Origin of the sequence: Pseudomonas sp. NY15356 (assembly GCF_048068175.1) — a bacterium.
GTDB lineage: Bacteria > Pseudomonadota > Gammaproteobacteria > Pseudomonadales > Pseudomonadaceae > Aquipseudomonas > Aquipseudomonas putida_K.
In genome coordinates this window covers 109,916-161,669 of record NZ_JBLUPW010000010.1, presented here as the reverse complement: position 1 = coordinate 161,669, position 51,754 = coordinate 109,916, and the positions used below count along the sequence as shown (strand labels likewise).

Sequence of the window (51,754 nt, the reverse complement as noted above, 5' to 3'; positions counted from 1 at the left end):
CCTGCCCGAGGCCAACCGCATGCTGCTCGACTACTGGGAAGCGCTGCGCATCCGCCTGTACAACCTGCGGCACAACCTGACGCTGGACGGCCAGCCCTTGAACCTGCCGCTGTATGCTGCGCCGGCCGACCCGAAGGCCCTGTGGGCCGACGCGGTGGCCGCCGAGGCGGGCGGGGCCAATGCCTTGCCGACCATCGACAACGTGCCGGCGTTGCGTTTCATTCCGCTGATGGAAGGGGCGCGGACCATGGCGTCCCAGCTCATCCAGTTCGGCAGCACGATGCAGAACATCCTGGAGCGGCAGGACGCAGAAGCACTGGCAGAATTGCTGAACACCCAAGGGGTGGAACTGGCGGCCAGCAGTGTCGAGGTACAAAAGCAGACCCTCAAGGAATTGGCAGCCGAGCGGGTGACGCTGGAAAACTCACTGGAAGGGGCCAGGTTGCGCCACGACCATTACCATGCCCTGTACGAAGAAAATATCAATGCGCAGGAAAACAACGCGTTGATCATATCCACAACGTCCCAATCGCTTCACGTTGCCTCGACGATATCGATGGGCGTGGCGGCGTTTATAGATGGATTCCCCAAGATATTCGGCATGTCAAACGGCAATGCCAGGCCATCTGAAGTGGTCAGGGCGGTCGGTTATGGATTTGCCGCGAAAGCACAGGCTCTTGACGTAGCATCATGGCGAATCGGTCAGGAGCAAGCCTATTGCCGACGCCGCCAGGAGTGGGAAATCCAGTACAAGGCGGCCGAACAGGAAATGAAAGTCATCCAGGCCCAGCTCGACGCCTTGGCCGTGCGCGAGACCTCGGCCAACATGCAGATTGCCCATATGCAAACCCAGTCGGCCCATGCCCAGGCACAGCTGGAGCTGCTGCGCGGCAAGTTCACCGGCAAGAAGATGTACAGCTGGCTGCGCTCGCGCCTGGCCACGATTTTCTACACCTATTACGACCTGACGGCATCGCGCTGCATGATGGCGCAGAAGGCCCTGCAATGGGAAATGGGTGACAACACCCGCTACCTGCGCACCGGCACCTGGAATGGGGCCTGGGCCGGGTTGCTGTGTGGCGAGGGGCTGATGCTCGCCCTGGGGCAGATGGAAAACGCCTGGGTGAAATGGCAGAAGCGAGAGCTGGAAGTGACCCGCACCGTCTCGCTGGCACAACTGTTCGAAGGACGGTTCACTTCAGGTAAGACGCAAGGGGATAACCCGAAAACGCTCAATGAAGCGCTCAAGCGCCTGATCGAAGATTCGGGGGTCAGCTTTGGCGTCGACAAGTTCCCGTTGAGCAAGCTGGAAATGGCAACTACGGGTGACTTGGCGGTTCACTTCGGCTTGAGTGAACTGGGCCTGGCAGGCGATTTCAACCGTAAGGTGCGCAGGGTGCGCAGCATTGCCGTCTCCCTGCCGGCATTGCTCGGCCCTTACCAGAATGTGCGTGCACGTCTGCGCACGGACGCCCAGGGGCTGCCGCATGGTTGCGAGGAGACCGTGATCTCCCATGGCATGCAGGACAAAGGGCTGTTCTCACCGGATGGCGGTGACTCCCATCCGCGTTGGGGCGCCCAGTGGCTGCCTTTCGAAGGGTTGCACATTGCAGAGGTTAACGCCGATGAAAAGCAACCCGGTGCCAAAACCGTGATGACCCTGAGCTTTGCCGATGCCAAAGGCGACCAGCAAGCGTTGCTGGAGAGCTTGAGCGACATCATCGTGCACGTGCAATTTACCGTGCGCTGACCAGGGCGGGGAGGGGCAACCCCTCCCTTGCTCGCCTGCAACCACGGCGCGTTCGTGGTGCCATGCCGCGCAGTCCGATGGGCTGCGCGACCTTTTCGTCCAGCTATCCCCCTCCTCGAAAGCCCGTGCGTTTCACCGGCGCTCCAGTACAATGAGCGGCTTTTTCCGGACTCATGTACAGCGCTGGCTGGGATTCGAATGCTGATCGGTAGCTACTCCTCTTCCCTTGTGTTGATTTCATTGTGCGTGGCCATCCTGGCGTCCTATACCGCCCTGGACCTGACTGGTCGCATCGCCACGGCCAAGGGCCGTTCGGCCTACCTGTGGATGGGAGGAGGCGCCTTCGCCTTGGGCGTGGGCATCTGGTCGATGCACTTCATTGGCATGCTCGCCTTCAGCCTGCCCATCGAGCTGGGGTACGACCTGACCTTGACGGCACTGTCGCTGCTGATCGCCGTGCTGTCCTCGGCCTTCGCCCTGTGGCTGGTGAGCCAGCCGAGCCTGCCCTGGCTGCATTTGGGGCTGGGGGCATCGATCATGGGCGGCGGGATCGCCAGTATGCACTACACCGGCATGGCGGCCCTGCGCATGCTGCCGGGCATCGACTATGACCCGACGTTGTTCGGCGTGTCCCTGGGCATCGCCGTCGGGGCTTCGGCGGCGGCATTGTGGATCGCCTTCCGCCTGCGCCAGCATACGCCCTATGTGCGTCATATCCGGGGTGCGGCGGCGGTGGTGATGGGCATCGCCATCGTGGGCATGCATTACACCGGCATGGCAGCAGCCAATTTCCCGGAAGGCAGTTTCTGTGGCGCGCTGGCCGGTGGCCTGCGTGGCGACGGCCTGGCCTACCTGGTGTTGATCACCACCTTGGCGGTGCTGGCGGTGGCGCTGCTCACTTCAGTGCTGGATGCGCGCCTGGAGGCGCGTACGTCGGCATTGGCGCATTCGCTGACCCTGGCCAACCAGGAGCTGACCCAGCTGGCCCTGCACGACACCCTGACCGGCCTGCCCAACCGCACCCTGTTGGCCGAGCGCATCGAGCAGGCGATCAGCAAGGTCGCGGAGCAGGGCGGCTGTTTCGCCCTGATGTTCATCGACCTGGATGGCTTCAAGCCGGTCAACGATGCCTTTGGCCACCATGTCGGCGACCAGCTGCTCAAGGCCGTGGCGGCGCGCCTGCGTGGTCATTTACACAGCCAGGACACCCTGGCGCGTATCGGTGGCGACGAGTTCGTCCTGCTGGTGGCGCTGGACGAACCGGCCGATGCCATGGACGTGGCGGTCAAGCAGGTCGACCTGGTGGCCCGGCCCTACCGTGTGGCCGAGCATGACCTGCAGCTGTCGGCGAGCGTGGGCATCGTCCTGTACCCCGGCAACGGGCAGGACCAGCACGAACTGCTGCGCAACGCCGATGCTGCCATGTACCACGCCAAGAGCGCCGGCAAGAACGGCTACAGTTTCTTCGACGTTTCCATGAATACCAATGCACGCCAGCAACTGCAGCTGTTGCAGGACCTGCGTGCGGCCCTGCAGCATGGCCAGTTCCGCCTGCACTACCAGCCCAAGTTCGACGCAGTTGCCCGCCAGCCGATCGGTGCCGAGGCGCTACTGCGCTGGGAGCACCCGCAACATGGCCTGCTGTTGCCGGACCGTTTCATCGGCCTTGCGGAAAAGACCGGGTTGATCATCCCGATCGGTGACTGGGTGCTCGACGAAGCCTGCCGGCAGATGCGCGTATGGCTTGACCAAGGGCGCAGCGACTGGCGCATTGCGGTGAACCTGTCGGCCATCCAGTTCTGTCACGCCGGGCTGGTCGACAGCGTGGCCCGTGCGCTGCAGGACAACAACCTGCCGGCCAATCGCCTGACCCTGGAAATCACCGAGACCACGGCCATGCGCGACGCCGATGCCAGCCTGGCGGTACTGCAAAAACTGTCCGGCATGGGGGTGGATCTGTCCATCGACGACTTCGGTACGGGCTATTCCAGCCTGATGTACCTCAAGCGCCTGCCGGCCAACGAGCTGAAGATCGATCGCGGGTTCGTCCGCGACCTGGAGCAGGACAGCGACGATGCGGCGATCGTCTCGGCCATCGTCGCCCTGGGCCAGGCCCTGGACCTGCGCATCGTCGCCGAAGGTGTGGAGACCAATCGCCAGCAGGAGTTCCTCACCCGGCTGGGTTGCGATTCGTTGCAGGGGTACCTGCTCGGCCAGCCCGTGCCGGCCGAGCAGTTCATGGCACGGCTAGATGCCATGGGCCAGCCTGACGACGAGGTTCGGGCTGGCTAGACCGCGTCCCGCAAGACATAGGAAGGTTCGAACGCTTCCATCTCGGCCTCGACGGCCTCGATGATACGTTCCACGTCCGCTGCGGGCATGATCGCGGCGCAGGGGATGCCGGCGATGGCCAGCAGGGTTTCGCCGGTCGCGCGGTCGAACAGCCGTGCCACCATGCTGCGGGGGGCATCCATACTGGCTTCGAAGCCCAATGGGTGAAAATGCCAGCGCATCACCTGGCAGGCGTTGGGGAACGTCATCTTGTTCATGCCAGCCTCCTTGTTCTGATCCTGAACCCGGTGATCGGCCGCTCACTCGGCCGGTGGGAATCTAACCATAGCACCTGTATCGCCAGTATCTCGCGCCGAACATGACAAAAATGCCATTGCTTGACGTACGTCACAGGCGAGCGGTGGCTGGCCGTGCGGCGCAAGCCGCCGGGGCAAACGTTTTTCCGGGGCAGGACCGGCCGGTCTGGAGGTTCCGGCCATTGATCGAGAAACGTTGCACTTTCAGACCAGCGGTCCATCTGGTAGGTCACCAACCGCATCAGGTACAGCTATCCGACGGGATGAGGATGGAGCGATCCTCGGTTCGAACAGTGGGCGGCTAATGGGGTACCATCACCAACCGTGCCACCGGCAGCCCTGAATGTCGAAGTGATGGCACGGCCTGGGTCTCAATGACCTGTCCATTTTTGTTGTCGCGCTGATTTATTAACCCAGTCGTAATGACTCGCTTCATGCCATACCCTGCTCGAAGCTCCCGCTACAGGATCCACGTTTTGTCCGACCACCTGCACAATCCTCTGCTGCAGTACCTGGCCCGTCTGGCCCCCTCCAGCCAGCTGACCATGCGCTATATCCTCCAGGACGCAGCCGACCGCCTGGGTTTCGTCGACTGCGATGTCACCGAGGTGCCGTGGCACCTGCTCGAGCCTGGCCATGTGGTCGCCCTGGTGGCGGCGCTGCGCGCCGATGGCTACGCGCCCAATACCTCGTCGTTGTATGTGAACGCGGTACGTGGCGTGATGAACGAAGCGTGGCGCCAGGGGCTGATAGACCATGAAAAGCTGATGCACATCCGCGAGGTCAAACCGGCCAGCGGCAGCCGCCTGCCACCGGGGCGTAACCTGCGGCGCAGCCTGATCCGCGAGCTGATGGACGTGTGTGCGGCCGACCCGCGCCCACAAGGCGTGCGCGATGCCGCGATCATCGCGTTGTTGTATGGCACGGGCATGCGCAAGTCCGAATCGGTGGACATCGACCTGGCCCAGGTGGACTTCCAGGCACGCAGCCTGCAGGTGGTGGGCAAGGGCAACCGGCAGCTGATCAAGTACGCACCGGCCTGGGCCTTCGAGAAGCTGCAGGCCTGGCTGGACCTGCGCCGCGCGCACCTGCCGGCGGGCGAGGCCGACGATGCGTTCCTGTTCAACCGTATCCGGCGCGGCAGCCACATTACCCGGGCGCGCATCACCAAGCATGCGATCTACTACATCGCGCGCCAGCGTGGGTCGCAGGTGGGGGTGAAGATCATGCCCCACGACTTCCGCCGGGCATTCATTACCCGGGTGATCGAGGAGCATGACCTGTCGATTGCCCAGAAGCTGGCGCACCACGCCAATATCCAGACCACCGCCAGCTATGACCGGCGTGACGACAACGAGCGGCGTCGGGCGGTGGACCGCTTCGACTATTGACCTGATCCGCTCCTACGAAGGGCTCGCGATCGGTCGCGCAGCGGCCGCAAACCGGGCGACCCCGGTCCTTCAGGGCCGGCGTGGGTTTCAATGAATACTTGAAGCCAGCTCGAAGATCGGCATGTACATGAGGATCACGATCAGGCCGATCAGCAGCCCGATGAAGGTCATCAGCAACGGCTCGAACAGGCGCACGAACCATTCCACCCAGCGGCCGATCTCCTGGTCATGGAAGTCGGCGCAGCGCTCGAGCATCTCGCCCAGGTTGCCTGAGCGCTCGCCCGCCCGCAGCAGGCGTAGCGACACCGGCGTCACCAGCTGCCCCGCCTCCAGCGCATCGGACAGCGGCAGGCCTTCGCCCACACGTCGGCAGGCCTGTTCCAGGCCTTGCGCAGCGGCGCTGCCGAGCAGGCCTCGGGCCATGCCCATGGCGGTGAGGATAGGGATGCCGCCCTGCAAGAGAATGCCCAGCGAGCGATAGAAGCGGGCAAGCTCATACATCACCAGGCGCTGGTGCAAGGCCGGCAGGCGCCGCAACTGGCGGCTGGCCCAGCGGCGCACGGCAGGATGGCGCCGCAGCAGCGCCAAGGCGCAAAGGCCACCCAGTGCCGCCGATGCCAGGGGCAATTGCTGCGCATGCAGGAACAGGCCGACCTGCATCAAGACCCGCGACAACCAAGGCAGCTCGTTGCCCATGCCCTCGAATACCAGGCTGAAGCGAGGCACCACGTAGCCGAGCAGGAACAGCACCACGCCGCCGCCCACCAGCAATAGCAGCAACGGATAGACCGAGGCACCGACCAGCTTCTGCCGAACCAGGTCCAGGCGTTGTCGGTAACCGATATAGCGTGCCAGCGCATCGCCCAGCGCGCCGGTGCGTTCGCTCGACTGCACCAATGCTACATACAGGGCGGGGAATATCTTCGCCTGCTGGCCGAGGGCCTGTGACAGCGAGTGGCCCTCGTAGAGCTGGCGTACCAAGGCTTCCAGCACCTGGCGCGCCGAAGGGGTGGGGGCCTTCTCGGCCAGGCTCTCCAGGGCTTCTATCAGTGGCAGGCCGGCACTGAGCAAGGTGCCCAGTTCCTGGCTGAACAACACCAGGTCGAAACGTGCCGTGCGGCGCCAAGGCAGCGAGTGCAAGCCGCCGCCCTGGCTGCGCAGGCTGACCACCCGTAGGCCTTGTGCCTCGGCGTGGCGCCGCGCCTGGCCGGCATCCTCGGCCTCGACCTGCAATTGGACGATGCCCTGCCGGCCCAGGGCCTTGAGGCTGTAGCGCATGGCGGCTCTCCTCATTGCCAGCTGGTGATTTCGGCATTTTCTCCGTCTCCGCCGGGCTGGCCGTCCTTGCCCATCGAGAGCAGGTCGTATTCGCCGCCGTTTTCACCGGGTTGGCGGTAGATATAGGGGCGCCCCCAGGGGTCCTGAGGCACGGCCTTCTGCAAGTAGGGGCCCGACCAGCGTTGTTCGCCGCTTGGTGCAGTTACCAATGCCTGCAGGCCCTGCTCGCTGCTGGGGTAGTGGCCGACCTCCAGGCGGTACAGGTCCAGTGCCTTGCCCAGGCCTTCGATCTGCGCTCGGGCGACCTTGGCCTCCGAGCGGCCGAGCTGGCTGAAGTACTTGGGTGCGACGATGCCGGCCAGAAGGCCGAGTACCACCAGGACCACCAACAGTTCGAGCAGGGTGAAGCCGCGTTGGGTGATGGATCTGCGCTGCATGGTGAAACCCTCCAGTGCGTTCGGGCAGGTTCGCCTTCGTCATGCAACAGCCGTGCACGTCTGGCTCGGGGCCTTGCGCCATGGGCCATGGCAAGCGGCACAGTGCTTGCGTTCCAGCTGGAAACCCTGGGTTTTCCGGGGCATTTCCCCCACATCGGGGGCCACGACGGGGAGGCAGCCGACATGCGTGGAATCATCCTGGGATTGGTCTGGTTGGCGGCAGGTGCCGCCCAGGCCGACATGTACATCGCCATCGATGCCAAGGGCGGCTATGTGCTGTCCAACGTGCATCGACCAGGGCGGCACTATGAAAGGGTCATCAGCGAGCCCCAGGCCCACGCCGGGCCTGTCGATGCGCAACTGATCACCGGGCGCCCCTACGCTGACCTGGTGGCCGCCGCCGCGCGTACCCATGGCGTGCCGCAAGCGCTGCTGCATGCGCTGATCAAGGCCGAATCCGGCTACAACCCCAAGGCACGCTCGCCCCAGGGCGCGGCTGGGCTCATGCAACTGATGCCCGGCACGGCGAAGGAAATGGGCGTCAAGGATGTGCTCGACCCGGCAGCCAACCTGCAAGGCGGTGCACGCTACCTCAAGCGCATGCTCACGTTGTTCGACAACGACATAACGCTGGCCGTGGCCGCCTACAATGCCGGCCCGGAAGCTGTGCTCAGTCGGGGGCGGGTGGTGCCGCCGTTCGCCGAGACGCAGAAGTACGTGCCCAATGTACTGCGTGACTACCGCCGCTTGCAGGGGCTGGCCGAAGATGCGCCGCTCTACAGCGGGTGGTGAAGCCGGAGCGTGTGGCGTTTTGCCAGGAACCTGTTCGGTGAGCAGCGGGCGAACCCCCAACTCTGGGCTATAACCTTCAGAAGGTGCCCCAGCCGTTGGAGTCCGTCATGGACCTCGCCCCACGTTCCGACACACTCGAAGTGCCCGCAGGTGGTGATGGCGGTACGGCCCATAAGCCGTTCGACCTGTTGCGCTGGTATGCCTGGGTCAGCCTGGCGATCATCGTCTCGGTGGCCGTGGGTCTGGGCCTGATTTCCAGCCGTTTCATCATCAACGAGAGCGTCGAACGCGATGCGCTGCTCTCTGCGCAGTTCATCCAAGCCATCGCCGACGCCGAAGTGCGCCACGTGTCCATCCCCAATGTGCGCACGATGGGCGACCTGCTCGATTCGCGCATGGACCTGGCCATGCCCGATGTCGACCCAGATGCACGGCGCCGCGCCCGTGGCGAGTTCCTTGACCATATCGCCCACTTGCCGGATGTACTGCTGGCCAATATCTACGCGCCCGACCGTACGGTGATCTGGTCGAGCAACCCGGCATTGATCGGCAAGATGATCGAGTCCGACGACGACCTTGAGCGTGCCTTCGAATACAAGATGCAGGTGTCGGCCAGCTACCACGATTTCGACGATGCGCGCAGCGAGCAGAAATTCGTGACCCCACCCAAGCAGCTGTTCATCGAGAACTATATTCCGCTGTTCGACGCCGATGGCCAGCGGGTCGCGGCCATGGTCGAGATCTACAAGGAGCCCCATGACCTGATCGTGCGCATCGAACACGGCCTGCTGTTGATCTGGCTGGCCATCGCCATCGGGGCGAGCCTGGTCTACCTGGGCCTTTACGGCATCATGCGGCGTGCCGCCCGAGTGATGGCGGTGCAGCAGAAGCGGCTGATCAGCAACGAGACCTTCGTGGCGCTGGGTGAGATGTCCTCGGCGGTCGCCCACAGCCTGCGCAACCCGCTGGCCAGCATCCGTTCAAGCGCCGAACTGGCCCAGGCGTTCGACGAAGGGCCGGCGCAGAAGAACATCAACGACATCATCAGCCAGGTCGATCGCATGTCCCAGTGGGTGCGCCAACTGCTGCAATCGCTGCGCCCGCTCAATGACGATGCGGTCCCCGTGGACCTGTCGCAAACGCTCCAGGACAGCTTGCAGGCCTTCGCCGTGCCGCTGGGGCGCAGTGGTGTGAGCTTGGATCTCAAGCCCTTGCCGCCGCACCAGGTGCTAGGGCATCCGGTGTTGCTGGGGCAGATCTTCAACAGCCTGATCGCCAATGCCCTGGAGTCGATGGAACAAGGCGGCCAGTTGCGAGTGGAGGTGGTGCGCCAGGACCGTCGCAGCTTGACCTTGCGGGTTTCGGACACCGGCAGAGGAATGAGCGAACAACAGCAGCGCATGGCCTTCCGGCCCTTCTTCACCACCAAGCAAGGTGGGCTTGGGGTTGGGCTGGTGTTGGTCAAACGGATCATGGAGCGCTTCGGTGGCTCGGTCCGACTGAGCAGCCGGGAGGGCGTGGGTACGAGCGTTTCCTTGAGCTTTCGGCTGATCAAGAGTTAAAGCAAATCAGCATATAGCTTTTATAACTATTTGTTTTTTAAATAATTTTTGTTTTTGGGTGAAGAGTACCCCAATTGTGGGTCCTTGATCTCGATTCGAGGTTATAAATGTTTCATAACTTGCTGTTTTATTTGGATATTCAATTTCAGAAATGGATTGGCCGGTTTCTTGCTGCGCCCTTTGACGACAGACGGCGGCAGCAGCGCAACAGGCAAAGTGCTATCACCTTGCTACGGGCGGTAGCACCGCCTTGCTTCCTTCGATGAAGACCTCAGAGCGGGAACCCCACCATGCAGACGCTGGATCATGATGTTCCCGACAAGACGTCGCCTGGCTCGAGCGGGTTGGCCGCGCCGCTGCGTGAATTCAACTTGCTACGCTGGTTTTCGGTGATCAGTCTGCTGGTGATCGCCGCCGTGGCCGGAGGGCTGGGTTACTTCTCCACCCGCTTCGTGGTGCGCGACAGCGTCGAGCGCGACGCGATGCTCACTGCCCAGTTCATCCAGGCCATGGCCCAGGCCGAGGTCCGTCATTCGCAATTGCCGCCCGGCACCACCATGGGCGAGTTGCTCGACCCGCGGCTGGACGAACAGCACTTGCAGATCGCGCCGGCACTGGTCAAGTCGACCCGGGTGGAATTCCTCGACCATGTCGAGCACCTACCTGACACGCTGCTGGCCAATGTCTATGCCCACGACCGCACGATCGTCTGGTCAACCAACCCGGAATTGCTAGGCAAGCGCATCGCCGAGGACGACGACCTGGACCACGCCTTCCATTCGCGCAAGCCAGTGTCGGCCAGCTACCACAAGGCCGACGAGGATCGCGAGGAGCAGAAGTTCCAACGTGAGCCGCAGTACCTGTTCATCGAGAACTACATCCCGCTGTTCGACAGCCAGGGCGAGCAGGTGTTGTCGATGGTCGAGATCTACAAAGAGCCCCAGGACCTGGTCCGGCGTATCCAGCGCGGCTACGTGCTGATCTGGGTGTCGACCTTGCTGGGCGGGGCGCTGGTCTATTTTGGTCTGTTCTGGATCGTGCGCCGCGCCGCCGGCATGCTCCGTCACCAGCAGGACCGCCTGGTGGCCAGCGAGACCTATGTCGCCCTTGGCGAGATGTCCTCGGCGGTGGCTCACAGCCTGCGCAACCCGCTGGCCAATATCCGCTCCAGTGCCGAACTGGCCCAGGAAATCGCCAGCGAGCCGGCACGCAAGAACATCGCCGACATCATCAGCCAGGTCGACCGCATGTCGCGCTGGGTGCGTGACCTGCTGGTGTCGTTGCGCCCGACCAGCGACGAGCCCGAGGCGGTGGACCTGGTAGCGGCGATCGAGGACACCCGGCTGGCGTTCCTGCAGCAGATCGAACGCAACGGCGTGCAGTTCAGCTTCGAAGGGCCTACCCAGCTTTGGGTGGCCAGCCAGCCGTTGCAGTTGACCCAGATCCTCAACAGCCTGTTCGCCAATGCCCTGGAGGCCATGCCCAAGGGCGGCCTGTTGTGCGCCGAGGTCAGCAACCTGGAGGGGCAGCAGGTGAAGCTGGTGCTCAGCGATACCGGCAAAGGCATGAGCCAGCAACAGGAGCGGATGGTCTTCAAGCCGTTCTTCACCACCAAGCAGGGCGGCCTCGGTGTTGGCCTGGCCCTGGTCAAGCGCATCATGGAACGCTTTGGCGGCTCGGTCAGCTTGAGCAGCCGCGAAGAGGAAGGAACCCGCGTCAGCCTTGTCTTCAATATCGCAGCGGGAGGGGACCATGGGGCCCAGCATTCTGGTGGTCGAGGATGACGAGATCCTCGCTGACAACATACGCACATACCTGGCCCTGAAGGGCTTCGAGGTCACGGTCTGCCATAGCGCCGAGCAGGCATTGGAGCAGATTCGGCAGGGCCTGCCCGACGCCGTGCTGACCGACAACTCATTGCCGGGCATGAGCGGCCACGATTTGCTGCGCAATCTGGTGGCCCAGGCGCCGGATCTGAAAGTGATCATGATGACCGGCTACGGCAACGTGGAAGATGCCGTGCTGGCGATGAAGGAGGGCGCCTTCCACTACCTGACCAAGCCGGTGGTGCTCGCTGAACTCAAGCTGATGCTGGACAAGGCGTTGGCCGCCGAGCGGATGGAGCGTACCTTGTCGTTCTACCAGGAGCGCGAGGCGCAGAAATCCGGGTTGCAGGCGTTGATCGGCGAGTCGCCGGTGATGCAGAGCCTCAAGCACACCTTGCGCCAGTTGCTCGATGCCGAACGGCGCATGGCCAGCGACGACCTGCCGCCGGTACTGGTCGAAGGCGAGACAGGCACTGGCAAGGAACTGGTGGCCCGTGCGCTGCATTTCGATGGCGCGCGCAGCAAGGGCCCGTTCATTGAGTTCAACTGCGCTTCGATCCCGGCCAACCTCCTGGAGGCCGAACTGTTCGGCCATGAAAAAGGCGCGTTCACCGACGCCAAGGAACGCCGGGTGGGCCTGGTCGAGGCGGCCGACGGTGGTACGTTGTTCCTCGATGAGATCGGCGAGATGGACCTGGTGCTTCAGGCCAAATTGCTCAAGCTTCTCGAAGACCGCAGCATTCGGCGCATTGGTGCGGTGAAGGAGCGCAAGGTCGACCTACGGGTGATCAGTGCCACCAACTGTAACCTCGAGCAGATGGTCCAGCAGGGCAAGTTCCGTCGCGACCTGTTCTTCCGCTTGCGCATCATTGCCCTGAAGGTGCCGCGGTTGTATGCCCGCGGGCAGGACATCCTGCTTCTGGCCCGGCACTTCCTGGCCCATCACGGCCGCCGCTATGGCAAGCCCAACCTGCGCTTCAGTGCCGAGGCCGAGGCCTTGATGCTCGCCTACAGTTGGCCGGGCAACGTGCGCGAGCTGCGCAACATGCTCGAGCAAACCGTGCTGCTGGCGCCCAGCGACGTGATCGCCGCCCATCAGCTGAACCTGTGCATGACGCTTGTCGATGAACCCATGGCCCAGCCGATGCCCACAGCATTCGAGCTGCCGCGTCAGGAGCCGGAGCCTGGCACCAGCCTGCCGGACATGGAGCGCGACCTGGTGTGCAAGACCCTGGATCGGACCGATTGGAACGTCACCAAGTCGGCGCGCCTGCTGGGGTTATCGCGGGACATGCTGCGTTATCGGATCGAGAAACTGGGGTTGACCCGGCCCGACAAGCGTCAGTGGTGAGGCTTGGCACGTGATATAGGCGCCGCAAAACCAGTAGTTTTGCGTTGTTCCGTGCGCACACCTCAGGGCTGGCCGCTATCGCCGCCGCGCGTCCCGCTGCCATCGCCATGCCCGCGCATCCCTTCCGATCCGCCACCATCCATCCCGGGCAGGTGGCGATTGTCGTTCTGTTCGGCGGGCGGGCTGTCCGGGTCATTGCCCTGGATCCGCGGGTCGGTGTCGCGCGGCATGGGTTTTTCGATCGGGTTGAGCGTGCTGTCGGCGCCGGGCTGGGGCGCGGGGCTGTGCGGGTCGTCCGGGTGGGTCGGCCCGGTACCCGCCGCCAGGGCCAGGGGAGAGGCCAGCAGGGCGGCGAGCAGGCAGGTACGGTGCAGCTTCATGGGGGGCTCCTTGTAAATGACCTGTACCGGGTTGGGCTACAGGCCTGCCGCAAGGTGCCACCACCACGATGAACGGTCAGACCACCGTCGAAAGCAGCATGATGAAGATGATGCCCACCACCGAAAGGATGGTTTCCATCATGCTCCAGGTCTTGAACGTTTCAGCCACGGTCATGTTGAAGTACTGCTTGACCAGCCAGAAACCCGCGTCGTTGACGTGGGACAGGATCAGCGACCCCGCACCGGTGGCGAGCACCAGCAGTTCGCGGTTCACCCCGGGAACCAGGTCCACCACCGGGGCGACGATGCCAGCGCCGGTGATGGTCGCCACGGTGGCCGAACCGGTGGCGATACGGATCACCGCCGCCACCAGCCACGCCAGGAGGATCGGTGAGATCTCGGCCTGTACCGCCATCTGCCCGATCACGTTACCGACACCGGTGTCCACCAGCATCTGCTTGAAGCCGCCGCCGGCACCGACGATCAGTACGATGGCGGCGGTGGGCGCCAGGCTCTGGTCGAGCATCTTCATGATCTGCTGGCGCGAGAAGCCGCGGGCAGAGCCGAAGGTGTAGAACGCCAGCAGCAGGGCGGCGAGCAGGGCGGTGATCGGGTGGCCGATCAGGTCCATCCACTGGCGCACGATGTGTTCGGCCGGCAGCACTACGTCAGCAAAGGTCTTGAGCAACATCAGCGCCACCGGCAGCAGCACGGTGAGCAGGGTGATGCCGAAGCTTGGCAGGTTCTGCTGGTTGGTTTCGCGGGCGATCTGGTCCATCAGCTCCTGGGACGGGTTGCCCGGGATGTAGCGGGAGATGAAATTACCGAACAGCGGGCCGGCGATCACGGCGGTCGGCAGCGCGACCAGCAGGCCGTAGAAGATGGTCTTGCCGATATCGGCATGGAAAATACCGATCGCCAACAGGGGGCCCGGGTGCGGCGGTACCAGGCCATGGACCACGGAAAGGCCGGCCAGCAGCGGGATGCCGATCTTCACCAGGGACACCCCGGAGCGGCGGGCGACGATGAACACCAGCGGGATGAGCAGCACGAAGCCGATTTCGAAGAACAGCGGGATGCCCACCAGGAAGGCGGCGAACATCATGGCCCAGTGCACCTTCTGCTTGCCGAAGGCGCGGATCAGGGTCTGGGCGATCTGGTCAGCGCCGCCGGAATCGGCCATCAACTTGCCGAGCATGGTGCCCAGCGCCAGCACGATGCCGACGAAGCCAAGCACGCCGCCAAAGCCGTCCTGGAACGACTTCATGACCTTGGCCACCGGCATGCCGGAGGTCAGGCCGAGAAAACCCGCGGCCAGGGTCAGGGCGACGAAGGGGTGGACCTTGAAATGGGTAATCAGCAGGATGAGCCCGACGATGGTCACCAGGGCGTCGAGCAGCAGGAAGGTATCAGTAGCCAGTCCGAACATGGTTGAAGTGCCTCGATCTTATCGTTGTTTTGGCGAAACGTTCGACACGCTCAGGTGTCGAGACAGCGCTGTCTTTGGTGAGCCGGACAAACCGCCGGCATCAGGCAGTTCGCGCCAGTCTCCGGTCACCGCAGGGCTTTAGCCAGGTATCTACGGCCTGGGCCAGGGTCTCGATCGGCTGGGTGGCGTCCAGCGTCAGGGTCAGCGGTTCGCCATGGGGCGGCTCGAGGGCGGCGAACTGGCTGTCGATCAGGCTGGCCGGCATGAAGTGGCCAGGGCGGGCGAGCACGCGTTTCTCGGCTTCGGCCGGGGTCAGCTCCAGGAATACGAAACCAAGACCCGGCACGGCCTGACGCAGGGTTTCGCGGTAGCGGCGCTTGAGCGCGGAGCAGGTGAGGATGGGGCGTTCACCGGCCTGGAGCGTGGCTTGCAGTTCCTGGCCCAGGCGCACCAGCCAACCGGCACGGTCATCGTCGTCCAGGGGAATGCCGGCGCTCATCTTGCGAATGTTCTCGGCAGGGTGAAAGGCATCGCCTTCGATCAGGCGACCGCCGCTGGTGCTGGCAATGGCCGAACCGATGCAGCTCTTGCCGCAGCCAGCCACACCCATCACCACTATTGCAGACAGGGGAGAGTTCATCAGTACCTCCTGCGGGGTAAGATAGCGCTGTCTCGCTGACGACGAAACGAGGATGCAAGCGCCACCCTCCCGGGTGTTATTGGTCTTGTCTTCACGCAGTATGGACGCTGGGCACATAGCCGCTAAAGTTTTACGTTGCCTGTGTCCTGAGACAGCGCTACCTTAGTGGCCGTTCCCCTTTCTGGCAAGTAGTAAAATTACAACTCCCATGTCCCGCACAGGCTCGCGTACTACCGGTCGCCCCACTCTGGCAGAAGTCGCCAGGCTCTCCGGCGTTTCTCCCATCACCGCCTCGCGCGCCTTGCGCGGCGTCAGTACCGTCGCCCCGGAGCTGGTCGAGAAAGTCATGGTCGCCGCTGCCAGCCTTGGCTATGTGGCCAACCCGGCTGCGCGGGCGCTGGCGTCGGCGCGCAGCCAATCGGTGGTGGTGCTGATTCCATCGCTGTCCAACCAGCTGTTCATCGATACCCTAGAAGCGATCCACGAGGTGATGCGCCCGCGCGGGCTGGAAGTGCTGATCGGCAACTATCACTACGACACTGCCGAAGAAGAAAACCTTATCCGCAATTACTTGGCCTACCAGCCCTGCGGCATGTTGCTCACCGGCTTCGAGCGCAGCGACGCCGCGCGGCAGATGCTGATGGCCAGCGGGGTGCCCTGCGTGCACATGATGGAGCTGGGCGGCGAGGCGGGCCAGCTGTCGGTGGGGTTCTCCCAGCAGCAGGCCGGGCGTGCAGCGGCACGCCACTTGATCGAGCGAGGCCGGCGGCGCCTGGCGTTCATCGCCGCCCAGCTCGACCCGCGGGTGATGCAGCGCGCCGAGGGCTTTCGCCAGGCCCTGGCCGAAGCCGGCCTGCACGCACCGGAGCTGGAGCTGCTGGCGCCGCAGCCTTCGTCCATCGCCCTTGGCAGCGAGCTGTTCAGCCGTTTGCTTGTGCAGTCGCCGGACGTGGATGGCATCTTCTTCTGTAACGACGACCTTGCCCAGGGCGCGGTGCTGCAGGCGTTGCGCCAAGGGATTCAGGTGCCGCACCAGGTGGCGATGGTTGGCTTCAACGACCTGCCGGCCTCGGCACACATGGTGCCGCGCCTGACCTCGATCCGCACGCCGAGGGCCGCTGTCGGCCGCGGTGCGGCCCAGGCGTTGCTGGCCCTGCTCGACGGCAAGCGGGTGGCGACCGAGCAGCAGGACCTGGGGTTCGAGCTGATGGTTCGCGAAAGCACCTGAGGTTCGGCTGGCTGAGGGGTCAAGCCGACGTATCGAGCCTGTCGAGACTTTCCTGCAACTCCCGCAGCAGGATTTCCAGGCTGGCTTCCAGGCGGTGCAACGCGGCCCCGCTTGGCTGGCCCTGGGCGATGGCGTGCTCGACCGCTTCGCAATCGCCTACCACGCCACGTACCTTGAGCATCTTGGCACCCCCTTTGATACGGTGGGCCAGGGCGCGGGTCGCTTCGTCTTCGGGCGTGTCGCCCAGGGCCCGCAGCGCGGCGAGGTCTTCGCTGGCGCTATGGGCAAGCTGGTCCAGCAGGCGACGAATGAGTGTCTCGTCATCCTGGGTCAGGTGACGCAGCTCATTGAGGTTGAAGCCAGTGGCCGGGACATCGACCGGGCTGGGTTCCTCAGGCGCTGGCGGTTCGGAGGTCGGCAACGGCTGCGGTCGCGCCTGGGGCAGGTGGGCCTTGAGTGCCTGCAGGCCGATGGGCTTGAACAGGCAATCGTCCATCCCGCTGGCCAGGCACCGGGCCTTTTCCTCGGCCTGGGCATTGGCCGTGATGCCAAACATCCGGCAAGGCGGTAAATTGCGCTCACGTTCCAGGGCGCGAATCCGCCGGGTCAGCTCATGGCCATCCATCACGGGCATGCTGCAGTCGGTCAACACCACATCGAAGCTGCTGGCTTCCCATAGCGCCAAGGCTGCCGCACCGTGTTCGGCCAGGGTGACCCGATGCCCCAGGGTCGCCAACTGCTTGTCCAGCAGCAGGAGGTTGGCCGGATAGTCGTCGACCACCAGGATATTCAATGGCCCGCTCGCCTCTGATGGGGGGGCTTCGGGGTGTTCGTGACAGGGCAGTGGCGTGGCAGGTGGCAGGGAAAGCTCCACTTCGATCCGGGTACCCATGCCTTCCACGCTTTGCAGGTGCAACTGGCCGCCCATGAGCTCGGCCAGGGTGCGGCTGATCACCAGCCCCAAACCTGCGCCCTGGCGGGCCTGGGTCCCGTTTACCTGGGCGAAGGTATTGAATAGCCTCGCCTGGTTCTCAGGGCTTATGCCGATACCCGTGTCCTGTACGGCCAATGCAACGCGAACTGGTGCCCCGGGCGCATCCGGAGCAAGCTTCAGGCTGACCTTCACGCTGCCGTGGTCGGTGAACTTGATGGCATTGCTGATCAGGTTGGAGAGAATCTGCTTAAGGCGCACCGGGTCGGCTTGCAGCCAGGCCGGAGCTTGGGGCAGTTCGGCGTCCAGAAGCAGGCCTTTGATGCGGGCATTGCCTTCGAACACACGCAAGGTCGAGCGGACCAGCTCGACCAGGTCCGTGGGCGCCGGTTGCAGGGTCAGGTGGCCGGACTCGATGCGCGAAATATCGAGGATGTCGCCGATCAGCTCAAGCAGGCCTACCGCCGAGCCGTGTGCGGTTTGTAGCGCCTGTGTGTCGCTGCGGCCGTGACGGCTGTCTTCCAGCGCGAGCTCGAGCAGGCCGATCACGGCATTCATGGGCGTGCGGATTTCGTGGCTCATGATCGCCAGGAAGGTGCTCTTGGCCTGGCTGGCCTGTTCGGCGTCGTCCTTGGCCTGGCGCAATTGCTCCAGCAAGCTCCGGCTCAGGGCCAGCTGGGCCTGCAGGGCGCGTTCGGCCTCGGTGCGCTGGTGAATGAGCTTGCGCAGGTAGGTGTTCCAGAACACCACGCCGGCCAGCAGCAGGACGGCCAGCGCGAGGACTTGCAAGACCAGGGTGCGGTAGTTGCGCCACGGGCTGTCGCTGACCACGGTGGTGGTGCGCCAGCGATTGACCACCTGATCCAGCTCCTCGGGCGGTATGCTCAACAGTGTCTTGTTCAGGATCGATTGCAACAGTGGCTGGTTGGGCGCCACCGCGAAGGCCGCCACCGCCGGTTCGTCACTCTGCAGGCCGGCGATGCGCAAGGTGTTCTTGAACACATGGGCGATGTAATAGCTGGCATTGATGTGCGAACTGAGGGCGACATCCGCCTCGCCATTGGCCACTGCTTCCATCAGCTCCAGGTGGGTGTCCACTTCGACCAGGCGTGCACGAGGGTATTTCTGCCGCAGCGTCTCTCGCTGTGGGGCGCCGCGCAGCAGTGCGACCCGTCGCCCGTCCAAGGCGGTGGGGGCGCCGGCCCAGTAAGCATCGCTGCGGGTGACCAGGACCCTTGGGCTCACCAGGTAAGGGCGGGTATAGCGCAGGCGTGCCGCCCGCTCGGGGCCATAGCCCAGGGCGCCGATCATCTCGGCTTTACCCTCGGCCACCTGGTCGACCATTTCCTGGATCGAGTCGCGTTCGACGATTTCGAAGCGCAGGCCGGTCAACAGGCGGATCTGCTTGAGCAGATCGATCGTGATACCGCTGGGGTGATGTGCAGCGTCATTGAAGGTCAGGGGGGCGAGCGAACTGTTTACCAGTACGCGGATTTTCGGGGTTTGCTTGATCCAGTCCTGCTCTTCGGCAGTCAGGGCCCCGGTGTGGTTCTTCAGTAGCAGGCTGGTGTTGCCGGTGCTCCAGCGGCGCAATATGTCCAGCCGTTCACTGTCACTGATCCTGGCGAGGGCGCTATCGACCAGTCGCTGTAGGCGAGGGTTGTCGCGAGCCAGGGCAAAGGCGAAGACATCCGTCGCCAGCGGGCTGAAATGGTCGATCTTCACCAGGCCCTGCAGACTCTTGCCAACCAGGTAGTCGGTGCTGATGGCATCGCCCAGGTAGGCATCCACCTCGCCCAGCGCCACGGCGGAGAGCCCTGCCAGGGTAGAGCGATACAGGCGTAGCTGCGCCTGGGGGTATTGCTTGCGGACCTCGGATTCCGGCAGGTAGTGATCGACCATCGCCAGGCGCAAGCCGGCCAGGTCCTTGGCGTGCCGGGCGAGCATCCGGTCTTGTCGGCTGACGATCACTGGCAGGTCATCGGCATAAGGTTGGCTGAGCACCAATTGGGCATCGGCGGCCTCGAACGCGTTCGAGCTGCCCAGCAGGTCGATGCTGCCTGCGTGGAGTGCCTCGATGGCTGCCTGGCGATCGGGGAAGCGTCGGACTTCGATCGCCACACCCAACTGTGCGGCGATCAGGCCGGCATAGTCGGCGCTGATCCCTTCGTAATCGGTGAGGCTGGTGTTGATCTCGAACGGTGGGTAGTCCGGCTTCGAACTCCCGAGCACCAGCGTCTTGCGCCGCTCCAGCCATTGCCGATCGACCGGGTCCATCGGCAAGGGCGGTGCGACGCTCAGGGACCGGGCCAGCAAGTGGCGTGCCTCGCTGTCCGTGCTTGCCGCTGGCGAGGTGGCTACCAGGCATAGGCCCAATAGAAGAACGCCCAGCGCACCTTTCATGCCGAGTGCGTTCAAGCGACCTGGTTGCGCTTGGCCAGGTCAACCATCTCGACCAGCGACTCGGTCTTGAGCTTGTCCATGATACGACCCCGGTAGGTGCTGATGGTCTTGGCGCTGAGGTTCATGCATTCGCCGATGAATTTGTTGTTCTCCCCTCGGCTGAGGCGACGCAGCACTTCCATTTCGCGATTTGAAAGGCTCCCTAGGCGTTCGCACTCGCTCTCCAGCGAACTGCTGTTGACCGACATCTGTGGAAAGGTCGAGTAACCCTTGACCAGCGCCTTCAAGGCGAACACCAGGGCGTCGAGGTCTTCATCCTTGTTGACGAAGGCGGCAATCCCGGCATCCAGGCAGCGACGTACATAAAGGTCGGCAGGTTGGCCGATGAGCACCATGATCTTCGGTGCAGGCTCAAGCAATTGTAGTCGCTTGATCACTTCCATGCCGTCAAGGCCAGGTAGGCCGATGTCGAGGATCACCACGTCGGGGCGCAGCGAGCGGGCCTGCTGCACGGCATCGATACCGTCTCCTGATTCACCGATGACGCGAAAACGTTCGCGTTCGAGCAACATGCGTACCGCGAGTCGAACGGTTGGATGGTCGTCAACCATCAGAACGGCTGTCATTGGATAACTCCTGTAGGAATGTGGTCCGTTTCCTGAAATCCCGCAGGAATACCCTCTGGGACCTGCGCGGAGCGCGCAAGATACGTTTATTCGGGGGGCATAGTAATGGGAAGCGTAGGGATGTTGAATAAACGAAGTGTGTTTGTTGAAAATTCCTACAAGCGGCATGGCAATGGTACAGGCTGGGCAGTCATCGCAACCCGCGGTCCCTATCCGCCGGCCCGGGTGCAGCGGCTATGGGGTTTGATGACGCGCTGGCCTGAGGCCGGGTTGTTCAGCAGGGCGGTTCCGACTCGAGGTGGCCGAGGGGCCAGTTGGCCACCGCAATTCGGGCAACGTCCCCGGAAATGCTCCTCGTCGCAGGCCCGGCAGAAGGTGCATTCGAACGAGCAGATCCTTGCGTCCGGGCTGTCGCCTGGCAGGTCGATGTCGCAGCATTCGCAGTTGGGGCGCAGTTCGAGCATCTGTGTAACCTCATATGTTTTTTGTAGGAATGATCTTGAGCTTCAGCCCAAGGGGCGATAGAGGTGAGCGTGCCCGGCCCGGTACAAGGCCGACTCGGCGAATGGGGTGTCGCCCAGCACATGCCCGACCAAGATCAATGCCGTGCGCCGGAAGCCTTTGGCTGCCGTGAGCGCGACGATATCCTGCAAGGTCCCACGCACCCAGTCCTGGTCCGGCCAGGTGGCGCGGTGCACCACGGCAGCCGGGCAATCCGGGCCGTAGTGGGGCAACAGCTCGGCGACGATACGTTCAAGGTGCTTGACGCCCAGGTGGATCGCCAGAGTGCTGCGGTGTCGGGCCAAGTCGGCCAGTTGCTCGCCCGCGGGCATGGGCGAGCTGTCCCCGTAGCGGGTGAGGATCACCGTCTGCGCCACTTGCGGCAAGGTCAGCTCGCAGCCGAGCAGGGCTGCGCTGGCGGCAGTGGCCGTGACGCCTGGGATGACCTGGTAGTCGATACCCAGCTCGCGCAGGTGGCGGATCTGCTCGCCTATAGCGCCGTACAGGCTCGGGTCGCCACTGTGCACGCGAGCGACATCATGGCCTTGTTCATGGGCGCTGCGCATGGCTGCGATGATCTGGTCGAGGTGCAGTTCGGCGCTGTTGATCACCGTATGGGCATTATGGCCCTGCAGGACGGCTGCGGGCACCAGGGAGCCGGCATAGATGATCACCGGGCACTGACGGATCAGGCGCTGGCCCTTGATCGTGATCAATTCCGGATCGCCGGGGCCGGCACCGATGAAGAAGACCGTCATGGGAAGTCCTTGCAGTAGGGCAATAAGGAGCAGCGATTATCGGCTGCACGCCAAGGCAACGGTAGCCCGGTCGCCTACCTGGCGTGGCACCAGCAACCGGGGCGTCCCTTTTTTTTGTGCGGCCAGCGCCAAGGCTGCACTTTCGGCGACCCCCCAGCAGCCACTGTGGTTGAATGCGGCGGCCGAGCGATGGCTGAGCAATGGTTCGAAGGCGTGCAATTGTACGGACGGAAACAGCGTCAGGGCGAGCCCGAGGCGGCTGGCCAGTGCCTGCAACCCGGCTTCTTCGGCCTTGAGGTCGATGCTGGCGATGCCGCGCAATTGCGTCAGTTGCAGGCCATGGGCAGCCAGTGCGTCACGCAGGAGCCGCTCGAGGTGGTCGGCCGGGCATCCTCTGCGGCACCCAAAGCCGGCGTAGAACGCCGGCAATAGGGGAGGGCGAGTCATCAGGCCTGGCTGGAGCGACGATAAAGCCAGGCGCTGAGCAGGCCGAGAGCGAGCCAGAAGGCCGCGTTGGTCAACCAGGAGGCAAGCTTGAATTGGGTCTCCAGGGCCTCGGGGGCCAGGCTCTCATGGACGGTTGGTTGCGGGGCACCGACCAGATGGGGAATTGCTAGCAAGGCCACGCCGAGCGTCTTGAACAGCCAGTGCCGAGCGAACACCGCCAGTGCCAGGCCTGCGGCGGTGGCAGCCGCCGTGCTGGCCCACCAGGCCTGACGTTGGCCCAGGTCGGCCGCGACAGTGCCCGGCAGTTCCGGGGGCAGCCCGAGGGTCGGCGCCAGGCAGAACACCGCAAAGCCGGCCAGCCCCCATAGCGCACCGGTGCTCAACGTGCGGGGCTCGCGAAGGCTGTACAGCGCAGCGAGGACCAGGGCGAAGCCGACGGCCACCACCAGGTTGCCACCGGTCGTGGACACCAGGCGTTGCCAGCCGTCTTCAGGGGCCCAGGCTTCGGCGTCGTGGGTGTGGGCGGCCACGCCATCGTCATGCGCGTGGTGCTCGGCGCTCGGGGCGTTGTTTTCGTAGGTTTCCGCCTGGAGAATCAGCGGCGTGACCCAGAGACTCTGCAACAAGGTCAGCAACAGGGCAGCGAGCAGCCCGCTGAAGCCGGCGGTTCGGGCAATGCGCTTGATCATGCAGGCGTACTCAGTGGCAAGGGAAGGCGGCGCTGTGGCGGGTATCGTGGGCGGCGTTGTGCACGGCCTCGATGTGCGAGAAGCCGGCGAAGTAGACCAGGCACAGGCCCAGCAGGCTGGCGCCGATGGCGAGGAGCACGCGCTGGCTGAGGCTGACGGGAGTGGCGATGCTGTGTTTGGCGCTGGTGACGGACATGACGCGTTCCTCTGCTTTTTTATGGGCGACGGGCACGGGCGTCACGCCTGGGCAGAGCTTGCCCAAGGCACACGACAGCACCCGCCCACCGCGGGGTGTTCATTCGTCGTCAGGCCGGTCTCCGGGCTGGCGAGGAGGAGGCAGGCTCCCTGGACAGCGTCACCTTCCCATGCCATACGACGCGGCACAGTGGTCAAGACGCGCACTCGCTTACCGTTGCGGGGGCAGCACCGGCCTTGCCCGGCCCCTTGGGGCCTGCGACGCACCGGTTTCCCGTTTCACCCCCGAGGGGGCACCTGAACGCAAGGTGCAAGCAAAGCATGCGGCCGATGCTCCGTCAATTGGTGTCGTAGGAGCATCTCCTGTGGGAGCGGGTAAACCCGCTCCCACATAATCCGTTCTCTATGGAGATGGTGGGAATATTGCGCTGATGGTTGACCGCCTACCCACCACTGCGTAGCCTTGCCGCTTCGAGGTTCTGCGGCGTCGGCCGCAGCTAAGACGGGAACGCGGTCCAAGCCGCGGCTGCCCCCGCAACTGTAGGCACTGAACAGGATCGACACAGCCACTGCGCTCCGCGCGGGAAGGCGTCGCTCCACCGGCCACGGCCGGTACGGTGCAAGCCAGGAGACCTGCCTCGTGACGTTTTCGACTTTCAACCGGGCGGGGTGATCCGGTGGCGAACGAGCCCGGCTGGCAAGCCCGAGGCTTTCGTCCTGCATGCCCGCGCCATCCTGCCAAGGGCATCGCGACATGAAAACACTGGCCAAGCTCCCCGTCACCATCGTCACCGGCTTCCTCGGCTCGGGCAAGACCACCCTGCTTCGGCACATGCTCGACAACGCCCAGGGCCGGCGCATCGCGGTCATCGTCAACGAGTTCGGCGAACTGGGCATCGATGGCGAAATCCTCAAGCAATGCAGCATCGGTTGCACCGAGGAGGAGGCCAGTGGCCGTGTCTACGAACTGGCCAACGGTTGCCTGTGCTGCACCGTGCAGGAAGAGTTCTTCCCGGTCATGCGTGAACTGGTGGCACGCCGCGGTGACCTGGACCACATTCTCATCGAAACCAGCGGCCTGGCCTTGCCCAAGCCACTGGTACAGGCCTTCCAGTGGCCGGAAATCCGCAACGCCTGCACCGTCGACGCAGTGATCACCGTGGTCGACAGCCCGGCCGTGGCCGCCGGTACCTTCGCGGCCTATCCCGACCAGGTGGATGCCCAGCGCAAGCTCGACCCCAACCTGGACCATGAGTCGCCTCTGCACGAGCTGTTCGCCGACCAGCTGGCCAGCGCCGACCTGGTGGTGCTCAACAAGGCTGATCTGATCGATGCTACAGGCCTGGCCAAGGTCCGTGCCGAGGTGCTGGAGGAGCTGCCGCCGGCGGTCAAGGTCATCGAGGCCAGCAGCGGCCGCCTGCCGCTTGAGGTGCTGCTTGGCGTGGGGGCCGAGGCCGAGGCGCACATCGACGGTCGCCGTACCCACCATGATGCCCATCACGACGGCGATGACCACGACGATCACGACCACGATGCCTTCGACTCCATTTCCATCGACCTGCCGGAGGCGGACGAGAGCCTGCTGCTCGACGCCCTGACCCAACTGGTGGTGGAGTTCGGCATCCTGCGCGCCAAGGGCTTCGCCGCCATCCCCGGCAAGCCCATGCGCTTGCTGATCCAGGGCGTCGGCACCCGCTTCGACAAGCACTTCGACCGTGCCTGGCGCGCCGAAGAGCCGCGCATCACGCGCCTGGTGCTGATCGGCCAGGACCTGGACTCCGCGCAGCTGGAAGCGCGCCTGCGCCAGGCCCTGGGCGCCTGACCCATGCACCTGCTGCGGACCCAGCCCGGCGGCTTCGTGCCGGACGACAGCATCGCCGACCTCGGCCAGACGCCGGCCGAGCTGGTGATTCTCTGCAGCGGCGACTCGCACCTGGCGCTGCTCGCCGAAACCGCCGAGCAGTTGCCGGAGGGCTTCCCCAGCCTGCGCCTGGCCAACCCCATGCAGGTGCAGAACCACGCCTCGGTCGACCTTTATGTGGACCAGGTGCTGCGCCATGCGAAGGTGATCCTGGTGTCGTTGCACGGTGGGGTCGGCTATTGGCGCTATGGAGTCGAACAGCTGGTGGCCTTGGCCGCCCGTGGCGTCCAGCTGATCCTGGTGCCTGGGGACGACCGCCCGGACCCTGAACTGACCGGCCTGGGCACGGTGACCGATGCACAGGCCGAACGCCTGTGGCATTACCTGCGCCAGGGTGGCAAGGCCAATGCCCTGAACCTGTTCAACTGCCTGGCCAGCCTGTGGCTGGAGCGCGACTACGCCTGGGAAGAACCGCAACCCTTGCCGCGTACCAGCGTGTACCACCCCGGCAAGCCCAGCGCGACCCTCCAGGATTGGTACGCCCAATGGCACCCCGACCAACCTGTAGCGCCGGTGCTGTTCTATCGATCGCACCTGCAGGCGGCCAACACCTCGTTCGTCGATGTGTTCTGCCAGCGCCTGCAGGCCGCAGGGCTCAACCCGCTGCCGATCGCCGTGGCCAGCCTCAAGGAGGCCGCCTGCCTCGCGCAGGTCGAGGCCTGGCTGGACGAGGCCGGCGCCGAAGTGGTGATCAATACCACCGGTTTTGCCCTGTCCAGCCCGGAGCAGCCCAACCTGCGCCCGCTGCGGCGCGACATCCCGGTGCTCCAGGCGATCTGCGCCCAGGACAACCAGCCGGCCTGGGAGGCCAGCGAACAGGGCCTGGGCGCCCGTGACTTGGCTATGCACATCGTCTTGCCGGAGCTGGATGGGCGTATCATCACTCGGCCGGTCAGCTTCAAGGACCTGGCCTGGCGCAGCGAGCGCAGCCAGTCGGACGTGGTCTGCTACCGCGCCCATCCCGAGCGTATGGACTTCATCGCCGAACTGGCACGTCGCTGGGTGATGCTGGCGCGCCTGCCCAACGCGCAGAAGCGTGTGGCCCTGGTGCTGGCCAACTACCCGACCCGTGACGGGCGCATCGGCAACGGCGTTGGCCTGGATACCCCAGGCGCCGCGCTGAATATCCTCCTGGCCCTGCAGGGGCAGGGCTACCCGGTAGAGGGCCTGCCGCCGAGCGGCACTGCGTTGATCCACCAATTGCTGGGGGGGGTGACCAACGACCTGGACCACCTCGACCAGCGCCCCTGTGCCCAGAGCCTGAGCATGGCCGACTACCAGCAGGCCTTCGCCTCGCTGCCACAGGCCAACCAGCAGGCCGTACTGGAGCGTTGGGGGCCGCCGGAGCAGGACCCGATGTTCCGCAGCGGCCGGATGATGATCGCCGGCCTGCGCTATGGCCTGACCTTTGTCGGCATCCAGCCCGCCCGGGGCTACCAGGTGGACCTCAGCGCGGTCTACCACGACCCGGACCTGGTGCCGCCGCATGGCTACCTGGCGTTCCATTTCTGGCTGCGCAACGGCTATGCCGCCGACGCCGTGATTCATGTCGGCAAGCACGGCAACCTCGAATGGCTACCCGGCAAGGGCGTCGGGTTGTCGGCCGAGTGCTGGCCGGACGCATTGCTTGGCCCGCTGCCGAATATCTATCCGTTCATCGTCAACGACCCGGGCGAGGGTGCCCAGGCCAAGCGCCGAACCCAGGCGGTGATCATCGACCACCTCATGCCGCCGCTGACCCGTGCCGAAACCTACGGCCCGCTGCGCCACCTGGAGCGCCTGGCCGACGAATACTACGACGCACAACTGCTCGACCCGCGTCGGGCCCGCGAACTGCAGCGCGATATCCTCGAGCTGCTCAAGGCCAACCATATCGACCGCGAACTTCAGCTCGAGGGGCAATTGGACGATGCTTCACTGTGGCTGCCACGGTTGGATACCTACCTGTGCGACCTCAAGGAGTCACAGATCCGCGATGGCCTGCATGTGTTCGGGCAGTCGCCGCAAGGGCGTTTGCGCCGCGACACCTTGCTGGCGCTGCTGCGTGTCGAGCGCGGCGATGGCAAAGGCGCCAACGCCAGCCTTGTCCGCGCCCTGGCCAAGGCCATGGCCCTGGGCTTCGACCCGCTGGACTGTGACCTCGGCCAACCGTGGCAGGGGCCGCGCCCGCAACGTTTGCAGGCGCTCGACGACGCGATCTGGCGCACCTGCGGCGATACCCGCGAACGCCTCGAGCTCCTGGCGCTGGTGCTGATCGAGCAGGCCTTGGCGGGGCACCTGCAATTGCCCGGCGAGCCCGCCTGGCAACCGGTCGCGACAGTACTCCAGGCGTTGGTCGACACGCTGGCGCCGACCCTGGATGGCTGTGGTGCAGCGGAAATCGACGGCCTGCTGGCGGCCCTGAGCGGGCGCTTCGTTCCGGCAGGCCCGAGCGGCGCGCCTAGTCGTGGGCGCCTGGATGTGCTGCCCACGGGCCGCAACTTCTATACCGTGGACGTACGCAACCTGCCCACGACCACTGCCTGGCGCCTGGGCTTCGCCTCGGCCAACCTGATTCTCGAGCGCCATCTGCAGGATCATGGTGACCATTTGCGACAGCTCGGCCTGTCGGTGTGGGGCACCGCGACCATGCGCACCGGGGGCGACGACATCGCCCAAGCCTTGGCCTTGATGGGCGTGCGCCCGGTGTGGGCCACCGGCAGCCAGCGGGTCGACGATTTCGAGATCCTGCCCTTGAGCCTCCTCGACCGCCCACGGGTCGACGTGACCCTGCGCGTATCGGGCTTTTTCCGCGATGCCTTCGGCAACCTGATCCGCCTGTTCGACGCCGCGGTACAGGCGGTGGCAGCCTTGGACGAGCCCGAGGATCTCAACCCCCTGGCCGCCCGCGTGCGACGCGAACGCGAGGCGTTGCTGGCCGAAGGCTTGCAGCCCGAGCAAGCCGCGCGCCAGGCCGGCTGGCGGGTCTTCGGCGCCAAGCCCGGCAGCTATGGGGCCGGTGTGCAGAACGCCATCGATGGTCGGCTCTGGCAGACCCGCGACGACCTGGCCGAGGTCTACCTCAACCATGGCGGCTACGCCTATGGCGCCGCTGACGAAGGCACCCCGGCCCGAGCCGCGTTCGCCCGGCGTCTGGGCCAGGTGCAAGCGGTGCTGCACAACCAGGACAATCACGAGCACGACCTGCTCGATTCCAACGACTACTACCAGTTCCAGGGCGGCATGCTCGCAGCCTCCGAAACCCTGGCCGGCAGAACGCTGGCCAGCTACCACGGCGACCACAGCCAGGCCGACCGCCCACGCATCCGGACTCTCAAGGAAGAACTGAACCGGGTGATCCGCGCCCGGGCCCTGAACCCCAAGTGGATCGACGGTGCCAAGCGCCACGGCTACAAGGGTGCTTTCGAGCTGGCGGCGACGGTCGACAACCTGTTCGCCTTCGACGCCACCACGCACCTGATCGACGACCACCATTACCAGTCCCTGGCCGATGCCTATGTGCTCGACCCCGCGACCCGTGACTTCATGCGCCAGCACAATCCCGAGGCCCTGCGCGACCTCACCGAGCGCTTGCTCGAAGCCCAGCAGCGCGGCTTGTGGGAGACGCCGGGTGACTACCGCCAAGCGCTCGAAGAGCAATTGCTCGATGGCGAGGAACAAGCCTGAAATGAATGACCCCTTGCAATTCCCGCTGGCCGCCGTAGTGGGGGCCGACGAACTCAAGCTGGCCCTGTGCCTGACCGCCATCGACCCCAAGATCGGGGGTGTGCTGATCGAAGGCCCCCGGGGCATGGCCAAGAGCACGCTGGCCCGCGGTCTGGCCGACCTGCTGCAAGCGCCTGGGCACACACCGCCGTTCGTGACCCTGCCACTGGGTGCCACCGAGGAACGCTTGGTCGGCACCCTGGACCTGGATGTCGCGCTGGGGCAGGGCAAGGCGCAGTTTTCTCCCGGCGTGTTGGCCCAGGCCGATGGCGGCGTGCTCTACGTCGATGAGGTCAACCTGTTGCCCGACCCATTGGTGGACCTGCTGCTGGACGTAGCCGCCAGCGGCACCAACCGCATCGAGCGCGATGGTATCTCCCACCGTCACGACGCCCGCTTCGTGCTCATCGGCACCATGAACCCTGAGGAAGGCGAGCTGCGCCCGCAGCTGCTCGACCGCTTCGGCCTGAACGTCGCCCTCGAAGGCCTGCCGCCGCCAGAGGCCCGGCAGCAGATCATTCGCCGCCGGTTGGCCTTCGACAGCGACCCGCAGGCGTTCTGCAAGCAGTGGGCCGATGCCCAGGCGCAGCTGCGCGAGCGCTGCCAGGCTGCACGTCAGCGCCTGGCGCAGATTCCGCTGGATGACCAGGCCCTGGCCTGGATCACCGAAGGCTGCTTCAGTGCAGGGGTCGACGGCCTGCGTGCCGACCTGGTCTGGTTACGCGCGGCTCGGGCCCACGCAGCCTGGCGAGGGGGGGAGACGATCGAGCAGGGCGACGTGCAGGCCGTGGCGGAATTCGCCTTGCGCCATCGGCGCCGCGAGCTGCCGACGGCCGATGCCCCGACCACAGCGCCGGCCCCGAGCGGTGGCCATGCAGGCCCTCAGGGCGGTGAGGGCGACTGGGGCGCGTTGGCACCGCAGGCGGTCGGCAGCGGTGTCCGGCGCGAGGTGCCGAACTGGGCAAAAAAGCCCTGAGCATCCGCCCGCCCGCTGCACAGGCGGCGGATGCCAGGCCCCAGGCAGGAGCGCTCGCCGGTGTGACCCGGGGTCGGGCCCGTAATGGTGGTTCGGCGCGGGTCGCCTGGCTGCCCACCTTGCTCAAGGGGCGACCGCGGCAACGCCAGGACCTGTGCTGGCAACAGCGCCAGGCCAAGGCGCCGGAGCTGTGGCTGGTGATCGTCGACGCTTCGGCGTCCACCCGGCGCAACCAGGCGCTGGCCCAGGCCAAGGGCCTGCTGGCCGAGCTGTTCGACCAGGCCTACCGTCAGCGTGCCCGCCTGGCCCTGCTGACGGCCAGCGGTGGTGCGCCGCGCTGGCAGCGTCATGGGCTCAAGGCATCGGCGGCGCTGCAGCCGTGGTTGCAGGCACTCGGTGCAGGCGGCGGTACGCCATTGATCGCTGCATTGGAAGAAGCGCGCCGCTGGTTGCTGGCGCGTGAAAAGCGACACCCTCAGGAAACCCGGCGCTGCCTGGTCGTCACCGATGGTCGCCTGCAGCGTTGGAGCCCGCTGCACCCGATGCCGTGCGCGACGGTACTGGTGGACATCGAACGGGCGGCGGTGCGTGTGGGGCGGGGGCAGCAACTGGCGGCGCAACTGCAGGCCGATTATCGACACATCGAGCAGTTCAAGCCGTTGGCTTGAACGTGCTGAAGACGTGCGGGCTGCGACAATAAGCCGCAAATAAAAAGTTGCCGACAGGGCAGAGGGAAAGTTGCACAAGTGCGTGAGCGGGCCACGCACATGTGTGGGGCGTCGATATTATTCAGGCATCGACCAGGGTTGCAGGTCATAACCTTTTTCGCAAAGTTCGGCACGCACTTCCTCGATCAAGCTGGCCCATTGCGCAGGGTCGGAATAGATACGCGAAGATACTTGCTTGCTGCCGATACGCGTGCTGGTCCGGTCGATCACTGCCAGGCTCAGCTCACCAGTACCATTGGGTGCATCCCAGGCTACGCACTGGAAGGGTTCGAAGGCGTGGTCGGCGATCAGCAGTGCTTCGTTGACACGGAGCGGGGCGTTCATGGTTCGGTCTCTCTATGGTCCCAAACAGCGAAGTGATGTCCGCGTTGCTTGATATCCAGAGATGCGCAGCGCGGGGTTATTCGTACTGATGCTCCAAGTTGGGGTTGAAGTCACACAGCCATTAAAAAATTTTTCAAAGGGTGCGCGATAAGTAGCGCAACCTGTGCGCCTGTGACGCCCGAAACTTCCAAAGATTCCCAGATGACCGGTAGGTGACCACCATTGGCGGACAAACGGTCGTGGGGTGGTCGAGGTTCATTGCTACTGTTAATTCGGACGTTGCAACTTACTGTTTCTACTTAAAAAACCACTTTCTGGCGCCAAGGAACAGTCATGCCCGAACCGACCGCTCAACGCCGCCTGCTGATCGTCGACCCGTGCGACGATTGCCACCGTCTACTACCGGGCCTGCGCAGCGTCGGTTGGGATGTCCACAGCTGTACCCTGGCCTCGGCCCTGGAACAGCCGTGCGATGTCGGCCTAATGCGCCTGCAGCCTTCGCACCTGCGCCATCCCGAGGCGGTCAAGGACCTCATCACCCGCAGCAACACCGAATGGATCGCTGTGCTCAGCGCCGAAGAGCTGCGTACGCAGAACATCGGTGATTTCGTTTGCGAGTGGTTTTTCGATTTTCATACCTTGCCGTTCGACGTATCGCGGGTCCAGGTCACCCTCGGACGGGCCTTTGGCATGGCGCGTCTGCGTGGCAAGGGTTCGGTGCGGGTCGACGAGCCTGAGCACGAACTGCTCGGCGACAGCCGGCCTATCCGCGAACTGCGCCGGCTGCTTGGCAAACTGGCGCCCACCGAGTCGCCAGTGCTGATCCGAGGAGAGAGTGGTACGGGCAAGGAGCTGGTGGCCCGTACTCTGCATCGCCAGTCGCAACGTAGCGACAAACCGTTCATTGCCATCAATTGCGGCGCCATCCCCGAGCACCTGATCCAGTCGGAACTGTTCGGCCATGAAAAAGGCGCCTTTACCGGTGCCCACCAGCGCAAGGTAGGGCGTATCGAGGCGGCCAACGGCGGTACGCTGTTTCTCGACGAGATCGGCGACCTGCCTTTGGAGCTGCAGGCCAACCTGCTGCGGTTCCTGCAGGAAAAACACATCGAGCGGGTCGGCGGGGACCAACCTATCCCCGTGGACGTCCGGGTACTGGCCGCAACCCATGTGGACCTGGAGAAGGCGATCCTCCAGGGGCGCTTTCGAGAAGACCTCTACTACCGGCTGAATGTGTTGCAGGTGGTCACCGCGCCACTGCGTGACCGGCATGGCGACCTGTCGATGCTGGCCAGCCATTTCGCCCAGTTCTACAGCGTGGAGACCGGCAGGCGCCCACGCTCGTTCAGTGACCATGCATTGGCAGTCATGGGTCGCCACGACTGGCCCGGAAACGTTCGCGAGCTGGCCAACCGGGTACGGCGCGGCCTGGTGCTGGCCGAAGGGCGGCAGATCGAGGCGCAGGACCTGGGGCTACAGGGTACCCAGCAGGAAGATCAGCCCCTGGGCACCCTGGAGGACTACAAGCACCGCGCCGAACGCCAGGCGCTGTGTGACGTGCTCGATCGGCACAGTGACAACCTCAGTATTGCCGCCAAGGTGCTCGGCGTGTCCCGGCCCACCTTCTACCGGCTGCTGCACAAGCACCAGATCCGCTGAGGTCAAGAAAACAGCGTGTTTACCGTAGCAGCTTTGATGGCTGTGAGATCGCGCGCCGCCCCGAAAGTGTCACGGCGAGTGCCCCTAGCACTTGAGGCTGGCCAATAGGCGCGTCAACCCTTGCTCCAGGCCCGTTACCGTCGGTAGGGTGAACTGGCCCAGCAGGCGGCTGTTGTCGGCACGGGAATGTCGGATATCGCCCGGGCGCTCGGCATCGTAGCGCAGTTCTGGAGACTTGCCGGTGGCCTGGCTCAAGGCCGCGACCAGGTCGTTGAGGCTGGTGGCGCGGTTGAGCCCGACATTCACAGGCTCCGGGCAGGGCGCAGGGCTTTCCAGGGCCTGGATCAGGACCTGCACCAAGTCGGCGACATAGACGAAGTCGCGGGTCTGCTCGCCATCGCCGAAGATGGTGATCGGGCTGTCGGCGTTCACCCGCTCGCTGAAGATGCTGATGACCCCGGAATAGGGCGAACTTGGGTCCTGGCGCGGGCCGAAGATGTTGAAAAAGCGCAGGATCACCGGCTCCAGCCCGTGCTGGCGCTGGTAGAACCCTAGGCAATGCTCGCTGGCGAGCTTGTCGATGGCGTAGGGGGTCAACGGCATCTTGGGGGTGTCTTCATGGATGGCACTGCCTTGGCCGTTGCTGCCGTAGATGGCCGCGCTGGAGGCGAACACCACCCGCTTGATCGCTCGCTCACGCATTGCCTCGCACAGGTTCAAGGTACCGATGAAGTTGCTTTGGTGGGTGCGCAGTGGGTCGTCCACCGACGCCTGCACCGATGCCACGGCGGCCAAGTGGACCACCGCCGTGCAGTTCTTCAGGGTCTGGGCCACCGTCTCGGCATCGGCGACATCGCCGATGATCACGCTCAGGCGTGGGTTGTCGACGGGCAGGTTGCTCAGCTTGCCCGTCGACAGGTCGTCCAGTACCCGCACGCAGTAACCCTTTTCCAACAGGGCTTCGACCAGGTGCGAGCCGATGAAGCCGGCCCCACCGGTAACCAGGATTTTTTCGGAAGGCATTTGATGCTTACTCCACGATTGGATGAGACCTGCCGGGTCAGTCGAAGCCCAAGGTGCGCTTCCAGTTGGTGGGGAAGCGTACATGCAAGGGCAACTGGTCGATGCGCCAGCGCGCCGACAGTGGCTGGTCGAAGCGCGCCGCCACCTGCAGGCCCATCTCGCTGGCGGCGAACGGGCCGCGCAGTACCACTGGCGTGCGGCCGGCGCTGTCCACCGCCTGCACCACATGGGCATCGAGCCAGTTGCCGTCCGGCATACGAACCTGCAGCGGCTGGCCAACCCCGGCGTAGCTGATGTTGTGAGGTTCCAGGTAGATCCACAGCAGCGGATCGCCGACGCGCTCCAGGCGCATCAGCAAAGTGCCCGGGCCGACATTTTCACCCGGCGTAACCAGTACCTCGGCAATACGCCCAGGCTCGGGTGCCACCAGCGACAGCGCCTGCAAACGGGTCTGCAGCCATTGCCGTTCGGCGTTCTGCTCGATCAGCTGGCGATCGAACTCGCGCGGTTGACGGGTCAGCTGTTCGCGGCGCTCGAAGGCCGCCAGTTCGGCCTGGCGCCGGTCCTGTTCCGCCTGCGCGGCCATCAGTTCGCCGCGGGTGGCCGCACCTTGGGCGAGCAGGGCAGACAGTTCTCGTACCCGCTGACTGGCACGCCCGGCGCTGGCACGCAGCGACTGCCTTTCGCGGCTCACCCATTCGGAGTCGCTGGCGGTCGGCATCTCGGTGGGCATGGCGGCCAGTTGTTGCAGGCGTACGCGCCATTCCGGGTTATCCAGGTTGACCAGCAACTGGCCGGGCTGGACCTGTTCTCCGGCCGTCACATGCAACCGCTCGACCCTGCCGGCATCACGGGCGCGCACTTCCTCGATGGGCAGGCGCAATTGCGCCGGGGCATCGATCAGCACCAGGCTGAACAAGAGCTTGCCCAGCAACCACAGCAGCGGGCTGGCGACCAGGAACAGGATCAGGTACCAACGCAGGCGAAACGCCATGCGCTTGCCCGGTGCGTAGAGCACCTTCAAGCCATGGTCATGGGTCGGGTTCAGTTCCTTGGGGCTGTCAAAGCGAATGTTCATGGGCCGTTCACCGTTTGGGATAGTCAGCCCAGGCTTGCCAGTCGATCCCGGCGATGCCCTGGGGGGATAAGTGTTTGCGCCACGTAGCGACCTGTTGTTGCAAGTGCGCCGGCGTCTGCCCGGCCCAGCTCTCGCTCTTGAGCAACTGCGGTTCGACGCTCTGGGCCAGGCGAAAGCGCAGGTCGGGCCAATGCTTGGCGATGGCGTTGGCCCGCTGGATGCCACGCTCGCTGTTGCTGGTGTAGATCATCACGCTCACCTGGCGTACGCCGAGGCCGGGCAAGGCACAGGGCACGCAGGTCTTGGCGGGCGGGTCGGGTTCGAACCAGCGTGGGTGGCTGGCGATTTCCACCGGCCATGGACTGGCCTGTACGGCGGCCTTGAGCGTGTCCAGCCAATCGCGCAGGCGTTGCTCGGGCACCGGCCAGCCGAGCTGTTCGACTTCAAGGTCCAGGTGCAGGCTGTCGAAGGCCAGGCCGTCGAGTTTCTTGACCAGTTCGATCAGTTCATGACGCTGGGCCGGTTCGATCCAACTGGGGTCGCCGAGCAGCAGGCTCACTTGAAGACCTTGGCGCGAGGCTTGCGCGAGCAGTTGCTCCAGGGCCTGGCGGGTGGCAGACAGGTTGCGCACCTGCGCCGCATCCAGGCCCAGGTAGATCTTCTGCATGCCGGCCTGCTGCAAAGCTTGCAGTTCGGCAGGGCGACGGCGTGGCTCGAGCAGCGCAGCACTGTTCCAGACATAGGTGCCCTGGTTCCAGCCGTCAGTGCGAACGGGCGCGTCACGCACGGCGGAGATGGGCAGCAGCGGAGCAGCCGCGGCCAGGGTCAGCGGGGCCGGGGAGCTGTCCAGAGCGGTCCACTGCTGCCGCTCGCGCCCCAGCAGTTGCTCGGCCTGGGGCGCATCTTCGAGCAGCAGGTCGAGGTTGGCCTGGCGCAACCAGGCGGCGTGCCAGGCCGCGATCAGGTCCAGGCCGCTCTGGTAGTAGAGCCGCTGGGCCATCAGTTGCCCATCGAAACCATCGTCGCCACCGCCGATGTTGCGCCGTTTTTCCTCTTCCAGGGCCTGGGCGACGACGCTGCGCTGCTGGCGCCGCTGCTCGAGGGTGAGCTGCCCGGCGCGCTGTGCACGCAGTGCCTTGTTGAGCTCAAGGCCCAGTGCCTGGCGTTCTGCCTCGAGGCGTTCGCTGGCCGCATCATAGCGGGCCTGGGCCAGTTGCTTGCGCGCACGGCTGTTGCCGACCACGTCGAAGGGCATGGAGAAGTTCAACGCCACCAACAGGCCGCTGCCGGACTTGTCCGAGCCGCTGCGGTACTCCTTGCTGCCAGCAAGGATCACATCCGAGTCGATGGCGTTGTACCAAGGGCTGTCACGCTGGGCGTCGGCCTGGGCGAGCAGGTTCTGCTTCTCGCTGATACGGGGATGGCGGCCCAGCACGGCTTGCCAGCGATCGAGCGGCTCCGGCGCCAGGGCCAGGGGTTCGGCCGCCGCCTGGGCGCCCTCGGGTACCGGTTGGCCGCTGAGCAGGGCAAGGTCGGCGCGTATGTCCGCCTCCAGCTGGGGTAGCCCATCGCAACGCTGGGTCATGGCCTGCCATTCACTCAGGCGCAGTTGTGCCTGGGAGTCACGCAGCCAGCCTTTTTCACGGCGCATACGGATCTTGCCCGCGGCATCCGAGGCACCGGCATTGAGCGATCGGCACAGCGCAAGCTCCTGTTGCGCCCGCCACCAGTCGGCATAGGCGCTGCGCAATGCCAGACGCCGGCTGGAACGCTCCAGGGCCTGGCGCATCTGCTGGCGTTGTTGCTCGTACTGGTTGTTCTCCAGCAGCTCGAGCTGACGGTTGAGGCTGCCAAGCAGGGGGTGGCGTACCCCCAGGTTGAGGTTACGCCCATAGTAGTCATCGCGGATATCTTCGGTGACCAGCTCTTCGAAGCGGCCGACGCTGGCGCCGGCGAATACCTGCCAGCCGGCGCGGTCTTCGTGCAGCTTGGCTTCGGCCTGCAAGGCGCGTAGGTCGGCCGCGCCGGCCCGGGTCAGGGGGTTGTCCTGCTGCCTGTCGAGCAGTTCCTGCAGGGTCAAGAGCTGCCCTTGGGCCAGACCGCTGGTCATGGACAAGGTCAATACCAGGAGAAATGAACGCATCTAGAACCTCGTGGCTTTCTTGAGGACCCACCAAGGCGCCATGCTGCTTTCCTCATGGCCGCGACGGAAAATTTCATTGAGCATGGCCACCGCGCTCCAGCAGCGCATGACCAGCATGAACAACGGGAATACCGGCACCAGCACGGCCAGGCGTGCATCCTGGCGTGGCCGGTCGGACACCATCAGCAGCATCACCAGGAACAGCACCAAGGTGATCGACAGGTACAGCAGGTAGATCAACGCCGCGAGCACGAACAGCGTGGTGCCCGGCAGCACGAACACGGCCAGCAGCAGGTAGCCGAGAATGATGAACGGCAGTACCAGCTGGAAGAAGAAGCCGCTGAGCAGGATCATGATGAAGGTCGGCCAGCCCAGCAGCGACGGGGTGATGTTGTGGTTGTGCTTGCGCACATAGAGGAAGAACAGGTCGCCGTCCCAGCGCAGGCGCTGCATGAGGAATTGGCGGAAGGTCACGGGCGCGTCGGTGTGCCCGATGGCCTGGGGCTCGAAGGGAATGCGCAGGTCGTGGCGGGCGAAGTAGCTCTTGATTCGCAGGGTCAGGTCCAGGTCTTCTGCGGTGTGGGTGTTCCAGCCGCCGATCTTGACCAGGAAGCTGCGCCTGAACGCGCCGAAGGCACCGGACACGTTGTTGACCAGGTTCCATTCTGCCAGGCCGATCTTGGACATGTGGATCGACAGCAAGTATTCCAGCGCCTGCATCGCCGTCGACACCGACGCCCAGGTGTTGCGTACTCGCAGGCTGCCGGCCACCGCCGGTACCGAAGGGTCGGCGAAATGACGGACGATCGAGCTGACCATGTTGTTGTCGAACGAGGTGTCGCCATCGAGGGCCATGACGATTTCGCCACTGGCCAGCGACAGCCCCGCGTTGAGCGACGATACGCGCCCGCCGCGCTGCCATTTGGCGATCGGCCGCAGGTGGCGCTTGGGATACAGGTGCGAATCGAGGCGGAAGCTGCGCACGGCCTGCAGCGTCGGCTGGTTGACGGTGGCGCCATCGACCACGGGTATCAACTCGATGTGCCCCGGGTAGGTCTGTTCGCACAAACTGAGCAGGGTCTTCTGTACATCCATCCCTTCGCTGTAGCAGGTGATGATGCACGAGACCCGTGGGCGGTACAGGGACGCCTGGGGCGTGGAGGCGTGGCGGCGCACGAACCAGCGCAGCACGCCCAGCAACACCAGCAGGGTCAGGGGCAGTTCCAGCATCAGGAAGTAGGGAAACAGCATCAGGAACACGCGGCTCAGGCCATCGGGCCCGGTCAGCGGGTACAACGCGTTGTACAGCTGCTCGAAAAACGGCGGCATGGCGCTCTCCTCATGCCAGCCCGCTGGCCACGCGGGCCAGCAGCAGTTCGGCATTCTCGTCGCCATGAAGGTCCTGGGGAGCGGTCAGGCTGGAGATGCGCAGGCTGATGCTGCTCACCTCGGGGTCGCTGAACAGCTCCGCGACTTGACCCAGGCGCCGCTTGACCGTCTCCAGCCCATCTGCACCGGTATGGGGCAGCAAGACCCAGAGAATTTCCTCCGTGCCACGCGAGCAGCGGTCGGTTTCGCGCAGCGCTTCCTGCAGGCGTGCCACCAGGCTGTCGATGAAGGCGTGCCCGCGGTGTTCGCCCAGGCGCAGGAGCGTCTGGCCGAGGTTGATGAAGCGCAAGCCCAGTACCGAGAAGGTCGAAGTGTCATAGCGCCGCACGATCTGCAATTGCCAGCTCAGCAGGTCGTGGAAGGCGTGTCCGCCCAGCAGGTTCAGCCGGTTGAAGTGGCTGATGTCGCCGCTCGCGCTGTCCAGCCCTTGGCGGCAGCGCAGGCGACCGGCCTCGGTCAGCCTGTAGTGGCGTATCTCACGGACGCGCAAGCGCTCCGGTGCATGGGCCTGGCCACAATCCATGCAGCGTGCTTGCACGGTGGCGTCGACGAAGAACGCCTTGCAGCTGCGGCAGCAGTAGTTTTCCAGGGGGCGATCGTAATCGCTGCCAATGTGGCGCAGCTGCTTGAGGCAGTTGGGGCACAGCAGCATCGCGTTCTTCAGAAACGCATCCTGGGGCGCCACGTGGCCGCAGGTGAAGCAGTGCAGCGCCGGTTGCCGGGAAATGTCCAGGTCCTGGCATTCGGGGCAGACGTCGACGAAATTCAAACGCCCGCTGCCGCATTCGCCACACAGGCGGATGCGGTCGAGCATGTCGCCTTCCTCGAGCCAGTCTTGCTGCGCCATCAGGCTCAGCCAGGCAAAGCTGTTGACATGCTCTTCACCGGCCAGGGCCTCGAGCAGCGGGTAGCGGTAGTGCTGGGCCACGTGCGGGTCGCGCACGGCGAGGATCTGCGCACTGGCGCGCATCCACAGCCAGGCCAGTATACGGCCCTCGAAGCGATCGGCAGCCAGCGATGACTCGAAGCGGGCAAAGCGCGACTGCCACAATTGCCAGCGCATGGACAATTCGTTCTGGTCCGCAGGCACCGGCCCATCGCTCAGCGCGTGGCAGCCATCGTCCAGGTCGCGGCAACAGTAGATCAGGTGGAAACGGTAGGGGCTGTCGTTGCGTAAAACATGCAGGGAGCGGTTGGCAACCGCGGCGGGCTGGTCGATCAACAGCACATCGAATAAAGGCGCGGCCAGCAGGCTGTGCAGGTCGGCGAAGCAGTCCAGTGTCGCGCCCCCATGGCTCGACACCAGCCCGCCCAGTACCGCGATACGAGGAGTCGGGTTCGGCATGTCGTATTTCCTTGTAGGTCCAAAGAACAACGTGCAGCCAGAAACCCGGCGACTATAGAGTGAGTGTCAAAAATCTGCTAATAATTTTTAGTGCTTAGCAAATATGACGTTAATTTGACTTTCCTGGCGAGCGGTAGGCTCACGGCTGAGACACGGTGGTTCAGCGATTTAGCGTGAATACTTAGGAAACGTGGTGAGAAAAGCCCTTTTTCGCTAGAAAAATGACGGCATCAAAACACACCCTTGTGCGCACACCTGGGCAGGTTTCTTTCTTGCTGCGACGGCACAGGGCATCGCGATGCAGAGGCCTTGCGTTGCCTGGGTACGTCACGCCAGTGCCTCGGGACGACGTGTTGGGGTTGCAACCGGCAAACGGATTGAAATGGCCCTGATCAGACCGTTATAAGGACGCTTCCATCCCTTTTGGAACCCTACCCATGACCGTTGAATTTCGTCCGGCGCGCCGCTCGGATGCCCGTGATATCGCTCGGCTGTTCCAGATCACTTCCGAAGGGGTGGCCGATTACATCTGGAGCCAGCTGGCCGAGCCAGGGCAGGCGTTACTGGATGTCGGTGCCATCCGTTATGCCCGGGACGATGTGGATTTTTCGTACCAGAACTGCCTGATCGCCGAAGCACAAGGGCGGGTGATCGGCATGATGCACAGCTATGCGATGTATCACGACCCGGAAGCCGAGCCTGTGACCGACCCAGTGCTGGCACCCTACGCCGACATGGAAGTACCGGACACGCTTTACATTTCCAGCTTGGCGCTGCATGACGGTTGGCGTAACCAGGGCCTGGGCGCGCGCTTTCTCGAACTCGCCCAGGCACGTGCCGACCAACTGGGGCTCAAAGGCCTGAGCCTGATCGACTATGCCGAGAACACCGGGGCACGGCGCTTCTATGAACGCAAGGGCTTCGGCATCGTCAAGACCTGCCGGATCGCGCCACATCCGATGGTTCGGGTGTCGGGGGACGCCTACCTGATGTATCGGCCCAGCGCCGGTGCCGTGCGGGCCTGACATCGACCCTGGTATTCGATGCCGGCCACCGGGTTCGCAACGGGCCCGGCGGCCGGAACGGTATCACCAGTTGTGCGTATAGCTGGCCGTCAGCACGGTCCCGGGTGCCGGCAGGTGGCTGGTGTTGTTGTTATTGCGCAGCAATTGGCTGTAGAGCGGGTAGTAGTCGCGATTGAACAGGTTCTGGATGCCGATGCTCACCTGGTCATCGGGGGTTAGCCGATACTGGCTTACCAGGTCCACTGTCGTGTAGGTGCTGACCTGGTGGCGGCCGAAGCTGTCGACACCATCGAGGCGATAGTCCTTGGAATCGAAGAACGTGGCCTGGAGCCGGTTGTTCCATTCGAAGGTCGGCTTGTACTGAATATACGCGGTCAGCTTCAACGGCGGCACGCGATAACCGGTCATGTCCTGCCAGCCCTTGCCGTCCGGCTTCTCGCGCCCTTGCATCCAGGTCGCGCTACCGCCTGCGCCCCACACTTCGTCATCGGCGAGCCAGTCTGCACTGGCTTCGACGCCGTACACACGCTCTTTGGTCCGGGTGAGAATCAGGCCGTTGTTGAAGCTTTGTACATCGCCCAGCTTGGAGGTGGTGTAGAACAGCGCCAGGGTACCCAGGGTGTTGCTGCCCAGCTCGCCGCGCCAGCCAAGCTCGTAGTTGTTGGTCTTGACCGGCTCCAGGTTCGAAGCGCCGAGGTCGAAACCACGGCGCGCATTGCGCAGCTGGATACCGATGTCAGGCAACTGGAAGCCCTGGCTGAAGGAGGCGTAGAGCTCCTGGCCGGCGACCGGCGAATAGACGATGCCGATGTTCGATAGCAGCGCATCGTAGTCGATGTCGCCGCCCTTGACCGTGGCCGGCGAAGCCGCCTTGGATTCGGACAATGGCACGAAGTCATCGAACTTGGCCGTGGAATACTCGTAGCGCAGGCCGCCGTCGATCGACCAATGTTCGTTGAAACGGTGTTGCAGCTGGGCGAACGCGCCAGCGCTTCGGGTTTTGAGCGGCGGCATGTAGGTAAGCTTGCCGGTCTTGTCGAACACCAGGCCGCCACTGGCGTCGTAGGCGTCCGGGTCGAACACGTCCAGCGGCATGTCGCTGCGTTCCTGGTTGTAATCGCCGCCCCACACCAGTTCGGTGTTGCCGCTCTCGCCAAGCGGGGTGCGCAGGGTCAGGCGGCTGCCGAACACTTCGCTGTTCTGCATCACCTGGTCGACATTGCCGCCACGGGTTGCGACGGCGCGGGCGTCGAAGGGGGTGAAGCGGGTGAAATAGTCCCGGTAGTACAGCTGGGCGGAGAGCCGGCTGCCGAGAATGTCCAGGTTCTCGTACTCAAGGTTCACCAAGGTGTTGCGAATGCGGTTCTGCTCGTCCAGGTCCAGGCCTTTGATCGCATTGGCCGGGACCGAACCTGGCGGGAGCTTGGCAACGCTCGGGTCGGTGGCGTAGTCGGTGTCCTGGCGTGCGTCGTAGTGGCTGACTGCGAGCTGGACCCGTTGGTCCTCGTCGATGTGCAGCCCGAGCTTGCCCCCTATGTTGTAAATGTTCGAGTCGAACAGGTCGCCCTGGCTGGGTTCGGGCGCGATGCGGTCGCCGTTCGCATCGTACGAGGCGCCGACGTGGCGGGTACCGAAATCGAACGCGTAGTCCACTGCCCCCTGGGAGCCTGCAACGTACTGCTGGAACTGGCCGCCCAGCCCATCGCTGCCCAGGCGGGTCAGGGGCGAGGTGGCGCTCAAGCTGGTTTCGGCCCGGAACTCGCCGCCAGCGGGGCGGGTGGTGATGGAAATGATGCCGCCGGTGGCGCCACTGCCGTAGATGGCGCTGCTGCCGCGAATGACTTCGACCCGCTCGATCAGGGCAGGGTCGATATTGGCCAGGTTGCGCGAGGAGTCGCGGTTGGTATTGAGTGGCACGCCATCGACCATGATCAGCATGCTGCGCCCGCGCAGGGTCTGGCCGTATTCGGTGATGGTGCGGCTGGAGTCGGACATGCCTGGGACCACCTTGGCCAGCACCGTGGCCAGGCTGTCGGAACCCTGGCGCAGCTCCTGCAACTGGGCGTGGTCGATGACAGTGGACTGGCGGGTGGCCGAGACCAGGTCGCTGCTGGTGCGTGAGGCGGTGATTTCCATTTGCGCCATTTCCAGAGGTTGGCTTGGCGCGGCTGCGGCGGCCTCCTGGGCTGCGCTGGACGGAACGATGATGAAGGTGTGTTCGTCCTTGGCTTGCGCTTGCAGGCCGCTGTCCTGAAGCAACTTCTGCAGGGCTTCCTCCGGCGTGAACCGGCCTTTGATCGCAGGGGCCTGGCGGCCTGCACCCAGGTCGCCTGCAAAGATGATCTGCACCGAGGACTGGTGGGCGAGGGTGTTGATGGCCTGGCCGAGCGGGGCGGCGGGTAGGTCCACATCTACCTTTTCCCGACCCTGGGCCGACATCGCGATGAGCAGGCTGCTGGCCAGCAACGACAGGCGTAGGGAGCGATTCTTGAAAGAAGAATGCACGTCTGGAATTCCTTTGTAGGTTGGCTTTTTCCAAATAGCCGCCCCGGGAATCGCGAAACCCTACCTGCTTCTGAGAATTATTTTCTTGTCGTTTTGCGTTGGACCTGGACGGTGCCATCTGTTTGGCGCAGGACGGCAACGGGGAGGATGCTCGGCAGTAGGTCGAGCAGTCGATCGACCTTGTGTGCGTCGAAGACGCCTGTCACCTTGAGCGCGGCCAGGCTTGGGTCACCCATCTCGATGGGCGCCTTGCGATAGTGGCGCAACACCGCGATTGCCTCGTCCAGGGGCGTCTGCTCGAACACAATGCGGTCATCCTTCCAGGCCATGGCGGTGGCGGCATCGACCTTGGCGACCGGCGTCAATTGCCCAGCGATCGAATCGACCTGTTGCCCCGGCATCAAGATAGCCGGAGCTTGCGCTGCGTTTGCCGGCACGACTTCGACGCGTCCACGGGCCAAGGTCACGCGCACATTGTCGTTATCCAGGCGCCGGACATTGAACAAGGTGCCGAGCACTTCGACCCGCGTGGCACCGGCTGATACCACGAAAGGGCGGTACACGGCTGCAGCTACGTCGAACAGCGCCTGGCCAGCCTGCAGGTCCACCTGGCGGCTGAGCATGCGCCAACGCACCTCGACATCGCTGGCGCTGTCGAGCAGCAGCGTGCTGCCATCGTCCAGGACCACGGTGCGTCGCTCGCCGATGGCGGTAGCGAAGCGCTCGGTCTTGTACGCTGGGTCCAGCCAGGCCAGGGCCCCGCCGGCGATCACGATCGACAGGGCGATGCCGGCAACCTTGGCCGACCTTCGCCGCCTGGGTTCGCAAGCCGGCAGTGGAAACAGGGTTTTCAACGTTTCCCGATGACGGCCAAGGGCCTCGTCTACAGGCGCTTGCCCGGTCTTGTGCGAAGGGGGGTGGGTCATGGTCGAACCTCGCCACGGCCAAGCCGCGCCCTGCAGGCCGCCATCCCCAGGCGCAGGTGCTTTTCGACGGTCTTGATGGAGATCCCAAGACGGGTGGCGACTTCCGCCTGGGGGATTTCGTGGATCTTGTGCATGACGAATACGGCCTGGCAACGCGGGGGAAGGGCGGCGATGGCGTCGACGAGCTGTTGAAACTCGTGCTCAGCCTCATGGCGGCCCACGGGTGTCGCGGCCGTGCAGGCGACCTCGGGAAGTTCCGCAACAGCCTCCACCCACACGGCCCGGCGACGTTCGCTTCGATAGCGATTGATCGCTGTATCGTGGGAAATTTTTCGCAGCAGGGCAAGGGGCGTGCGTACGTCCTCCTTGTCATTGCGCTCGAGCAATTGCACGCACACATCATGCACGACGTCGCGCGCCGTGGTTCGGTCGCCGAAGCGACGGCGAACGTGGTCCACGAGCTCGTCGTAGTGGCGTATCAGGGTGGACAACAGCGTTGGTTTGGCGGGATCGAGCGACACGAATGCACCCAGGAAAGGAGCTTGGCTTCGGGGGAGGAGGCTGAGTGTAAATGAGAAATAATCGCGAATAAACACCCGCTATCTGCGGATGCATGTCAGGCCGAGACCGCCGGCAGGAGGTGCTAGGGACACAAGAAGTGTCAATACAATGACTTTTTCATTGGTTGTATATTATTTGTTCGTTTTTGTGGCGGAAAATTGACCTTGCAGGTATAGTCACCCGGCTTCTGCCGACAGGATCGTTTATTTGACTGACAGGGATTTATCAGTATGCCGAACTCCACTCCTCGCATTGCGGTGTCCACTGGACTGATATCAAGCCATGGTGGCACGACATCGAGCGGCCTTGCCGCCGTCGCTGCTATCGCAACTCCCTCCTTGTATGCCTCGCGCAGCGCAAGACGCTGCTGCCACCAACGTTCGCCTGGTGTCTTGACCGGTGCGGGCGCTGCGTTGCGCCCGTCGACGGGCCGATGCCGGCCAGCATGGGCAAGCTGAAGACCAAGCCCTGAAACAAAGGCAGCGTTCACGCCGACACGCCCGCGCGTGATCGACGGCGGCGCTTGCCTGCGATTCACGCCTTGATATCCGACCCGGCCGGCCTTGCCGCAGGGGTCTTCATCTTTACGTTGACCCGAACATTTCTTATGCGAAGCCTTGATGATGTTCCAACTGTGCCGGCTTTCTGGCAGGCACGTTCCCGGGCCCTTTCAGGTGGTGCGTGCGCTACCTGGGTCGCCGGGTTGCTGTTGTGCACCCCCTGGGCCCAGGCACAGGACGGCTATGACGCCCTGGTGATCAAAGCACGGGCCGGCGATCATGCGCCGGCCCTGGATTACCTGGCGCGCCAGCCGGTGACGCCGCGCTATCTCAATGACCATGTCGCCATCGCCAGCTGGGCCGGGCGCGATCAGGAAGTGGTGCAGGTCTACGAGGCCAACCGGGGCAAGGGCATGTTGAGCGTCGACTCGCAGGCCCTTGTGGCCCGCGCCTACCGTAACCTGAAACGCTGGAACGAGGCCTTGGCGGTGTACCGCCAAGGATTGGCCCAGGCGCCACGACACAGTGCCTTGCGGGTGGGGCAGGTGATGACCCTGGCCGATGCCGGGCAGCATGATCAGGCCCTGCGCCGCGCGCAGGCGCTGGTGCGCGCGCTGCCTGGGGAGGCCGACGCGCACATTGCCCTGGCTTACGCCCATACCCGTGCGGGCCAGCCCTATGCGGCGCTGTCCGAGCTGGACAAGGCGAACAGCCTGGCCCCGGACAAGGGGTATGTACGCAGTGAGTACATGCGTGGCCTGGAGGGGGCCAACCTGCCCGAGGCGGCGCTGCGCGAGGCCATGGCGCAGCCTGGGCTGGTCGACGACGCCCAAAGCCGACGCCTGCAAGCCGATGCCTTGGCGCGCCAGGTGCGCTTTGCCCAGCTCCCGGTACGTCGCGAGGCCGATCGGTTCGTGATCGCCGATCGCGCCATCGCGCGCTCGGACGCATTGCTGGAAGCATGGAAGGCGCTGCCGGGCGCCGAGCAGGAGCGCAACCGCGTGCGCATCGACCGCCTGGGCGCGTTGTACGCACGCATGCGGATGCAACAGGTGGTGCAGGAACACCAGCAACTGCGCCAGGCGCAGGTCGAGCTGCCGGCCTACGCCGAACGCTGGGTCGCCGGCGCCTACCTGTACCTGCGTCAGCCCGCCGCTGCGGCTGAGCTGTACCGCAAGGTACTGACCGGCGAGTCGCCGAAGGACCTGGAATGGACGGAAGACAACCAAGGGTTGTTCTATGCCCTGGTGGAAAGCGAGCAGCTCGAGCCTATCCAGCCGATGACCGAACAGTTGGTCGCGCAGCAGCCGGTGCTGACCTACCCGCAGGGCGCCGCCGTCGGCGTGCCCAACCCGGACCGCCTGGACGCGAAGGTGATGCAGGCCAATGCCTACCTGTACCGTGACCAGCTGGAGCAGGCACAGCAGGCGTTCGAGGCGCTGGCCCATGCGGCGCCGGCGAATGGCAGGCTCAATACCGGGCTGGCCAGTGTCTACTTGGCGCGTGGTTGGCCGCGCCGGGCCGAGGATGTGCTCAAGAGCGCCGAATCCCTCGGCCCGCGAGAAGCCGCGCTGGAGGTGCAGCAGGGGCTTACCGCCTTGGCGCTTCAGGAGTGGCGACAGGCCGACCTGCTGGCCGATGACGTCATCCAGCGTTTCCCCGAACAACTGCCAGCGCAGCGCCTGGACAAGCTGCGCAAGGTGCACCACATGTTCGAGCTGCAGGTGAGCGCCTATGCCGGGCGCAGCAACGGTGGCGGCGACGCGGTCGGCAACCGCGACTTCGGCATCGACAGCGTACTCTACAGTCCACCGATGGACGACAACTGGCGCGTCTTCGCTGGTGTCGGCTACGCCACCGGTGACTTTCTCGAGGGCACCGGCCATTACCGCTACCAGCGCGCGGGGCTGGAGTGGCGTGACCGTGGCAACACGGTCGAAGGCGAGCTCTCGCACAACGCCTATGGCGATGGCGACAAGCCTGGCGCGCGCCTTTCCGGCAGCCACGAGATCGACGATCACTGGCAGTACGGCTGGAGTGCCGAATACCTGTCGCGCGAAACCCCTTTGCGCGCGCTCAACAGTGGCATCCGCTCCAACGCCGGCAGTGCCTGGCTGGCCTGGCGTCAGGATGAGACCCGCGAGGCGAGGCTCGCCTTCACCCCACAGCGCTTCAGCGACGGCAACCAGCGCATAGCCCTGGTACTGACCGGCCGGCAGCAGGTCTACAACCAGCCCTATCTGAAAGCCGATATCGGCCTGGAAGTGGGCGCCAGCCACAACAGCAAGTCGGACGACGTTCCGTACTACAACCCCAAGCGCGACCTCAGCGTGCTGCCGACCCTGGATCTGGATCACATCCTCTATCGGCACTACCAGACCGTCTGGAGCCAGCAGGCCCAGTTCGGCGTCGGCACCTACAGCCAGCAGGGGCATGGCACCAAGCCGATTGCCCTGGTCGGCTATGGGCAGCGCCTGAAGTTCGACGACCGCTTCGATGGCGGCGTGAACCTCACGGCCATGAGCCGCCCCTACGACGGCGATCGCGAAATGGACTACCGCCTGATGCTCGACATCAACTACCGCTTCTGAGGATCTTTGGACATGAATGTCTTGTTTCGCATTCTCTGCCTGGCCGCGCTGTTGACCGGCTGCGCCGCCGAAGCGCCGCCCTTCGTTGCACCCAAGGAGCGCCCGGTGGCCATCAGCGAGTCGCCTTGGCCGTCCGGTCGCCTGTTGACCCTGGCCTACCACGATGTGGATGACATCGACAGCAACCAGGCCTACATCACCACCCGTACCGCTCACCTGATCGACCAGTTGGCATGGCTGCGCGAGCAAGGTTTCCAGGCCGTCTCCGTCGATCAGATCATCGCCGCTCGTGAAGGCCGCGCGCCATTGCCGGACAAGCCGCTGTTGCTCAGTTTCGATGACGGCTACAGCAGCTTCCATAGCCGCGTGCTGCCGATACTCAAGGCCTATGGATGGCCGGCGATCATGGCGCCGGTGGGTGTCTGGCTCAAGACTGCGCCGAACCAGGCGGTGGACTTTGGCGGCTTGCCCACCCCGCGCGAGCGTTTCCTGACGGTGGAGCAGGTGCGTGAGCTGGCGCAGTCGAACCTGGTGGAGATCGGCGCACACACCTACGCGTCGCACCTTGGCCTGTTGGCCAACCCCCAGGGCAATACGCTTCCGGCGGTGGCCAACCGCCTGTACCTGGCCAAGGAGCAGCGCTACGAGACCGACGCCGAGCTACACCAGCGCCTGGACACGGACGTCGCTGCCATCAGCGCCACGCTCAAGGCCATCACTGGCAAGGCCCCGCGCGTGTGGGTCTGGCCCTACGGTGCCGCCGGCGGCACTACCCTGCAGATCGTGGGCGAGCATGGCTATGGCCTGGCGCTGACGCTCGACGACGGCCTTGGTAGCGTGGACGACCTGATGAGCGTGCCGCGCTACCTGGTCAATGGCGACCCGGAGATGCGCACCTTCGCCGCCGACATCAACAGCGTGCAGGAGCAAGGCCCGCTGCGCGTTGCCCATGTCGACCTGGACTATGTCTACGACCCTGACCCTGCGCGCACCGACGCCAATGTCGGCACACTGGTGCAGCGGATCGCTGACCTGGGCGTCAACACCGTGTTCCTGCAGGCCTTCGCCGACCCGAAGGGCGACGGTAACATCCACGCTCTGTACTTCCCCAACCGGCACCTGCCGATGCGTGCGGACCTGTTCAACCGTGTCGCCTGGCAACTGCGCACCCGGGCAGGTGCCAGCGTCTATGCATGGATGCCGGTCCTGGCTTTCGAACTGGACGACGCCTTGCCGCGGGTGCAGGCCTGGGACCCGCAGACCGGCAGCGTGGCGGTAGCCCCGGATCAATACCGGCGTTTGTCGCCGTTCGATCCGCGGGTGCGCCAGCAGATCGGCGAGATCTACGAAGACCTGGCCAAGCACGCCAGCTTCCAGGGCCTCCTGTTCCATGACGATGCAGTGTTGTCGGACTTCGAGGACGCCAGCCCCGGCGCCCTGGCGGCCTACCGCCAGGCCGGCCTGCCGGGCGACCTGCACGCATTGCGCGGCGACGAACAGACCCTGCAGCGCTGGACACGCTACAAGAGCCGCTACCTGATCGACCTGACCCGCGAGCTGACGGCCAAGGTCCGGGCGATCCGTGGGCCACAGGTGCTGACGGCGCGCAACATCTTCGCCCAGCCGATTCTCGACCCGCAGGCCGAAACCTGGTTCGCGCAGAACCTCGACGACTTCCTCGCCACCTACGACTGGACGGCGCCGATGGCCATGCCGCTGATGGAAGGGGAGACGCTGGAAGCATCGAACGCCTGGCTTGACCGGTTGGTGCAGCAGGTGGCCAAGCGCCCGGGAGCGCTGGAGCGCAGTGTATTCGAACTGCAAGCGCGTGACTGGCGCCCGGGCCATGAGGCACCGATCGAGGCACGGCAACTGGCCGAGTGGGCGAAGCGCCTGCGCTGGAACGGCGTGCGCCACTACGGCTACTACCCGGACGACTTCTTCAACGACCAGCCCGGCCTTGAAACCACACGTGCTGCCTTCTCCTCTTCCTGGTATCCGAAACTATGACCGATCGAATCGTAGCCCTGCTGATCCTGGTGGTGATACTGGGCGCCCCCGTTGGAATGGCGCTGGTCGTCACCGGTGAACTGTTACTTAACTTCGTATTTTTCTACCCGCTGTTCATGTCGGCGTTGTGGATGGCCGGCGGCACCTATTTCTGGCTGCACTGGGAGCGCCATTGGCCGTGGCGCCAGGGCGTGCCTGCGCTCAGTGGCAACCCGCTGGTGAGCATTCTCATCCCTTGCTACAACGAAGGCCCGAACGCGCGGGAGACCATCGGCGCGGCCTTGGCGCAGCGCTATGAACATATAGAGGTGATCGCCATCAACGATGGCTCCAGGGACGACACCCGCGAGGTGCTCGACGCCCTGGCCGCGCAGCATCCGCGCCTGCGGGTGCTGCACCTGGCGCAGAATCAGGGCAAGGCGGTGGCGCTGCGTATGGGCGCCTTGGCGGCGCACAGCGAATACCTGGTGTGCATCGACGGCGATGCGCTGCTCGACCCTGACGCCGTCTCCTACCTGGTGGCGCCGCTGATCGACAACCCGCGTGTCGGGGCGGTCACCGGCAACCCCCGCATCCGCACGCGCTCGACGTTGGTCGGGCGCGTCCAGGTCGGCGAGTTTTCCTCGATCATCGGGCTGATCAAGCGCACCCAGCGCGTCTACGGCCGGGTCTTCACCGTTTCCGGCGTGGTCGCGGCGTTCCGCCGTAGCGCGCTCGATCGGGTCGGCTTCTGGAGCCCGGACATGATCACCGAGGACATCGACATCAGCTGGAAGATGCAGCTCGATCATTGGTCGATCTTCTACGAGCCGCGTGCGCTGTGCTGGATCCTCATGCCCGAGACGCTGCGTGGGCTGTGGAAGCAGCGTTTGCGCTGGGCCCAGGGCGGTGCCGAGGTGCTGCTCAAGAACATCCGGACGATCTGGCGCTGGCGCCTGCGCTACATGTGGCCGCTGCTGATCGAGTTCTGCCTGTCGGCGACCTGGGCCTTCACCTTCGCCCTGACGCTCCTGCTGTGGGGCGTCGGCTACCTGGTCGAGCTGCCGTCAGAATTGCGCGTGGCCGGCATCGTACCGCCAGCCTTCACCGGCATGCTGCTGGCGGTGGTCTGCCTGCTGCAGTTCGCCTTGAGCCTGCTGATCGAGCGACGTTACGAAAAACGCCTGGGTAGGAACCTGTTCTGGGTCATCTGGTACCCCTTCGCCTTCTGGCTGGTGACCCTCATGACCACCTTGGTCAGCTTCCCCAAGGTCATGCTCAAGGTGCGCCAGCAGCGCGCACGCTGGACCAGCCCGGACCGTGGAATCAAAAGGAACCCTACTGCATGACGCTGATCAAGACTTCGCAGCATTGGCTGCACCGGGCGGTCGACCTGCTGCTCACCCTGGCGGCCTGGGCGGCATTCACCTACCTGCTGGTGCGTGGCTTGAAGGCCATGGTTGAAGCATCGCGCAGTGGCGCGCAGCAGGACCTGACGGAACAAATGGTACATACCTTCGGCACCCTGATGGTCTATACGCTGTGCGCCGTATTGATCGGGTTGGCGCTGTTCGCCTGGGCCAAATACAACGAAATACGCGCTCGGCGCTTCGACCGGCGCACGCGCGTGTCGAACGTTGGCGAGCGGACCCTGATGAAGAGCTTCCGTGTCACCTCTGAAACCTACCAGCGCCTGAGGACGCAGCAGGTGGTGATCCTGCACAACGATGAGATCGGCGACCTGATCTGGGTAGAGGGCCCGGTTCTGGAGGCGAGCGAGAAGCCGAGCATGGCCTGAGGCCGGCGTGACCGGCGGTTTGCGCTGCAAGGCGCCGGAACGGCCTTGTCCGCAGGTGTCGCGATTCAGTGCTCACCCTGTAGCAGGGGCAGGCGAATGACGAACGTCGTGCCCTGGCCGACCTGGCTCTGGCAGCCGATCTCGCCGCCATGGCGGTCGACCACGGTCTTCACCATCGCCAGGCCCAAGCCGAGGCCGTTGCTGCCCTCGGCTGACGTCAAGCGCTGGTAGGGGGCGAACAGGCGCGGCAGCTCCTGCGCCGCGATACCTTTGCCCTGGTCGGTGATCCGGCAGGCCAGCCAGTCACCTTGCAAATGGATAGCCAGGGTGATGCGTGTGCCTGCCGGGCTGTATTTGACGGCGTTT

At 64.6% G+C, this 51,754-nt stretch carries 41 protein-coding genes, 1 pseudogene and 2 riboswitches (1 of these 44 only partly in view); of the genes and pseudogenes, 18 read left to right on the top strand and 24 right to left on the bottom strand.

Annotated elements, in window-relative coordinates; all coding sequences use genetic code 11:
• Together ACNFCI_RS11010 and ACNFCI_RS11005 are read left to right on the top strand one after the other, a co-directional pair.
• A pseudogene (locus ACNFCI_RS11010) lies at positions 1-1,750 on the top strand (hypothetical protein); the annotation flags it as partial.
• A 198-nt stretch (positions 1,751-1,948) separates the two neighbouring features.
• On the top strand, positions 1,949-4,042 hold the full coding sequence (locus ACNFCI_RS11005; protein WP_416767985.1) for a putative bifunctional diguanylate cyclase/phosphodiesterase: 2,094 nt from the start codon (positions 1,949-1,951) through the stop codon (positions 4,040-4,042).
• Here ACNFCI_RS11005 and ACNFCI_RS11000 read toward each other — a convergent pair.
• A complete protein-coding gene (locus tag ACNFCI_RS11000; protein WP_084858090.1) occupies positions 4,039-4,299 on the bottom strand; it encodes a DUF1652 domain-containing protein in 261 nt (86 codons plus the stop codon). The two genes, ACNFCI_RS11005 and ACNFCI_RS11000, sit on opposite strands and share 4 nt — an antisense overlap.
• A 515-nt stretch (positions 4,300-4,814) precedes the next feature.
• Here ACNFCI_RS11000 and ACNFCI_RS10995 point away from each other — a divergent pair.
• The gene (locus ACNFCI_RS10995) at positions 4,815-5,729 is read left to right on the top strand and encodes a site-specific integrase (RefSeq protein WP_084858089.1); all 915 of its coding nucleotides are present in this window, start codon (positions 4,815-4,817) and stop codon (positions 5,727-5,729) included.
• A gap of 87 nt (positions 5,730-5,816) precedes the next feature.
• Here ACNFCI_RS10995 and ACNFCI_RS10990 read toward each other — a convergent pair whose 3' ends face one another.
• Together ACNFCI_RS10990 and gspG are read right to left on the bottom strand one after the other, a co-directional pair.
• Positions 5,817-7,007, bottom strand: coding sequence for a type II secretion system F family protein (locus ACNFCI_RS10990; RefSeq protein ID WP_084858088.1), 1,191 nt, complete (start codon positions 7,005-7,007; stop codon positions 5,817-5,819).
• 11 nt (positions 7,008-7,018) lie between these two features.
• On the bottom strand, positions 7,019-7,444 hold the full coding sequence (gspG, locus tag ACNFCI_RS10985; protein ID WP_084858087.1) for a type II secretion system major pseudopilin GspG: 426 nt from the start codon (positions 7,442-7,444) through the stop codon (positions 7,019-7,021).
• Between the two features lie 183 nt (positions 7,445-7,627).
• On the opposite strand from gspG, the gene ACNFCI_RS10980 reads away from it, so the two are divergent.
• From ACNFCI_RS10980 to ACNFCI_RS10965, 4 genes are all read left to right on the top strand, one after another.
• Entirely contained in the window at positions 7,628-8,236 is a 609-nt protein-coding gene (locus tag ACNFCI_RS10980; RefSeq protein ID WP_324815473.1) for a lytic transglycosylase domain-containing protein, read from the top strand.
• Between the two features lie 107 nt (positions 8,237-8,343).
• Positions 8,344-9,798 (top strand): sensor histidine kinase, encoded by a 1,455-nt coding sequence (locus tag ACNFCI_RS10975; protein WP_416767984.1) that lies wholly within the window; start codon positions 8,344-8,346, stop codon positions 9,796-9,798.
• 290 nt (positions 9,799-10,088) lie between these two features.
• On the top strand, positions 10,089-11,582 hold the full coding sequence (locus ACNFCI_RS10970; RefSeq protein WP_324815475.1) for a sensor histidine kinase: 1,494 nt from the start codon (positions 10,089-10,091) through the stop codon (positions 11,580-11,582).
• A complete protein-coding gene (locus ACNFCI_RS10965; protein WP_416767983.1) occupies positions 11,551-12,975 on the top strand; it encodes a sigma-54-dependent transcriptional regulator in 1,425 nt (474 codons plus the stop codon). The genes ACNFCI_RS10970 and ACNFCI_RS10965 overlap by 32 nt, the downstream gene beginning before the upstream one ends.
• Before the next feature lie 62 nt (positions 12,976-13,037).
• On the opposite strand, the gene ACNFCI_RS10960 is transcribed toward ACNFCI_RS10965, so the two are convergent.
• From ACNFCI_RS10960 to ACNFCI_RS10950, 3 genes are all read right to left on the bottom strand, one after another.
• Complete coding sequence (locus ACNFCI_RS10960; RefSeq protein ID WP_084858095.1) at positions 13,038-13,349, bottom strand: hypothetical protein; 312 nt, start codon at positions 13,347-13,349, stop codon at positions 13,038-13,040.
• A gap of 82 nt (positions 13,350-13,431) precedes the next feature.
• Positions 13,432-14,784 (bottom strand): GntP family permease, encoded by a 1,353-nt coding sequence (locus ACNFCI_RS10955; RefSeq protein ID WP_084858083.1) that lies wholly within the window; start codon positions 14,782-14,784, stop codon positions 13,432-13,434.
• A 100-nt stretch (positions 14,785-14,884) separates the two neighbouring features.
• Positions 14,885-15,424, bottom strand: a complete 540-nt coding sequence (locus ACNFCI_RS10950; RefSeq protein ID WP_224455986.1) for a gluconokinase — start codon at positions 15,422-15,424, stop codon at positions 14,885-14,887.
• A 208-nt stretch (positions 15,425-15,632) separates the two neighbouring features.
• On the opposite strand from ACNFCI_RS10950, the gene ACNFCI_RS10945 reads away from it, so the two are divergent.
• Entirely contained in the window at positions 15,633-16,652 is a 1,020-nt protein-coding gene (locus ACNFCI_RS10945; RefSeq protein WP_368828869.1) for a LacI family DNA-binding transcriptional regulator, read from the top strand.
• A 19-nt stretch (positions 16,653-16,671) separates the two neighbouring features.
• On the opposite strand, the gene ACNFCI_RS10940 is transcribed toward ACNFCI_RS10945, so the two are convergent.
• The 7 genes from ACNFCI_RS10940 to ACNFCI_RS10910 all read right to left on the bottom strand — a co-directional run bounded on the left by ACNFCI_RS10940 (position 16,672) and on the right by ACNFCI_RS10910 (position 23,203).
• The gene (locus ACNFCI_RS10940) at positions 16,672-19,986 is read right to left on the bottom strand and encodes a transporter substrate-binding domain-containing protein (RefSeq protein WP_368828870.1); all 3,315 of its coding nucleotides are present in this window, start codon (positions 19,984-19,986) and stop codon (positions 16,672-16,674) included.
• A gap of 11 nt (positions 19,987-19,997) precedes the next feature.
• Positions 19,998-20,612 (bottom strand): response regulator, encoded by a 615-nt coding sequence (locus tag ACNFCI_RS10935; RefSeq protein ID WP_416767982.1) that lies wholly within the window; start codon positions 20,610-20,612, stop codon positions 19,998-20,000.
• A gap of 209 nt (positions 20,613-20,821) precedes the next feature.
• Positions 20,822-21,076: a DUF1272 domain-containing protein gene (locus ACNFCI_RS10930; protein ID WP_084858078.1), complete on the bottom strand. Its 255-nt coding sequence runs from the start codon at positions 21,074-21,076 to the stop codon at positions 20,822-20,824.
• Positions 21,077-21,118: 42 nt separating this feature from the next.
• On the bottom strand, positions 21,119-21,871 hold the full coding sequence (gene cobM, locus ACNFCI_RS10925) for a precorrin-4 C(11)-methyltransferase (RefSeq protein WP_084858077.1): 753 nt from the start codon (positions 21,869-21,871) through the stop codon (positions 21,119-21,121).
• Positions 21,872-21,907: 36 nt separating this feature from the next.
• Complete coding sequence (locus tag ACNFCI_RS10920; protein ID WP_368829025.1) at positions 21,908-22,300, bottom strand: cobalamin biosynthesis protein; 393 nt, start codon at positions 22,298-22,300, stop codon at positions 21,908-21,910.
• Positions 22,301-22,317: 17 nt separating this feature from the next.
• Positions 22,318-23,007: a CbtA family protein gene (locus ACNFCI_RS10915; RefSeq protein ID WP_084858075.1), complete on the bottom strand. Its 690-nt coding sequence runs from the start codon at positions 23,005-23,007 to the stop codon at positions 22,318-22,320.
• 10 nt (positions 23,008-23,017) lie between these two features.
• Complete coding sequence (locus ACNFCI_RS10910; RefSeq protein ID WP_084858074.1) at positions 23,018-23,203, bottom strand: CbtB domain-containing protein; 186 nt, start codon at positions 23,201-23,203, stop codon at positions 23,018-23,020.
• Positions 23,204-23,297: 94 nt separating this feature from the next.
• Positions 23,298-23,518: riboswitch (cobalamin riboswitch) on the bottom strand.
• 141 nt (positions 23,519-23,659) lie between these two features.
• Positions 23,660-23,858, top strand: a riboswitch (cobalamin riboswitch).
• A gap of 98 nt (positions 23,859-23,956) precedes the next feature.
• Here ACNFCI_RS10910 and cobW point away from each other — a divergent pair.
• The 4 genes from cobW (at position 23,957) to ACNFCI_RS10890 (ending at position 30,472) form a co-directional block, all read left to right on the top strand.
• A complete protein-coding gene (gene cobW / locus ACNFCI_RS10905) occupies positions 23,957-25,024 on the top strand; it encodes a cobalamin biosynthesis protein CobW (protein ID WP_324815489.1) in 1,068 nt (355 codons plus the stop codon).
• A gap of 3 nt (positions 25,025-25,027) precedes the next feature.
• On the top strand, positions 25,028-28,789 hold the full coding sequence (gene cobN / locus ACNFCI_RS10900) for a cobaltochelatase subunit CobN (protein WP_368828871.1): 3,762 nt from the start codon (positions 25,028-25,030) through the stop codon (positions 28,787-28,789).
• A 1-nt stretch (position 28,790) separates the two neighbouring features.
• The gene (locus ACNFCI_RS10895) at positions 28,791-29,804 is read left to right on the top strand and encodes an ATP-binding protein (protein WP_368828872.1); all 1,014 of its coding nucleotides are present in this window, start codon (positions 28,791-28,793) and stop codon (positions 29,802-29,804) included.
• A 62-nt stretch (positions 29,805-29,866) separates the two neighbouring features.
• On the top strand, positions 29,867-30,472 hold the full coding sequence (locus tag ACNFCI_RS10890) for a vWA domain-containing protein (protein ID WP_084858070.1): 606 nt from the start codon (positions 29,867-29,869) through the stop codon (positions 30,470-30,472).
• Positions 30,473-30,589: 117 nt separating this feature from the next.
• Here ACNFCI_RS10890 and ACNFCI_RS10885 read toward each other — a convergent pair whose 3' ends face one another.
• Entirely contained in the window at positions 30,590-30,856 is a 267-nt protein-coding gene (locus ACNFCI_RS10885; RefSeq protein WP_084858069.1) for a hypothetical protein, read from the bottom strand.
• A gap of 333 nt (positions 30,857-31,189) precedes the next feature.
• On the opposite strand from ACNFCI_RS10885, the gene ACNFCI_RS10880 reads away from it, so the two are divergent.
• Complete coding sequence (locus ACNFCI_RS10880) at positions 31,190-32,515, top strand: sigma 54-interacting transcriptional regulator (RefSeq protein WP_368828873.1); 1,326 nt, start codon at positions 31,190-31,192, stop codon at positions 32,513-32,515.
• 84 nt (positions 32,516-32,599) lie between these two features.
• Here the strand turns inward: ACNFCI_RS10880 and ACNFCI_RS10875 are convergent, their stop codons facing one another.
• The 5 genes from ACNFCI_RS10875 to ACNFCI_RS10855 are packed head-to-tail and all read right to left on the bottom strand — an operon-like array spanning position 32,600 to position 39,493.
• The gene (locus ACNFCI_RS10875) at positions 32,600-33,538 is read right to left on the bottom strand and encodes an NAD-dependent epimerase/dehydratase family protein (protein ID WP_368828874.1); all 939 of its coding nucleotides are present in this window, start codon (positions 33,536-33,538) and stop codon (positions 32,600-32,602) included.
• 37 nt (positions 33,539-33,575) lie between these two features.
• Positions 33,576-34,616: an HlyD family secretion protein gene (locus ACNFCI_RS10870; RefSeq protein ID WP_368828875.1), complete on the bottom strand. Its 1,041-nt coding sequence runs from the start codon at positions 34,614-34,616 to the stop codon at positions 33,576-33,578.
• 7 nt (positions 34,617-34,623) lie between these two features.
• The gene (locus tag ACNFCI_RS10865; RefSeq protein WP_368828876.1) at positions 34,624-36,759 is read right to left on the bottom strand and encodes a TolC family protein; all 2,136 of its coding nucleotides are present in this window, start codon (positions 36,757-36,759) and stop codon (positions 34,624-34,626) included.
• Positions 36,760-38,088 (bottom strand): glycosyltransferase family 2 protein, encoded by a 1,329-nt coding sequence (locus ACNFCI_RS10860; protein WP_084858065.1) that lies wholly within the window; start codon positions 38,086-38,088, stop codon positions 36,760-36,762. It lies immediately after the preceding gene.
• 10 nt (positions 38,089-38,098) lie between these two features.
• Positions 38,099-39,493, bottom strand: coding sequence for a diguanylate cyclase (locus tag ACNFCI_RS10855; RefSeq protein WP_368828877.1), 1,395 nt, complete (start codon positions 39,491-39,493; stop codon positions 38,099-38,101).
• Between the two features lie 437 nt (positions 39,494-39,930).
• Here ACNFCI_RS10855 and ACNFCI_RS10850 point away from each other — a divergent pair, with 437 nt between their 5' ends.
• Complete coding sequence (locus ACNFCI_RS10850; RefSeq protein WP_368828878.1) at positions 39,931-40,518, top strand: N-acetyltransferase family protein; 588 nt, start codon at positions 39,931-39,933, stop codon at positions 40,516-40,518.
• 63 nt (positions 40,519-40,581) lie between these two features.
• On the opposite strand, the gene ACNFCI_RS10845 is transcribed toward ACNFCI_RS10850, so the two are convergent.
• The 4 genes from ACNFCI_RS10845 to ACNFCI_RS10830 form a co-directional block, all read right to left on the bottom strand.
• Positions 40,582-42,957 carry a TonB-dependent siderophore receptor gene (locus ACNFCI_RS10845; protein WP_416767986.1) on the bottom strand — a complete coding sequence of 792 codons (2,376 nt, stop codon included), beginning with the start codon at positions 42,955-42,957 and terminating at the stop codon, positions 40,582-40,584.
• A gap of 143 nt (positions 42,958-43,100) precedes the next feature.
• A complete protein-coding gene (locus tag ACNFCI_RS10840) occupies positions 43,101-43,949 on the bottom strand; it encodes a FecR family protein (protein ID WP_084858061.1) in 849 nt (282 codons plus the stop codon).
• Positions 43,946-44,470, bottom strand: coding sequence for an RNA polymerase sigma factor (locus ACNFCI_RS10835; RefSeq protein ID WP_084858093.1), 525 nt, complete (start codon positions 44,468-44,470; stop codon positions 43,946-43,948). Before ACNFCI_RS10835 ends, ACNFCI_RS10840 begins: the two co-directional genes overlap by 4 nt.
• 140 nt (positions 44,471-44,610) lie before the next feature.
• Positions 44,611-45,048, bottom strand: coding sequence for a hypothetical protein (locus ACNFCI_RS10830; RefSeq protein WP_368828880.1), 438 nt, complete (start codon positions 45,046-45,048; stop codon positions 44,611-44,613).
• Between the two features lie 96 nt (positions 45,049-45,144).
• Here ACNFCI_RS10830 and pgaA point away from each other — a divergent pair, with 96 nt between their 5' ends.
• Genes pgaA through pgaD form a run of 4 tightly spaced genes read left to right on the top strand, consistent with a single transcriptional unit; the run spans position 45,145 to position 51,388 of the window.
• On the top strand, positions 45,145-47,601 hold the full coding sequence (gene pgaA, locus ACNFCI_RS10825) for a poly-beta-1,6 N-acetyl-D-glucosamine export porin PgaA (protein WP_368828881.1): 2,457 nt from the start codon (positions 45,145-45,147) through the stop codon (positions 47,599-47,601).
• 12 nt (positions 47,602-47,613) lie between these two features.
• Positions 47,614-49,611, top strand: a complete 1,998-nt coding sequence (gene pgaB / locus ACNFCI_RS10820) for a poly-beta-1,6-N-acetyl-D-glucosamine N-deacetylase PgaB (RefSeq protein ID WP_368828882.1) — start codon at positions 47,614-47,616, stop codon at positions 49,609-49,611.
• A complete protein-coding gene (gene pgaC, locus ACNFCI_RS10815; protein ID WP_368828883.1) occupies positions 49,608-50,939 on the top strand; it encodes a poly-beta-1,6-N-acetyl-D-glucosamine synthase in 1,332 nt (443 codons plus the stop codon). The genes pgaB and pgaC overlap by 4 nt, the downstream gene beginning before the upstream one ends.
• A complete protein-coding gene (gene pgaD / locus ACNFCI_RS10810; RefSeq protein WP_368828884.1) occupies positions 50,936-51,388 on the top strand; it encodes a poly-beta-1,6-N-acetyl-D-glucosamine biosynthesis protein PgaD in 453 nt (150 codons plus the stop codon). The genes pgaC and pgaD overlap by 4 nt, the downstream gene beginning before the upstream one ends.
• A 65-nt stretch (positions 51,389-51,453) precedes the next feature.
• Here pgaD and ACNFCI_RS10805 read toward each other — a convergent pair whose 3' ends face one another.
• Positions 51,454-51,754: the 3' end of a CHASE2 domain-containing protein gene (locus ACNFCI_RS10805; protein ID WP_368828885.1), read on the bottom strand. The gene runs 2,000 nt beyond the window's last position; only the last 301 of its 2,301 coding nucleotides appear in the window; the start codon falls outside the window, past its right edge; its stop codon occupies positions 51,454-51,456.

Bases quoted from the DNA above. Each gene is read 5' to 3' on its own strand.
- ACNFCI_RS10980 (WP_324815473.1), top strand. From the start codon at position 7,628: ATGCGTGGAATCATCCTGGGATTGGTCTGGTTGGCGGCAGGTGCCGCC.
- pgaB (WP_368828882.1), top strand. From the start codon at position 47,614: ATGAATGTCTTGTTTCGCATTCTCTGCCTGGCCGCGCTGTTGACCGGC.
- cobW (WP_324815489.1), top strand. From the start codon at position 23,957: ATGAAAACACTGGCCAAGCTCCCCGTCACCATCGTCACCGGCTTCCTC.
- ACNFCI_RS10970 (WP_324815475.1), top strand. From the start codon at position 10,089: ATGCAGACGCTGGATCATGATGTTCCCGACAAGACGTCGCCTGGCTCG.
- ACNFCI_RS10915 (WP_084858075.1), bottom strand. From the start codon at position 23,007: ATGATCAAGCGCATTGCCCGAACCGCCGGCTTCAGCGGGCTGCTCGCT.
- ACNFCI_RS10910 (WP_084858074.1), bottom strand. From the start codon at position 23,203: ATGTCCGTCACCAGCGCCAAACACAGCATCGCCACTCCCGTCAGCCTC.
- ACNFCI_RS10875 (WP_368828874.1), bottom strand. From the start codon at position 33,538: ATGCCTTCCGAAAAAATCCTGGTTACCGGTGGGGCCGGCTTCATCGGC.
- pgaD (WP_368828884.1), top strand. From the start codon at position 50,936: ATGACGCTGATCAAGACTTCGCAGCATTGGCTGCACCGGGCGGTCGAC.
- ACNFCI_RS10855 (WP_368828877.1), bottom strand. From the start codon at position 39,493: ATGCCGAACCCGACTCCTCGTATCGCGGTACTGGGCGGGCTGGTGTCG.
- ACNFCI_RS10840 (WP_084858061.1), bottom strand. From the start codon at position 43,949: ATGACCCACCCCCCTTCGCACAAGACCGGGCAAGCGCCTGTAGACGAG.
- ACNFCI_RS10860 (WP_084858065.1), bottom strand. From the start codon at position 38,088: ATGCCGCCGTTTTTCGAGCAGCTGTACAACGCGTTGTACCCGCTGACC.
- gspG (WP_084858087.1), bottom strand. From the start codon at position 7,444: ATGCAGCGCAGATCCATCACCCAACGCGGCTTCACCCTGCTCGAACTG.
- cobM (WP_084858077.1), bottom strand. From the start codon at position 21,871: ATGACGGTCTTCTTCATCGGTGCCGGCCCCGGCGATCCGGAATTGATC.
- ACNFCI_RS10845 (WP_416767986.1), bottom strand. From the start codon at position 42,957: ATGTCGGCCCAGGGTCGGGAAAAGGTAGATGTGGACCTACCCGCCGCC.
- ACNFCI_RS10930 (WP_084858078.1), bottom strand. From the start codon at position 21,076: ATGCTCGAACTGCGCCCCAACTGCGAATGCTGCGACATCGACCTGCCA.
- ACNFCI_RS10880 (WP_368828873.1), top strand. From the start codon at position 31,190: ATGCCCGAACCGACCGCTCAACGCCGCCTGCTGATCGTCGACCCGTGC.
- ACNFCI_RS10990 (WP_084858088.1), bottom strand. From the start codon at position 7,007: ATGCGCTACAGCCTCAAGGCCCTGGGCCGGCAGGGCATCGTCCAATTG.
- ACNFCI_RS11005 (WP_416767985.1), top strand. From the start codon at position 1,949: ATGCTGATCGGTAGCTACTCCTCTTCCCTTGTGTTGATTTCATTGTGC.
- ACNFCI_RS10885 (WP_084858069.1), bottom strand. From the start codon at position 30,856: ATGAACGCCCCGCTCCGTGTCAACGAAGCACTGCTGATCGCCGACCAC.
- ACNFCI_RS10895 (WP_368828872.1), top strand. From the start codon at position 28,791: ATGAATGACCCCTTGCAATTCCCGCTGGCCGCCGTAGTGGGGGCCGAC.
- ACNFCI_RS10870 (WP_368828875.1), bottom strand. From the start codon at position 34,616: ATGAACATTCGCTTTGACAGCCCCAAGGAACTGAACCCGACCCATGAC.
- ACNFCI_RS10945 (WP_368828869.1), top strand. From the start codon at position 15,633: ATGTCCCGCACAGGCTCGCGTACTACCGGTCGCCCCACTCTGGCAGAA.
- ACNFCI_RS10975 (WP_416767984.1), top strand. From the start codon at position 8,344: ATGGACCTCGCCCCACGTTCCGACACACTCGAAGTGCCCGCAGGTGGT.
- pgaC (WP_368828883.1), top strand. From the start codon at position 49,608: ATGACCGATCGAATCGTAGCCCTGCTGATCCTGGTGGTGATACTGGGC.
- ACNFCI_RS10955 (WP_084858083.1), bottom strand. From the start codon at position 14,784: ATGTTCGGACTGGCTACTGATACCTTCCTGCTGCTCGACGCCCTGGTG.
- ACNFCI_RS10950 (WP_224455986.1), bottom strand. From the start codon at position 15,424: ATGAACTCTCCCCTGTCTGCAATAGTGGTGATGGGTGTGGCTGGCTGC.
- ACNFCI_RS10935 (WP_416767982.1), bottom strand. From the start codon at position 20,612: ATGACAGCCGTTCTGATGGTTGACGACCATCCAACCGTTCGACTCGCG.
- ACNFCI_RS10965 (WP_416767983.1), top strand. From the start codon at position 11,551: ATGGGGCCCAGCATTCTGGTGGTCGAGGATGACGAGATCCTCGCTGAC.
- ACNFCI_RS11000 (WP_084858090.1), bottom strand. From the start codon at position 4,299: ATGAACAAGATGACGTTCCCCAACGCCTGCCAGGTGATGCGCTGGCAT.
- ACNFCI_RS10865 (WP_368828876.1), bottom strand. From the start codon at position 36,759: ATGCGTTCATTTCTCCTGGTATTGACCTTGTCCATGACCAGCGGTCTG.
- ACNFCI_RS10940 (WP_368828870.1), bottom strand. From the start codon at position 19,986: ATGAAAGGTGCGCTGGGCGTTCTTCTATTGGGCCTATGCCTGGTAGCC.
- ACNFCI_RS10850 (WP_368828878.1), top strand. From the start codon at position 39,931: ATGACCGTTGAATTTCGTCCGGCGCGCCGCTCGGATGCCCGTGATATC.
- cobN (WP_368828871.1), top strand. From the start codon at position 25,028: ATGCACCTGCTGCGGACCCAGCCCGGCGGCTTCGTGCCGGACGACAGC.